The organism is Gemmatirosa kalamazoonensis, assembly GCF_000522985.1.
Lineage (GTDB): Bacteria > Gemmatimonadota > Gemmatimonadetes > Gemmatimonadales > Gemmatimonadaceae > Gemmatirosa > Gemmatirosa kalamazoonensis.
The window spans coordinates 2177648-2234266 of record NZ_CP007128.1 but is presented as its reverse complement, the minus strand read 5'-3'; the positions used below and the strand labels follow the sequence as shown (position 1 = coordinate 2234266).

Here is a 56619-nt window from a genome sequence, read left to right as displayed (position 1 = left end):
TTGCTCGCGCAGTACGACGTGTACCCGGGGAACGGGATGTCCTCGTGCACCGACGACATGAACAGCAGCCGCCCCCCGCCGCCCTGCCGCACCATGACGCGCGCCGCCGCCTGACTCACCGCGAACGCGCCGAAGAGGTTGACGCCGAGGACGCGATGCCACTCCTCGTCGGTCGTGTCGAGGAAGTCGCGCCGCACCTCGATGCCGGCGTTGCACACGCAGACGTCGAGGCGCCCCAGCTCGCGCACCACGCGGTCGACCATCGCCTCCACCTGCGCGCGGTCGGAGACGTCCCCCTCCACCGCGACGGCGCGCGTCGTGAAGCCGGCGACCGCGCGCTCGGCGGCCTCGCGATCCGGCGCACTCCCCGGCCGGAAGTTCAGCGCGACGTACGCGCCCTCGGCGGCGAAGCGCGCGGCCACGCCGGCGCCGATGCCCGAGCTGGCACCCGTGATGAGCGCGACCTTGTCCTTGAGGCGCATCGGATCTCCGCGGTTGAGGGTGCGGCCAAACGTACCGGCCGTGCGCTCGAATGGCACTTCCCCGCTCGGCGGTCGGCGCTATGATGGGCGTGGGGGGGAGCCCCCCTGGGTACTAGGTACCGCCAGCCACGCCGACATGCGCCGCCACCTCCTCGTCGCGCTCCTGCCCCTCGTCGTCGCGGCCGCGTGCCGCGCCGGCTCGTCCACGCCGAGCGACAGCGCGCGCGCGGGCGCCACGCCGCCTAACGCGACCGCGGCCTACTTCGACACCGCCGGCCGCACCGACGTCCTCTCCGGCGGCGTACGCCTCATCCCGATCACGACGCCGAAAGGCACGTTCCACGTCTGGACGAAGCGCATCGGCAACAACCCGCGCGTGAAGGTGCTGCTGTTGCACGGCGGTCCGGGCGCGACGCACGAGTACATGGAGGCGTTCGACTCGTACTTCCCGGCCGCGAACGTCGAGTACTACTACTACGACCAGCTCGGCTCGTTCTACAGCGACAACCCGAAGGACTCGTCGCTCGTGAACACGGCGCGCTACGTCGAGGAGGTCGAGCAGGTGCGGAAGGCGTTAGGCCTCGACCGCACCAACTTCTACCTGCTGGGCCAGTCGTGGGGCGGGCTGCTCGCCACGGAGTACGCGCTGAAGTACCAGCAGAACCTGAAAGGGCTCGTCATCTCGAACATGATGTCGAGCATCCCGGCGTACAACGAGTACGCGCACAAGGTCCTCATGCCGGCGATGGACCAGAAGGCGCTGGCCGAGATCCAGGCCATCGAGGCACGGAAGGATTTCCAGAGCCCACGCTACATGGCGCTGCTCACGCCGAACTTCTACGAGCAGCACCTGCTGCGCATGCCGGCGGACTCGTGGCCCGACCCCGTCAAGCGCGCGTTCGCCCACATCAACGAGGACGTGTACGTCCCGATGCAGGGGCCGAGCGAAATGGGCGCGAGCGGGAAGCTCGAGCACTGGGACCGCACCGCGGACCTGCCGAAGATCACCGTGCCGACGCTCGTCATCGGCGCGAAGTACGACACGATGGACCCGGCGTTCATGGAGCGCATGGCGAAGTCGATGCCGCACGCGCGGTACCTCTACTGCCCGAACGGGAGCCACATGGCCATGTACGACGACCAGCACACGTACATGGACGGCGTGATCCGGTTCATTCACGACGTGGACGCGGGGCGATTCTGATTCTCACGCGGAGGCGCGGAGCACGCGGAGAACTGCTTTGGCTGTGTGAATGAACCGCAGAGGACGCAGAGGGCCGCAGAGAACACCATCTCTCTTCTCCGAACCACAGAGGACACGGAGGACACAGAGGAGAACCACTCCAATTGGTTTCCTCCGTGTCCTCCGTGCCCTCCGTGGTTCGATTCAAAGAGGCAGTCCTCTGCGGCCCTCTGCGTCCTCTGCGGTTCAATACGAAGAGGCCGTTCTCCGCGTGCTCCGCGCCTCCGCGTGAGCCGCACGCGCCTCACGTCACCGCCGCGTGCCGCCCGGTGCCGTGTAGCAGCCGGCGCGCCGCGATGTGCTCCTCGGCCGCGGTCAGTGCGTCCTTCAGCGTCGGGCAGAGGTGCTCCTCGCCGATCTCGTCGAGCACCACGGAGCGCTGGAGCGCCTGGAGCGGCTGCGGCTGCACCTCCGACAGGAGCACGAGCGAGCCGTCGCGGCGACTGCGGTGCACGACGTCGGTGAGCGCGTGCAGTCCCGTCGCGTCGATCGTCGGCACGCGGCGCATGCGCAGCACGAGCACTTTCGGCTTCCCCGCGACGCGCGCGAGCGTGTCCTTGAACGCCGCCGCGGCGCCGAAGAAGAACGGCCCGTTGATCTCGTAGACCTCGACGCCGCGCGGCACGCGGTAGTGCCCCGTGGCGTCGGGATCGGGCGCCTCGTCGGCATCGGGGTCGTCCGACGGGCCGCCGGCGACGGCCACGGCGCGCACCTGCGTCACCTCGGCCATGCGCTTCATGAACAGGAACGCGGCGAGCACCATCCCGACCTCGATCGCGACGGTGAGGTCGACGAGCACCGTGAGCAGGAACGCCACGAGCATCACGGCGACGTCGCCCCGCGGCGACGAGAGCTCGTTGCGGAACACGCGCCACTCGCTCATGTGGTACGCCACCACGAGCAGGATCGACGCGAGCGTCGCCATCGGGACGAGCCCCGCCCAACGGCCGAAGAACAGCGTGATGAGCAGCAGCGTGGCCGCGTGCACCATGCCGGCCACCGGCGTGCGGCCGCCGTTCTTCACGTTCGTCGCCGTGCGCGCGATGGCGCCGGTGGCGGGGATGCCGCCGAACAGCGCGGACGCGACGTTCGCCACGCCCTGCGCGACGAGCTCCATGTTCGAGCGATGCTGCCCACCGATCATGCCGTCCGCGACCACGGCCGAGAGCAGCGACTCGATGCCGCCCAGCAGCGCGATGGTGAACGCCGGCCCGACGAGCGACGCCGCCTCGGCGAACGTGAGGTGCGGCATCACGGGGTGCGGCAGCGACGCGCTGATCGCGCCGAAGCGGCTCCCGATCGTCTCCACGTCGAGGCCGAAGCCGCGCACGACGGCCGTCGTCACGAGCAGCGCGACGAGCGGTCCCGGCACGCGGTGGCTCACGCGCGGCCACAGGATCAGGATCGCGAGCGCGAGCAGCGCCACGCCGAACGCGCGCCCGTTCACCGTGCCGAGGTGCGCGCCGATCGCGGCGAGCTTCTCCACGAACGGCGCCGGGACGGCGCCCATGCGCAGGCCGAGGAAGTCCTTGATCTCGCCGCTGGCGATGATCACCGCGATCCCCGACGTGAATCCGGTGACGAGCGGCCGCGGGATGAACCGGATCGCGACGCCGAGCTTCGCCACGCCGAACGCGACGAGCATCACGCCGGCCATCAGCGTCGCGACGGTGAGGCCGCCGACGCCGTACCGCTGCACGATGCCGTAGACGATGACGACGAACGCCCCCGTCGGCCCGCCCACCTGCACGCGCGAGCCGCCGAGGGCGGAGATGAGGAAGCCGGCGACGATCGCCGTGTACAGGCCGCGGTCGGGCGTGACGCCGCTCGCGATCGCGAACGCGATCGACAGCGGGAGCGCCACGATGCCGACGATCACGCCCGCGGTGAGGTCGCGGACGAGCTGCGCGCGGTCGTAGCCGCGCAGGGTGGTGACGAGCTTCGGGACGAACACCGAGGGCAGGAGGGCAGGAGGGCAGGAGGGCAGGAGGGCGCGAGGGGGGAGGGTCCCCTTCACCAAGATACTCGCTGCCCGCCTGCCCTCCTGTCCTCCTAGCGCTACCGCGGCGGCCGGAGCGCGAGCCGCGCGACGGCCGGCGCGCGCTGCACGGCCCCCGCGCGCAGCGAGCCATCGGCCTCGTACGCGTCGTAGCCGCCGTTCGCGACGAAGTACAGATCGTCGCCGACGAGCGCGAGGTGCGTGGGGTCCTGCAGCATCGTGCTGTCGCGTGCGAGCACGCGCACGCCGGTGATCGCGCCGTGCGCGCCGTCGAGGTCGAGCGCCACGATGCGGTCCGGGTTCAGCCCGTTCTGCACGCCGAGCAGCGCGTCGCCGCGCAGGATCATCCCGTCGACCCCGTTCACCGCGACGTCGCGCGGGCGCGGCAGCCACGACACGGCGCCGGTCGCCCGGTCGACGACGGCGATGCCGCGCACGTAGTCGGCGACGAACAGCCGGCGGCCGTCGGCGTCGGGCGCGATGCCCTGCGGCGAGACGAGCGTGCCCGGCGGCACGAGCGTGTCGAGCGTCTCGCGCCCGTCGCGCACGACGAAGATCATCCCCTCGCGGCCGTCGGAGACGAACAGGTCGCCGTTCGACGCGACGGCGATGTCGCCCGGCTCGTGCCGGCCCGGCGGCAGCGTCAGTCGCCGCGGCGCACTCGGGCGGCGCAGCGCGTAGCGGAGCACGGCGCTGCGGCCGGAGTCGGCGCGAGAGCCGCCCGCCATGTTCGTCGTCCACTCCGTCGCCACCCACAGCCGATCGCGCGCGGGATCGATGGCCATCCCCATCGCCGCCCACGCGCCGTCACGCGCGAGATCGACGAGCGGCGTCACGGTGCCGTCGAGCGTCACGGAAACGACGCGCCGATGTCGGATGCTCGACACGAGGAGCTGCCGCCGGGTCGGATCCCACACGATCCCCTCGGCCACGAAGTCGCGATCGGGCATCGTCGCCACCACGCGCGGCGCGCCGACGGCGGCGCCGTTCTCGCGAAGCCGACGCGCGACGTCGAGCCCCTCGGCCGGCGCGCGCACGCCGTCGAGCAGCGTGTCCGCCGCCACGTCGTGCGCGATGCCCATCGCGGCGAGGCGGTCGAGCGTGGCGATCGACGCGGCGGTGTCGCCCGCGCGCGCCTGCGCCCGCGCCATCGCGAGCACCACCGACGGGTGCCCGCCGAGCAGCGCGTCCATGCGCTCGAGGTGGGCGAGCGAGCCGCGCCAGTCGCCGCGCAGGCGGGCGTCGCGCGCGGCGCGATCGTGGTCGCGCCAGGTGGAGTCGTTCTGCGCCCTGGCGACGTGCGCGCCGAGCGCGAGAACCACGGCGAGGCGGGAGACGCGTCGCATGTGTCGCATGTGTCGCATGCGGCGACGGTGTGCCGCGCGCGCGCGCGGGGCCAGCGTCGCGTGCCGAACCCACGTCAGCGCGTGACGAGCCGCGTCAGCGCGAGTGCTTGTACATGAGATCCACCAGCTCGTCGTACATCGACTCGGCGTCGGCGTCGCCGGCGCGGATGGCGGACGTCGCGCAGTGCTTCAGGTGGTTGCGCATCAGCTCCCGGCCGACGGCGCGCAGCGCCTCGTGCACGGAGGAGATCTGCGTCAGCACGTCGGCGCAGTAGCGGTCCTCCTCGATCATCTTGTGGAGGCCGCGCACCTGTCCCTCGATGCGGCGCAGGCGCTTGAGGTTGCGCTCCTTCGCGTCGGGATCGACGGCGACCGCCTTGCGAGAGGCATCGTGGAGGCCGCAGGCGCAGGCGGTGGTGTGGGTGGGCATGGTGTCGGGTGTGAGGGACTGCCGGGACGCATCATGTCCATGGCGTTGCCATCATACCCAAAGGCCATGGAGATGTACGGGAACGCCATGGAAAGGATGCGTCTTGCTTCACTCGATCCGCGCCCGTCGGAGCCGCAGGCTGTTGCTCACGACGCTCACGGAGCTGAACGCCATCGCCGCGCTCGCGATGACGGGGCTGAGCAGGATGCCTAACGCGGGATAGAGCACGCCCGCGGCGACCGGGATGCCGACGACGTTGTACGCGAACGCCCAGAACAGGTTCTGGCGCATCGTGCGCATGGTGCGGCGCGACAGCGCGATGGCGTGCACCACGCCGTGCAGATCGGCGCGCATGAGCGCCACGTCGGCCGCCTCCACGGCGACGTCGGTGCCGGTGCCGATGGCGACGCCGACGTCGGCCTGGGCGAGCGCCGGCGCGTCGTTCACGCCGTCGCCCACCATCGCCACCACGCGTCCCTCGCCCTGCAGCCGCCGCACCTCGGCCACCTTGCCGTCGGGGAGCACGCCGGCGACCACGCGCTCGATCCCCGCCGCACGCGCCACGGCGCGGGCCGTGCGCTCGGTGTCGCCGGTGAGCAGCACGACGTCGAGCCCCATCGCGCGCAGCCGCGCCACGGCGTCGCGTGACGTCGGCCGGATCGGGTCGGCGACGGCGAGCACCGCGGCCAGCCGGCCGTCGACGGCGAGGAAGACCGGCGTCCTGCCGTCGGCGGCGAGGCGGTCGGCGTCGGCGCCTAACGGCGCGACGTCCACGGCCCACTCGGCCATCAGCGCCGCGTTGCCGACGACGACGCCGGTACCGTCCACGACCCCGGTCGCGCCGCGCCCCGTCGCCGACGCGAACGATTCCACCTCGGCCACGGCGACGCCGCGCTCGCGCGCGCGCCGCACGATGGCGTCGGCGAGCGGGTGCTCGCTCGCGCGCTCGACCGACGCGGCGAGCGCCAGCAGCTCGTCGGCGGAACGCGTCTCGCCGGGCGCGGGCACGAGGTCGGTGACGGTCGGCGCGCCCTCGGTCACCGTGCCCGTCTTGTCGAGCACCACCGTCGTGACGTCGCCGGCGCGCTGCAGCGCCTCGCCGCCCTTGATGAGCACTCCGAGCTCGGCGCCCTTCCCCGTCGCGACCATCACGGCGGTCGGCACGGCAAGCCCCATCGCGCACGGGCACGCGATGATGAGCACCGCGACGGCGGCGGCGAACGCGCGCACCGCGGCTTCCGCCGAGCTGGCGCCGCCGGCGTGGAGAGCGACGAGCCACGCGGCGAAGGTGACGAGCGAGATCGCCACGACGGTCGGGACGAAGATCGCGCTGATGCGATCGGCGAGCGCCTGGATCGGCGCGCGCGAGCCCTGCGCGTCGCGCATGAGCTGCACGATGCGCGCGAGCACCGAGTCGGCGCCCAACGTCGTCGCGCGGTAGCGGAACGCGCCGGTGGCGTTCAGCGTGCCGCCGATCACGCGGTCGCCGGCCGCCTTCGGCACCGGCATCGACTCGCCGGTGAGCATCGACTCGTCCACCGCGCTCGCGCCGCTCACCACCACACCGTCGACCGGCAGCCGTTCGCCGGGGCGCACGAGCACGACGTCGCCCGCGCGCACCCGCTCCACCGGCACGTCGATCTCCGCGTCGCCGCGCACGATCCGCGCGCTCGGCGGCTGCAGCGTGGCGAGCGCGCGCAGCGCGGCGGCGGTGTCGCGCTTCGCGCGCGCCTCGAACGCGTTGCCGGTGAGCACGAGCGCGATGATGATGATCACCGCCTCGTAGTAGACGTCGGCTGCCACGCCGTGCGACACGAACAGCCCCGGCACCACGGTCGCGATCACCGAGTACAGGAACGCCGCCCCCGTGCCGAGCGCGACGAGCGTGTTCATGTCGGCCGAGCGATGGCGGAGCGCGGCCCAGGCGCGCACGTAGAAGTGCCGACCCGGTCCCGCCATCACGATCGCGGTGATCGCGAGCAGCGCCCAGCGGACGACCGACGACGTCATGAACGCCATCGACACGAGCATCGCGATCGCGCCCGCGACGCCGCTCGCGATGGCCTTCGCGCGGAGCGCGCGGAACTCCGCCGCGGTCTCCTCGTCGCGCGCGGCCTGCTCCTCCACCGCGCTGCGCTCGGCGCGCGGCAGCTCGGCGCCGTAGCCGGTGCGGCGGATCGTCTCGACGAGCGCGTCGGCCGACACCGCGCTCGGATCGTACGCCACGGTGGCGTTGCCCATCATGAGGTTCACCGCGGCGTCGACGACGCCGGGGGTCTTCGCGAGAGTGCGCTGCACGCGCGCCTGGCAGGCGGCGCACGTCATCCCGCTGACGGGGATGACGATCCGCTCGGCGGCGTCGTGGGGCGCGACAGGCGTGGCGGTCATGGCTTCGATACCCTCCATGGGTATGAAGTCTAGATACCCCCTCCCCCTATGTCAAACCCGCGTCACCGCGGCGCCGCGGCGATCGGCCCGGTGCGCGGGCCGAGCTCCAGGACCGTCGCGCCGTCGGGCGCGAACGCGGGCCACGTGGGGAGCCCGGGGCCGTTCGGATCGCCGCGCGCGGCGAAGTTGACCCAGTACGCCATCATCGTCTCGGAGAGCCGCCGGTCCTCCGCCGTCCACGGACGCGGCAGCACGTCGAGCGTCCCGAACACGTACGGCACCTCCGAGGTGTGGAACGCGCCGAACTCCGGGTGCTCCGGCCACGGGATCACGCGGTCGAAGTAGTACGCGTACGCCGGTGTGCGCGCCGTCGTCGAGCGCTCGGCGAGGACGCGGCGCAGGCTCTCGAAGCCGACCTCCCGCGCGCGCGCCTTCCCCGTGTCCGCGGCGTAGTCGGGCGCGGAGCTCCCCTCGTCGGCGTTCATGCCCGCGATCGTCGGCACGTCGTTGATGGGGGCGAGCGCGTCGAGCACCACCGCACCGTCGACGACCGGGCCGAAGCGGCCGGCGCCGGGCGGCGACACGAGCTGGGCCGCGGGCAGCGCGCGCAGCTCGGCGACCGTCGGCGTGCCTAACGCCCGAGCCGTCGCGAGGCCCGCGCGCTCGGCGTCGGCGAGGGGGCGCGCCGCGGCGCGCGTCGTCGCCATCCCCATCGCCGCCAGCGCGTCGGGCCCGCTCTCGATCACCGCGCGCTGGAAGAGCCCCCGCGCGCGTGGCGACGTGGTGAGCAGGAACACCGAGATCGCGCCCGCGGACTGCCCCGCCACGGTGACGCGCGACGGGTCGCCGCCGAACGCCGCGACGTTGTCGTGCACCCACTGCAGCGCGGCGATCTGGTCGAGCAGGCCGTAGTTCCCCGACGCATGGTCCGGCGACTCGGCCGACAGCGCGGGATGCGCGAGGAAGCCGAGCGCGCCCACGCGGTAGTTGATCGTGACGACGACGAGCCCCTTCGCGGCGAGTCGCGCGCCGTCGTACACCGGCACGTCGCTCGAGCCGCTCGCGAAGCCGCCACCGTAGACGTAGACGAGTACCGGGCGCGGCGCGCCCTCGGCCGGTGCCGCGGTCCACACGTTGAGGTACAGGCAGTCCTCGCTCACCGGCCCGCGCAGCAGGAACTCGAGCGTCCACGGCCCGAACGCCGCGGGCGCGCGCTGCATGCACGCCGGCGAGAAGCGGTCCGCCGCGCGCACGCCGCTCCACGCCGCGGCCGGGCGCGGCGCGTGCCATCGCAGCTCGCCCAACGGCGGCGCGGCGAACGGCACGCCTTTGAACGACGCGACGCCGCCGTCGACGACGCCGCGCAGTGTGCCCTCGCGCACCCGCACGACGTCCCGCACGACGTCGCGTGGTCCATTCGACTCGACGTGGTGCGCGCACGCCGCGAGCGCCGCGACGCCCAACGTGCTCACGAAGCGTCTCGTCATACCTCCTCCCGCTGCCCGGGCTCGGGCACCCGCACGTCGTAGCTCGCGGCGCGCAGCGACGCGGCCAGCGCGTCCTGCGCCGGCGGCTCGCCGTGCACGAGATACACGCGGCCCAGCGCGGGCGACGTCGCGCGCACGGCGTCGAGCCACGCACGCAGCTCGTTGCGGTCGGCGTGCGCGCTGTAGCCGTTCAGCACCTCGACGCGCGCGCGCAGCGGCACGAGCTCGCCGAAGATCTTCAGCGTCTCGCGGCGCTCGACGATGCGCCGCCCCAACGTGTGCTCCGCCTGGAAGCCGACGATGAGCACCGTGTTGCGCGGATCGGCGGCGCCCTGCGCGAGATGGTGCAGGATGCGGCCGCTCTCCACCATGCCGGACGCGGCGATGATCACCATGGGCCCGGGCTGCCGCGCGAGCGCCTTCGACTCCTCGACGGTGTGCGTGTAGCGGAGCAGCGGGAATCGGAACAGCCGCGGCGCTTCGCGCACGAGCGTCTCGCCGCGGTCGAACACCTCGGGGTGCATCTCGAACACGGTCGTCGTGTCGATGGCGAGCGGGCTGTCGACGACGATCGGGATCTCGGGAATCGCGCGGTCGCGCGCGAGCTGGTGCAGGTCGTAGATCAGCTCCTGCGCGCGTCCCACCGCGAACGACGGCACGAGCACACGCCCGCCGCGCGCCGCGGTCTCGCGCACCACGCGGCCCAGCGTCTCGCGCGCGCCGTCCACGCTCTGGTGGTCGCGGTCGCCGTACGTCGACTCCATGATCACCGCGTGCGCGCCGTCGGGCGGCTGCGGATCGCGGATGATGGCGAGCCCCGAGCGGCCCACGTCGCCCGAGAACACGAGCCGCTTCGTCGCGCCATCGCTCGTGACGTCGAGCAGCACCGACGCGGATCCGAGGATGTGGCCGGCGTCGACGAACGTGGCGCGGATGCCCGGCGCGACGTCGCACGCCTGATGATACGGCACGGCCACCATGAGCTCCTGCACGCGCACGGCGTCGCGCATGCCGTACAGCGGCGGCACCGGATCCTTGCCGTGCCTAACGAGAAACTCGGCGTCCTTCTCCTGGATGTGCGCGCTGTCGGCCAGCATGTACGCGCACAGGTCGCGCGTGGCGGCCGTCGCCCAGATGCGCTTGTCGTAGCCCTCGGCCACGAGGAACGGCAGGCGCCCGGCATGGTCGATGTGCGCGTGGCTCAGCACCACGGCGTCGATCTCGTCGACGGGGAGCGGCAGGCGACGGTTCTTCTCGTCGGCCTCCTTGCGGCGGCCCTGGAACATGCCGCAGTCGAGCAGGATGGTCCTGCCGTTGGCGCGGACGATGTGGCAGGACCCGGTCACTTCCCGAGCGGCGCCGGCGAACTCGATCTGCACGTTCGATCCTCGCGGTGAAGGCCTCACGCAACATCGTCATGACGCGCGATCTGCCCGAGCGCGTGTGATCGGAAACTACAGAGCCGCGCCGCGGCGCGGACCATCAGCCGTAGGCGAGGTCGATCACATGCACGTCAGCCCTCGACGCCGGCCTGCTCGTCGTCGGGGAGCACTTCGGCTGGAAGCTCGAGCACGAACGCCGCGCCGCCGTCGTCGCGCGGGGCGTAGCGCAGCGAGCCCCCTTGTGCCTCGGCGAGCCCGCGCGCGATCGAGAGGCCGAGCCCCGTGCCGCGTACATCGGGCGGTGTGCCCGGCGGGCGGTAGAACGGCTCGAAGATCCGCTCGCCCTCTCCCTCGGGCACGCCCGGGCCGCGGTCGAGCACCGTGACGCGCAACCGGTCGCTCTCGCGCTCGGCGCGCACGACGATCGGGGTGTCGCGGGGTGCGTACTTCGCCGCGTTCTCGAGCAGGTTCACCACGATGCGCAGCGTCTGCGAGAGGTCGAACCGGCCGGCGAGCAGCGCGTCCTCGGGCTGTTCCACGCGCACGTCGCGCTCGCGGAGTGCGCCCGCCGCCCGCTGCAGCGCGGCGCCGAGCAGATCGTCCACCGTGTTCACTTCCACGTTGGGCACCACCGCGCCCGCCTGGATGCGCGACAGGTCGAGCAGGTCGCCGACGAGCGCGTTGAGGTGGTCGGCCTCGCGCTCGATCTGTCGCGCGAGCATCGGATCGGCGCCGTCGGCCACCTCGTGCGCGATCCCCTTGATCGTCGTGAGCGGCGTGCGCAGGTCGTGCGACACGGCCATGAGCAGCGCGCTCCGGAGCTGCTCGGCGCGCCGCTCCGCCTCGGCCCGCTCGGCACTCGCCACCAGTCGCACACGCTCGACGCCGAGCGCGGCGTAGTACGCGAGCGCGGTGAGGAGCCGCGCCTGCTCCGGCGTGAAGCGCAGCCCCGCGCGGCTCGCGAGCCGCAGGACTCCCACGGTGTGCCCGCGCGCGGTGAGCGAGAGCAGCAGGGCGCGCGCCCCGGCCCACGACGCGCCGTCGACGACGTGCGCGACGCCCGGGAGCCACTCGGCCTCGCCGATCGCGTCACCCAGCACGCCCGAGCCGTCCGACGGATGCGCGTCGTCCGGCGGATGGGCGAGCCGAACGCCGCCGTCCGCGAGCTCCACCGCGCTCGCCCGATTCGCGACGAGAAACGCGACGAGGCTCGCGTCGTCGACGGCGGGGACGCCCGCCGGCCGGGCGCTCGCGTCGGCGCCGTCGCGCACGTCACCCGCCCGCGCGACCGGGGTCACGCGGCCGTCGAGTCCGCGCTGGTAAACCTCGCACTCGTCGACACCGAGCGCGCTGCGGATCACGGAGGCGATCGCGAGCAGCGCGTCGTCGGCGCGCGGCACGCTGAGCGTCTCGGCGCCCAGTGCCGCGAGGCGGTCGATCTCGCGGGCGCGCGCCGTCGCCGTCTCCGCCGTCGCGCGCTCGCGCGCGAGGAGCTGCGCCGCGACGATGCTCGTCGCGAGGAACGCGAACAGGACGATCCAGTCGAGCGGGTTCGCCACGACGAGCGTGTTGTACGGCGGCAGGAACAGCGCGTTGAACAGCAGGAAGCCGAGCGTCGCCACCACGAGCCCGAGGCGGCGCCCCACGTCGGCGCTCGCGCCGAGCACCACGAGCAGGTAGACGAGCGCGACGTGCGCCTTGTCGAGGTAGCCGCGCACCGCCAGCATGCCCGCGGTCATCCCGGCCAGGACGCCGAGCCACACCGCCCATCGCGCGGCGTTAGGCACGCTCATGCCGCGGCGCATGTCACGTCGTCACGGTGGCATCACGCCGGCAGCGCCGGCATCCGCGTCGGGAGCAGCGAGGACGACATGGCAGGTCGATCGGAGGACTCGAAGTTGTCGCGAACTGTTCGTCCGACGATCTACCGTAGAGCGCGCAGGACGCGTTGACAATCGGCGACGGCACGACGGAGCGGCATTTCGACGGGTCCTTCGTGCGCGTGGCTGCGGCCGCTTTTTTATGCCGCGTTTGTGCGCGGCTCGGCGTGCTCTGGACAGTGTTAGAGCATGGCTGCAGTAGCATCCTACCTGCTCCTCTCGCTGCCCGCGCTCCGGGTCGCCGTCGGGGGCGCCGCGGTCGCGGCCGTTGGCGTGGCCACCGGCGCGGCGAGTGAGCGGTGGACGTGGCCTGCGCACGGCGAGGCGTCGCCACGCCGGCGCGGGCGGCGCGAGGTCGAGCAGCGCCGCTCGGGGCGGCGGCTGCGCCCGCGTCCGGTCGACCGTGACAGTCGCTGGGCGCTCGCCGCCGCGGACGGGTGCGACGTCGCCCGGTGCGACGCGTTCCTCGCCACGGTGGAGCGCTGGCCCCGGGACGTCTGGCTCGCGATCGACCGCGCCGCGGGCGAGGCGCCCCGCGCGTGCGACGCCGGTCGGTCCGTCGCCGCCCTCGTGTCCGCTCGCGGACTGCACGTCACGGCGTGGCTCGTCCGCGACCTGGTCGAGACCTCGGCGGCGATGGCGGGCGGCGCGACTCCGCGTCACGCGTGGCGCGCGTCGCAGGCGCCCGGCGAGCACCGGGTCCTCACGGCGGCACACGAGGTCGTGGCGCAGGCCGCGCTCGCCCACCTGTTGCGGCCGTGGCTCACGGCCGACGCGTACGGCGCGCTCACCAAGCCGGTCGCCGTCGTCCCGATGCGCCGGTCTCCGAACCCGTACGCCACGCCATGAGCGTCGAGCAGGCGCCCAACCCGTTCGAGACCACCTCGCACCCCGCCACGCACGCCCGCGCGATCGGAGACACGCACGGTGATGCCCACGGCGCGCACGGCGCGCACGGCGCGCATGCGGGCAGCCCGCAGAACCGACGCTACGTGCTCACGCTGGCGCTCGCCGCGTTGGGCATCGTCTACGGCGACATCGGCACGAGTCCCCTCTACTCGCTGCGCGAGGTGTTCCTCCCCGAGCACGGACTTCGCCCCACGCCGGACAACGTGCTCGGCGTGCTGTCGCTGATCGTGTGGTCGCTCGTGCTGGTGATCTCGGTCAAGTACCTCGTGTTCATCCTCCGCGCCGACAACCGGGGCGAGGGTGGGATCCTCGCGCTCACCTCGCTCGTCACGCCGGCGCACGCGCTGCGCCGTGGGCGGTGGGGGCTCATCATCCTCGGCCTGTTCGGCACGTCGCTGCTCTACGGCGACGGGATGATCACGCCGGCCATCTCGGTGCTGAGCGCGGTGGAGGGGCTCGAGGTGCTGACGCCGCGGTTCGCGCCGTACGTCGAGCCGATCACGATCGCGATCCTCGCCGCGCTGTTCTTCGTGCAGAGCCACGGCACCGCCAAGGTCGGGCGCGTGTTCGGGCCGATCATGGTGGTGTGGTTCGCCACGCTCGCCGCGTTAGGCGTCTGGCACGTCGCCGGCGCGCCGGGCGTGCTCGGCGCCGTGCTGCCGACGCACGCCGTACGCTTCTTCGTCGACAACGGCTGGACGGGGTACGTCGTGCTCGGCTCCGTGTTCCTCGTCGTCACCGGCGGCGAGGCGCTGTACGCCGACATGGGGCACTTCGGTGCGCGGCCCATCCGGTGGGCCTGGTTCGGGCTCGTGCTCCCCGCGCTGCTGCTCAACTACTTCGGGCAGGGCGCGCTGCTGCTCGCCAACGCGCGAGCGATCGACAACCCGTTCTTCCACATGGTGCCAGCGTGGGCGCTGCTCCCGGCGGTGATCCTCGCGACCGTGGCGACGGTGATCGCGTCACAGGCGCTCATCTCCGGCGCGTTCTCGCTCACCCTGCAGGCGGTGCAGCTCGGCTACAGCCCGCGCGTGCGCATCGACCACACGTCCGCCACCGAGCGCGGGCAGATCTACATCCCGAGCGTGAACTGGGCGCTCATGATCGCGTGCATCGGTCTCGTCGTCGGCTTCAAGAACTCGACGAACCTCGCCGCCGCGTACGGCGTCGCGGTGACGACGACGATGGCCATCACCACGCTGCTCTTCCACTTCGTCGCCCACGAGCGGTGGGGCTGGGGACACCTCAAGGCGGGCGCGCTCACCGCGCTGTTCCTGACGATCGACCTCGCGTTCTTCGGCGCGAACGTGCTGAAGATCCCGCACGGCGGCTGGTTCCCGCTCGTCATCGGCGCCGTCGTGTTCACGCTGCTCACGACGTGGAAGAAGGGCCGCCAGGTGCTGTCGACGCGCATGCGCGAGATGGTGCTGCCGCGCGCGGGCTTCCTCGAGAGCATCGCCGCGCATCCGCCGCACCGCGTGAAGGGCACGTCGGTGTTCATGTTCGGCGACACGAAAGGGACGCCGCCGGCGCTGCTGCACAACCTGAAGCACAACAAGGTGCTTCACGAGCGTGTCGTCTTCCTCGCCGTCGTCACGCAGGAGATCCCGCAGGTGCCGCCCGAGGAGCGCGTGACGGTCGAGGACCTCGGCCACGGCTTCTGGCAGGTGAAGCTGCGCTACGGCTTCATGGAGGAGGCCGACGTGCCGGCGGCGCTCGCGGCGATCGAGCGCGACGGTCTCTCGTTCAAGCCGATGGACACGACGTTCTTCCTCGGCCGCGAGACGCTCATCGCGACGAAGCGGCCGGGGATGGCGGTCTGGCGCGAGAAGCTGTTCGCGCTCATGGCGCAGAACGCCCGGCCGGCGACGACGTTCTTCCGGCTGCCTCCCAACCGCGTCGTGGAGCTCGGGGCGCAGGTCGAGCTCTGATCCGGGGAACGGCGTCACGCACGCGTCGGGGTGCCGCCACGCGCGGGACGATCGCGCCCCGTCGCGTCGTCGCGCATCATGGACGGCGTGTCGTGCCAGTATCGCCCCGAGCTTCGGACGCCCTTGGAGCGGACCACCATGCGCGTGGCGCTCGTCGCGCTGATGTGCGCACCGCGTGCCGCGCCCGGCCAGGCCGCGCGCGGTGCCGCGCCCGCGCTGCGCGTGGCGACGACGCGGGGGGACGTGCGCGTCGACGGGCGTCTCACCGAACCGGCGTGGAGCGTCGCCGATTCGATCGGCGGTCTCACGCAGGTCGAGCCCCGGGAGGGCGGCGCGCCGTCCGCGCGCACGGTGGTGCGCGTGCTGTTCACCCGCGACGCCGTGGTGATCGGCGTGCGCGCCGACGATCCGGAGCCCGCGCGCATCGTCGCCTACGCCCGTCAGCGCGACGCGACGCTCGACGCCGAGGACCACGTGAAGATCGTGCTCGACACGTACCGCGACGGCCGCTCCGGCTACGTGTTCAGCGTGAACCCGAACGGCGCGCGCTACGACGCGCTCGTGACCGACCAGGGCGCCGGCGAGAACGCGAACTGGGACGCCGTGTGGCAGGCCGCCACCGCGCGCACGCCGGAGGGGTGGTCGGCCGAGATCCTGATCCCGCTGAAGAGCCTCCTCTTCCGTCCCGGGCGCACCGAGTGGGGCTTCAACGTGCAGCGGCGGATCCAGCGGCTGCAGGAGACCGACCGCTGGGCGAGCCCCGAGCGAGACATCAAGGTCACGCAGACGAGCCGCGCCGGCCGCCTCGTCGACCTGCCGCGCGTCGACCTCGGCGTCGGTCTCAGCGTGCGCCCCTCGGTGACCGGCGGCGGCGCGCACGATACGTCGCGCGCGCCGCTCCGCAGCTCCAGCCGCGCGAGCCTCGACGCCACGCAGCGCCTCGGGGCGAACACGCTCGCCTCGCTCACGGTGAACACCGACTTCGCCGAGACGGAGGTCGACGCGCGGCGGGTCAACCTCACGCGCTTCCCGCTGTTCTTCCCCGAGAAGCGCACGTTCTTCCTCGAGGGCGCCGACATCTTCGACTTCGGGCTGGGGCTGGAGGAAGACGTCATCCCGTTCTTCAGCCGTCGCATCGGGCTCCTCGCGGGCGAGCAGGTGCCGATCGACGTCGGCGCGAAGGTGACCGGCCGCGCGGGCGGCACGAACTTCGGCGCGCTCGCGGTGCGCACGCGGCAGGTCGACACGCTGCCGACGGCGGCGGCGATGGGCGTCGTGCGCGTGAAGCAGAACGTGCTTGGCGAGTCGTCCGCCGGCTTCATCGCGACGGTCGGCGATCCGTTAGGCCGTCGCGGGAGCTGGCTCGTCGGCCCCGACCTGACGTACTCGACGTCGCGCTTCCACGGGGACCGAAACTTCCTCGTCGGCGTGTGGGGTCTCGCGACGGGACGCGCGGACCTCGTGCGCGGCGATCGCACCGCGGCGGGCTTCAAGGTCGACTACCCGAACGACCTGTGGGACGTGGCGCTGAGCTACAAGCGAATCGGCGACGGGTTCGATCCGTCGCTGGGGTTCGTGCCCCGCCCCGGCGTGCACGTCGCGTCGCTCGCCGCGAACTGGCAACCGCGTCCGAGGCGCCCCATCGGGCCGCTCCACATCCGGCAGTGCTTCTGGGAGAACGAGCTCAGTTACGTCTCCGGGCTGACCGGCGGGTGGCAGAGCTACGAGTACTTCATGGCGCCGATCAACTGCCGCCTGGAGAGCGGCGACCGGTTCGAGTTCAACGTCGTGCCCAGGGGCGAGCGGCTCACGGAGCCGTTCGACGTGGCGGACGGCGTGACGATCCCCGCGGGCACGTATCACTTCCCGCGGTTCCGGCTGGAGGGCGGGCTCGCGGCGAAGCGCCGGCTGAACGCGCAGGCGACGTGGTGGTTCGGACGCTTCTACGACGGCACGCTGCACCAGTACGAGCTGACCGGCGCGTGGAAGCCGTCGCCGCTCGTGATCGTCGAGCTCACGGGCGAGCACGACGTGGGCCGGCTCCGCGAGGGCCGCTTCACGCAGGACGTGGCGGGCACGCGCGTGCGGCTCAACGTCTCGCCCGACCTGCAGCTCACGAGCTTCCTGCAGTACGACACCGAGTCGCGCGCGTTCGGCACCAACACCCGCCTCCGGTGGACGTACAGCCCGCTCGGCGAGCTGTTCGTGGTGTACGATCACAACCTGCGCACCCGCGACCCGCTGACGCTCCGGCGCGAGCTCGCGTTCGCGTCGAACCAGCTGCTCGTGAAGGCGCAGTACGCGTTTCGCTACTGAGGGCGTCCATGCATCTCTTCCTCGCACTCCTCACAGTCGCCCAGCCGCCCGCGTGCGCGGCGACCGCGACCTCGCTGACGCCCACGTCCTGGCGCGCGACGCTCGCGCCGATTCCGCCGGACGCGCCGAGGCACGGGCTGCGCGCGGTCGCCGACATCCCGCTGCCAGGTCCGGCCAACCGGTTCGACTATCAGAGCGTCGACGACGCGGCGCGGCGCCTCTACATCAGCCACATGAACGCCGGCCGGCTCGTCGTGTTCGACCTCGACGCGTCGAAGGTGCTGAGGGAAGTGTCGGGCGTCGACCGCGCGACGGGCGTGTGGGCGGTGCCGGCGCATCACACCGTCTACGTCTCCGCCGCCGGCCGGCACGAGGTCGCGGCCGTCGACGACCGCACGCTCACGGTGACCGCGCGCATCGGCGGCATCCGCTTTCCGGACGGCATCGCGTACGCGGCGGACGAGCACAGGCTGTTCGTCTCCGACGAGGCGGGCCAGGCCGACGTGGTGATCGACGCGCGGACGAACGCGAAGCGCGCGACGATCCCGTTGGGCGGCGAGGCCGGCAACACCCACTACGACTCAGTGTCGCACTGCATCCTCGTCGCCGTGCAGACGAGGAACGAGCTCGTCGCGATCGACCCCGTTCGGGAGCGCGTGGTCGCGCGCTACGATCTGCCCGGCGCGGACCATCCGCACGGCTTCGCGCTCGACGAGCCGGGGCGCCTGGCGTTCGTCTCCAGCGAGGGGAACGGCGCGCTGCAGGTCGTGGATCTGCGCACGATGCGCGTGCTCTCGACGCGCCGCGTCGGCGACGATCCGGACGTGCTCGCGTGGGACGCGGCGTGGCGCCGACTCTACGTCGCGTCGGAGTCCGGCGTGCTGAGCGCCTTCGCGGTCGACGGCGCCGTGCTCCGGCCGTCAGGCGACGTGCGCGCGCCGCATGCGCACACGGTGAGCGTCGACCCGCGAACCCACCGCGTGTACGTGCCGCTGGAGAACGTGGGCGGGCGCCCGGTGCTGCGCGTGCTCGAGCCGGCGCCGTAGCGAGACGACGATGACGCCGACGCCACCGGCTCCGGAGCGTGCACCACGACGTCTCGACCGCGACATCGGCCGAGCGCTGGTCGCGGCCGTGCTGTTCGGCCTGTCCGCGCCCGTGGCGAAGGCGCTGCTGCGCGCGACGACGCCGCAGCTGCTCGCGGGTCTGCTCTACCTCGGCTCGGGGAGCGGCCTGCTCGCCCTGTGGCTCGTGCGGCGCGGCCGCGTGGAGGCGCCGCTCGGCCGCCGAGACGTGCCCTGGCTCGCGGGCGCGATCGCGGCGGGCGGCATCGCCGGGCCGGTGCTGCTGATGGTGGGGCTCGCGCGCACGCCCGCGTCGAGCGCGTCGCTGCTGCTCAACTTCGAGGGGGTGCTCACGGCGCTCCTCGCCTGGTTCGTGTTCCGCGAGAACGTCGACCGACGGGTCGCGCTCGGCATGCTCGCCATCGTCCTGGGCGGCGCGCTCATCTCGTGGCAGGGCCGCGCGACGCTGGGCGGCCTAACGGGGCCGCTCGCGGTCGTCGGCGCGTGCGCCTGCTGGGCGGTGGACAACAACCTCACGCAGAAGGTCTCGGCGGGCGACCCGGTGCAGATCGCGATGCTCAAGGGGCTCACCGCCGGCGCGGTGAACCTCGTGATCGCGCTCGCGCTGGGCGCCCGGCTGCCCCACGCGCCCGTCGTGGGCGGCGCGCTCGTGCTGGGCTTTCTGAGCTACGGCGTGAGCCTCGTGCTGTTCGTCCTCGCGCTGCGCGGGCTCGGCACGGCGCGCACGGGCGCCTACTTCTCGACGGCGCCGTTCGTCGGTGCGGTCGCGTCGCTGCTCGTCTGGCGCGAGCCGGTGACGTCCGGGCTGCTGTTAGGCGGGGCGTGCATGGCGGTCGGGGTATGGCTGCACGTGACCGAGCGACACGAGCACCCGCACGTCCATGAGGCGATGGATCACGAGCACGCGCACGTGCACGACGAGCACCACCGCCATGAGCACGCGCCGGGCGACCCGCCGGTGACGGACCCCGTCCCGCACACGCATCCGCACCACCACGCGCCGCTCGCGCACACGCATCCGCACTACCCGGACATCCACCACCGGCATGGACACTGAGCGCTCGGGCGAGGCACCTTCCCACGACACGCCGAGGGCCGACTGAAGCGAGATGCGCGATCAGCCGGGATCTCCGCGGGGATGGACGGCGACCTCGCCGCGGAGAGCACGCCCGGCGACGGGAGCCGGTTCACGCTCACGCTCCCGCAGGGTCTAGCTCAGTCGAGCACCATGCCGATCACGAGGAACGCCAGGAAGCCCACGAAGAACATCGCCGTGCCGAGCGGCGTCTCGCGCTCCTCGTGCGCCTCGCGCAGCAGCTCCTCGGTGACGAGGTAGAGCAGCGCCGCGACGCCGAACGAGAGCACGATCTCCATCGCGCCGCCCGTGAGCCCGCGCAGCACGGTGGCGCCGAGCACCGCGCTGACGAAGACGAGCAGCCCGAGCGCGGACACGATCGGCAGCACGCGCACGCGCGGCACGTTCGACCGCGTGAGCTCCCCGGCGAGCGCGAGCCCGACGCTGAGCTGCTCCGCCGCCTCCGCGAGCGCGAGCAGCACGCCGATGCGGGCGCCAGCCGCGAAGCCGACGCCCAGCAGCAGCCCGTCGAGCAGGAAGTCGATGCCGATCGCGACGAGCAGACTGAGGCCGACCGGCGGCGTGCCAGGAGGCGCGGGCTCACGGCCGTCCTCGTCGTCGTCGTCCTCGTCGTCGTCCTCGTCGTCGTCGCCGCGGATGCGATCGAGCAGCCGGTCGACGACGAGCATCGTGACGATGCCCAGCGAGAAGCCGATCACCACGTCGCCGACGAGCGCGCGGCGCTGGATCTCCGGGAGCAGCTCCACCGCGACGACAGCGAACACGACGCCCGCCGCGAGATGGAGCACGTAGCCGCGGAGCCGCGCCATCACCGGCCAGTACGCGCCGAGCGCCGCACCGATCACCGTGAAGACGACCGGCACGAGCGAGTAGAGCAGCGTCGTTCGGAGAAGCGGGGTCATGTCGTGGTGCCGAAGTGCGTCACGCGTCCGCCGCGGAGCGCATAGCGTGCGAGGCTCACGGCGAGCGCGCGCTCGCCGACCAGACGACGGTGGCGATGAGCGCGGTCTCGTGCGGCATCGGCTCAACCTATCTCAGTGAAGGCGAATCATCGCATCACCGTACCAAAGCAGCCGTTTCGTTCAAGATCGGCGTCGTGGCCGGTCGTAGCATGGGCGTACGCTCACGACACTCGGCCGCCACGGAGGAACTCATGTCCGACCACTCGCATCATCATCATCACGTGCACCACGCCCCCGCCGCCGATGCACTCGGCGCGTACACCATGGCGCACGACGCCGCGCAGCCGGCGCCGGGTGGCCGCGTGGTGATGGTGGCGCTCGAGGCCTCCGAGTTCGACTGGGAGTTCGTGGCCGGGCGCCCCGCGCGCGCGTGGGGCTACGACGGTCAGGTGCCCGGCCCCGTGCTCGAGGCGAACGTCGGCGACGTGCTCGAGGTGCGGCTGACGAACCGGCTCGCCGAGCCGACCACCATTCACTGGCACGGCCTGCGGCTCCCCGCGCCGATGGACGGCACCGACATGGTGCAACACCCCGTCGCGCCCGGCGAGACGTTCACGTACCGCTTCATGCTGCCGGACGCCGGCACGTTCTGGTATCACTCGCACACGAACGAGCGCGTGCAGATGGAGCGCGGTCTCTACGGCGCGCTCGTCGTCCGCGGCCCCGGCGAGCCGCGCGTCGACGCCGAGCGGGTGCTCGTGCTCGACGACGTGGCGCTCGACCGGAAGGGGCAGATCAAGCCGCCCGGCTGGTGGATCGAGCAGCACGACGGGCGACAGGGGAGCACGCGGCTCGTGAACGGCCTGCAGGAGCCGGTGCTCGCGATGGCGGCCGGACAGATCGAGCGGTGGCGCATCGTGAACGCGGCGAGCGCGCGCTACGTCCGGCTCTCGTTAGGCGGCCGGCCGTTCGCGCTCATCGGCAGCGACGGCGGCCTGCTCGCCGCGCCCGTCACGATGACCGAGGTGCTCCTCGCGCCGTCCGACCGCGTGGAGCTCGCCGTCGGGCCGTTCGCCGAGGGCGAGACGCTGCGCATCGAATCGCTCGCGTACGACCGCAAGAGCACGAACAGCCAGCGGAAGGCGGAGCCGTTCGCGACGGTGCGCGTCGGAGCGGCGAAGCCGTCGGTGGCGGAGATCCCATCGAAGCTGCGCGACATCGAGCCGCTGGTGACGGGCTCCATCACGCCCAACCGCGAGGTGCACCTCGGCGCCCGCATGAGCTTCAGGCACGGCGTCGACTTCCTCGTGAACCAGGAGCAGCACCACCGCGACCAGCCGGTGCGGGTCGGCGAGCTGCAGGTGTGGGACATCGTGAACGACACGCTGATGGATCACCCGTTCCACCTGCACGGCTTCTTCTTCCAGGTGGTCTCGGTGAACGGCGAGCCGCCGACGTTCCTGTCGTGGGAGGACACGGTCAACGTGCCGCCGAAGAGCACCGTGCGCATCGCGTGGGTGCCCGACGACCGGCCCGGCGAGTGGATGTACCACTGCCACATCGTCGAGCACCACGCGAACGGCATGATGGGGCACTTCGCCGTCGTGCCGTAGACGGCGGATCAGGAGAGCAGCCGCTTCAGGTTCTGGAAGCTCGTCTCGATGTCGCCGAGCGACGACGCGGTGTTCGGCGCCGCGTCGTTCTCGACGAAGAAGTGGCGGAGCCCCGCCGTCGACGCCTCGGCGAAGATGCGACGGAAGTCGATCTCGCCCGTGCCGACGGCGGCGAGCCGCGGCATCGCGCCCTGCATCTTCTGCATCGCGCTGCCCGTCGCGGTGGCCGCCTGGCGCCGGGCCTCGTCGACGCCGCGCATGTCCTTCACGTGCCACATCGCATAGCGCCCGGGGCTCCTGTGGAACATCGCCACGGGGTCCTGCCCCGCGAACGTCGCCCAGAACAGGTCGAGCTCGAACTTCACGAGCGCGGGATCGGTCTCGGCGAGGAGCACGTCGTAGCCCGTGCGGCCGTCGGCGAGCTTCTCGAACTCGAACGAGTGGTTGTGGTACGCGAAGCCGATCCCCTCGGGCTGCAGCGCCTTCGCGATGCGGTTGAACTCCGCGGCGGTGCGCTTCCAGAAGTCCGCGTCGATCGGCCTCCCCATGAACGCTTCCATCAGCGCGGGGATGGTGATGAACTCGTGGCCGATCGTGCGCGCGGACTGGATCTGCCCGGCGAGATCCTTCTGCAGCAGGTCGAGCCCGATGTGCGAGCTCGGCGCGGTGAGGCCGAGCCGGTCGAGCAGCGCGCGCACGTCGGCCGGCGAGTGGTTGAAGTAGCCGGCGAACTCCACCTCCTTGTAGCCGATCTGCGCCACTCGTTGGAGCGTGCCGGTGAAGTCTTTCTCCATCTGGTCGCGCACCGTGTAGAGCTGCACGCCGATGCGGTCGCGCCGCACCGGCGCCGTCACCGTGCCGGCCGAGCGGCAGCCGAGGGCCAGACCGGCGGCGGCGGCGCCGGTGGTCGCGAGGAAGTTCCGTCTGCTGACCATGGAGATGTCTCCGGGCGAGGGTGTCCGTCGTCGCTCCTGCGACGTTCGTTCCGCGCTCACTCCGCCGACCAGCTGCCGCCGAGCGCGCGGTACAGCGTGACGGTCGCGGTGAGGTAGTCGCGCTGCACCTGCAGGAGCCCGAGCTGCGCGTCGAACAGCCCGCGCTGTGCGTCGAGCACCTCGAGGTAGCTGGAGATGCCGCTCGCGTAGCGGCGCTGCGCGATGGCGAGCGCCGCGCGCAGCGCCTGCGCCTGCGTCTGCTGCGCGACGAGCTGATCGTGCAGCAGCCGCAGACCGGCGACGGCATCGCTCGCCTCGCGCAGCGCGACGAGCACCGTCTGCTCGTAGCTGCGCTGCGCGGCCTCCGCCTCGGCCCGCGCGGCATTCGTCACGTTCGCCGCGCGGCCGGCGTCGAGCAGCGGCACGGAGAGGCCGAGCGAGAGGCCGTACACCTCGCCCTTGGGGCCGAACACGCCGGCGAGCGACGGGCGCTGCGTGCCGTACTGCCCGCCGATGACGACGTTCGGCAGCCGGCTCGCCGCGGCGGCGCCGGCGCGCGCGGCGGCCGCCTGCACGTCGCGCTGGGCGCGCAGCACGTCGGGGCGGCGGGCGATGAGCGCGCCGGGGATGGAGTCCGGCACCGCCGCGGCACGCACGATCTCGTCGAGCTCGCACCCGCGCTCGATCGGGCCCGGTGCGCGACCGAGCAGCGCCGAGAGCTGGTGCTCCGCTTCGGCGCGCTGACGCGCGAAGTCGGCCACGCGCACGGCGGGCGCCGCGACGCCGGCCTCGAACTGCCGCACGTCGAGCTCCGAGATCACGCCCTGCTCGAACCGGCGCCGCGCGAGCGCGAGCGTGTTGCGTCGCGACTCCAGCGTCTGCTCGGCGATCGCGAGGCCGGCGTCCGCGGCGCGCAGCGCGAGGTAGGTGGCGGCGACGTCGCTCACCAGCGTGAGCGCGGTGGCGCGCGCGCCCTCCTCGCTGCCGAGCAGGTCGAAGCCCGCCGCCTGCACGCCGCGTCGCCGCCGCCCCCAGAAGTCGAGCTCCCACTGCACGTCGGCCGTCGCGCGCACGGCGTTGTACGGCACCACGGCGGGGCCGAACGCCGCCTGGTTCGTGCTCGTCGCCGCGTTCGCGGAGAGCTGCGGGAAGAGCGCGGCCCGCGCGACGCCACGCTGCGCGCGGAACTCGCGCACGCGGGCCTCGGCCACGCGCACGTCGCGGTTGCCGGCCAGCGCGTCGCGCACGAGCCGCACGAGCGCGGGGTCGTGCAGCACGTCGAGCCACGCCGGCGGCGCCGTCGCCGGCGTCACGCGCACCGGCGTGGTGTCGGCGCCGGCCGGCGCGTCCGCGGCCCGCGCGCGGGCGAGCGAGTCGAGCACGCGCCGCATCGCGGACGGCGTCGCGGCGTCGGCGCGCGCCGCCACCGTCGGCACCGGCGGCTCGACGCGCCCGGGCCCGACGGCGCAGGCGGCGAGGACGACGAGGGTCGCTCCGCGGGCGAGTGCGCGCATCGGTCAGTCCCCCTGGGCCGGCTGGAGCGGCGTGAGCGACTCCGCGGGCCGGGCCCGCCGCCGCTCGACGAGCCCCCGGATCACCGCGAAGAAGAGCGGGATGAAGAACACGCCGACGAGCGTGGCGGCGAGCATCCCGAAGAACACCCCGGTGCCTAACGATCGGCGGCTCGCCGCGCCGGCGCCCGACGCGACGACGAGCGGGGCGACGCCGAGGATGAACGCGAACGACGTCATGAGGATCGGGCGGAAGCGCTCGCGCGCCGCCTCCACCGCCGCGTCGCGCACCGAGCGGCCCTGCGCGCGCAGCGAGTTCGCGAACTCCACGATGAGGATCGCGTTCTTCGCGGCGAGGCCGATGACGGCGAACAGTCCCACCTGGAAGTACACGTCGTTCGGCATGCCGTGCAGCCACGCGGCGCCGAGCGCGCCGAGCATGCCGAACGGCACGCCGAGCAGCACGGCGAACGGCACCGACCAGCTCTCGTACTGCGCGGCGAGCACGAGGAACACGAGCACGAGCCCGAGCACGAGCACCAGCCCGCTCTGCCCCGACGACGCGCGCTCCTGGTACGACTCGCCGCTGTACGCGTAGCCCACGCCCTGCGCGGCGTACTTCTCGTTCACCAGCCGCTCCACCGCGTCGAGCATCTGCCCGGAGCTCTCGCCCGGCTTCGGCGTGCCGGTGATGGTCGCCGACGGGAACCCGTTGAACCGCGTCAGCACGCTCGGCGCGCCGCGCATCTCCGTCTGCACGAGCGCCGAGAGCGGCACCATCTCGCCGCGCGCGCTGCGCACGAAGAAGCGGCCGATGTCGTCGGGGCGCTGGCGGAACGGCGCCTGCGCCTCGGCCTGCACGCGGTACGGGCGGCCGTACAGGTTGAAGTCGTTGATGTAGAGCGTGGAGAGCATCGCCTGCAGCGTGGAGAAGATCTGCCCCGTGCCCACGCCGCGCGCGCGCGCCGCGTCCTCGTTCACCCGCACGAACACCTGCGGCACGTCGGTGCGCACGGATCCGTTCGCGCCCTGCACCGCCGTGGCGTTCGCGTCCTGCACGAAGCTGCGGACGGCGGAGGCGAAGTCGCGGATGTCGCCGCCCGCGCGCTGCTGGAGGTTCATCTCCAGGCCGCTCGACGTGCCCAGGCCCGGGATCTCGGGCAGGTTGAAGCCGAACGCGACCGCCTCCTTCATCGCGAACAGCTTGCCGTTCAACCGTCCGAGCACCGCGCCCACGCTCTGGTCCGCGCGCGGGCGCTCGTCCCACGGCCGCAGGCTCACGAAGATCGTCGACGCGTTCGACTGATTCGACCGCGTGAGCAGATCGAGGCCGGCGATGGCGACGACGTTCGCCACGGCGGGATCCGCGCGCAGCATCCCTTCCACGCGGCGCACCGTGGCCACCGTGCGCTGCAGCGACGCCGCGTCCGGGAGCTGCACGCTGAGCGCGAACGTGCCCTTGTCCTCGGTCGGGAGGAAGCCGCCCGGCACGGTGCGATAGAGCACCGCGATGAGCGCGAGGATCACGGCGAACGCGCCGAGCCACGCGCGCTGGTGGCTCACGACGCGCCCCGCGGCGGTCGTGTAGCGGCGCGTGAGCCACGCGAAGCGGTCGTTGAACCACGTGAAGAAGCGGCCGTGCGCCTCCTCCTCCGGCGCGTGCTGGAGCAGCAGCGCGCACAGCGCCGGCGTGAGCGTGAGCGCGACGATGCCGGAGAGCACGACCGAGATGGCGATGGTCACGGCGAACTGCTTGTACATCGCGCCGGTGATGCCGGGCACGAACGCCACCGGCACGAACACCGCGCAGAGCACGAGCACGATGGCGACGAGCGCGCCGTAGATCTGGCGCATCGCGCGGTTGGTGGCCTCGCGCGGCGGCACGTGGTCCTGCGCCATGATGCGCTCGACGTTCTCGATCACCACGATCGCGTCGTCCACGACGATGCCGATGGCGAGCACCATCCCGAACAGCGTCAGCGTGTTGATCGTGAAGCCGAGGAACCGCAGGCCGAGGAACGTGCCGATGATCGACACCGGCACGGCGAGCACCGGGATGAGCGTCGCGCGCCAGCTCTGCAGGAACAGGAACACGACGAGCGTGACGAGCGCCATCGCCTCGAGCAGCGTCTTCACCACCTCGCGGATCGACTCGGTGATGAACGGCGTGGTGTCGAACGGGATCGTCCACCGCACGCCGGCCGGGAACGCGCGCTGCAGCTCGCCGAGCCGGTCGACCACCTCGCGCTTCACGTCGAGGTTGTTCGCGCCGGGCCGCGCGTAGATCGCGAACAGCGCCGCCTCCTTGCCGTTCAGGCGGCTCTGGAGGTCGTACGCGCGGCCGCCGAGGTGCACGTCGGCGACGTCGCGCAGGTGCACGAGCGAGCCGTCGGGACGCGCCCGCACGATGATCGCGCCGAACTCCGCGGGCGTCGTCAGGCGGCCGCTCGTCGTCACCGGAAGCGTGAGCTGCGTGCCGTTAGGCGCCGGCTGGCGGCCGAGCCGTCCGCCGGGCTTCGTCGCGTTCTGCTCCTGCACCGCCGCCGCCACGTCGTCCACGGTGATCCCGAGCTGCGCCATCCGCTCGGGGTCGAGGCTGACGAGCATCGAGAAGTCGAGCGTGCTGAAGAAGTTCACGTTGCCGACGCCCGGGAGCCGCTTCAGCTCGTTCTCGATGTACAGGCGGCCGTAGTTCGTGAGGTACGCCGCGTCGTAGCGCGGATCGTCCGACGTGAGCCCGGCGACGAACAGGATGTCCGCGTTCGCCTTCGTCACCGTGACGCCGAGCTGCCTCACGGCGGCCGGCAGCTGCGGCGCGGCCACCGAGATCGCGTTCTGCACGTCGACGGCGGCGAGGTCCTGGTCCCGCGAGATGTCGAAGAACACCTGCAGGTTCATCACGCCGTCGCTCGAGTTCGACGACTTGTAGTAGAGCAGCCCGTCGAGCCCCGCGAGCTGCTGCTCGATCGGCGCGGCGACCGCGGACGCGACGTCCGTCGCGCTCGCGCCGGGATACACGGCCGACACCTGCACCGAGGGCGGCGTGATCTGCGGGTAGCGGTTCACCGGCAGCGCCTCGATCGCGAGCGCGCCTAACAGCGTCACGACGATCGAGATCACCGCGGCGAGCACGGGACGCCGCACGAACAGGTACTCGTGCTCCGATCGCTCGGGACGCTCGGCCGCGTTGCTCATCGGGAGCCTCCCGTGGCGACGCGCGCGCTGTCGGCGAGCGGCGTGGGCCGCACCGCCGCGCCCGGCTGCACCTTCTGCACGCCGTCGACGACGACGCGCTCGCCGGCCTTGAGCCCGTCCTCGATGATCCATCCCTGCCCCGCCCAGCTCGCGGCCTTCACGTCGCGCGCCGCCACCTTGTCGTCCGCGCCCACGACGTACACCGACTGGCGGCCGAGCTGCTGCAGCACGGCGCGCTGCGGCACCACGATCGCGCTGTCGCGCGTGAGGCCGCGCACGCGCACGCGCGCGAACTGCCCGGGGAGCAGCAGCCGCGCCGGGTTCGCGAACTGCGCGCGGAACTCCTGCGTCCCCGTCGCCGGATCGACGACCGGGTCGATGAAGCCGATGCGGCCCGCGGCCGGCAGCGCCGTGCCGTCGGCGAGCGTCACCTCCACGCGCGCGCTGCCGTTAGGCTCGAGCGCGCGCCACATCGCCGGATGGCGCCGCCAGCGGAGCTGCTCCTCGGCCGACGGACGGAAGCTCACGTAGATCGGGTCGAGCACGTCGATCGACGTCAGCACGTCGCCCACGCCGGAGACCCGCGTGCCGACGTCGAGCAGCGCGCGTCCGACGCGCCCGCCGATCTCGGCCCGCACGACGGTCTCGGCGAGCCCCTTCTGCGCGGCGTCGACGATGCCCTGTGCCTCCTCCACCGCGGCCCGCGCCTGCGCCACCTGCGACTCGGCGTTGTCGACCTCCTGGCGCGCGACCGCGTTCCCCTCCAGCAGCGGGCGGAGCCGCTCGGCGGTCGTGGTCGCGTTCTGCAGGCGAGCGCGTGCTTCGGCCAGCCGCGCCCGCGCGCTCCGCACGTCGGCCTGCGACGTGGTCGGGTCGATGCGATACAGCGCGTCGCCGGCGTGCACCGCGGTGCCCTCGACGAACGTGCGCGCCACGATGACCCCGGACACCTGGGCGCGCACCTGCACCGTGCGCGACGCCTGCACCTGGCCCGTGAAGACGACGTCGTCCTCCACGGGCGCGGGCGTCACCGTGACGACCGACACCTCCGGCGGCGGGGGCGGCGGCGGCGGCGGCTTCTTGCACGCGACGGCGCCGACGACGCCGACGCACACCGTGGCGAGCGTCGCGCGCCGCCAGGGAGGCGAGGATGAGGGCATGGATGGGGTGTGGCTGATCGACGACGGCGGGGACCGCAGATCAATCTGCCGCCGTGTCGCGCCCCAGTAAGGGGCGCGCGCCCATCACCGCGTGCCTAACCGGTAGCGCAGCCAGAGCATGTCGTCGGGACGTCGCTCCACGCTCTCGAGCGCGAGGCGATGCGGCGCATCGTCGCCGCCCGCGACGTCGAACAGCGTCGCGGTGCCGACCCGCCCGTCGGCGACCGGCGCGACGAGCAGGCTGATCTCGTCGATGAGCCCCGCGCGCAGCAGGCTGCCGTTGATGCCGCCGCCGCCCTCCAGCATCAGCATACGGATGCCGAACCGCGCGGCGAGCTTCTCCAGCGCGAGCGGCAGATCGACGTCGTCGTCGCCGGCGAGCAGGTACGACACGCCGCGCGCTCGGAGCGTGGCCAGGTAGTCGTCGGACACGCGCACGTTGAGCACGGCGACGACGTGATCCCCGTCCATGTCGCCCGACTCCCACACGAGCTTTCCGCGTGGATCGACCGCGATGGCGTACGAGTCGTGCTCGCCCGGCGCCACGAAGTCCTCGCGCGCCGGACCGTCGTACGTGTCGGCGACGTCCGCGTCGGCGCGCGTGCCCGACGCGAAGTGCTGCTCCATCGTCACGCGCCCGCAGATCCACGCGTCCGGCTCGAACGTCGCGTGCACCTGCTCGTACTGCCGGCGCCCTTCCGCCGAGAGCGGCCAGCCGTCGGTGACGATGCGCCCGTCCACCGACGCCATCATGTGGCAGATCACCCGCGGGCGCGCGCCGGTCGTTCGCGTCGTCATGTCGGTCCTCAGGTCGTGAGCAGCGTCTTGATCGCGCGACGCTCGTCCATCGCGCGGTAGCCCTCGGCCGCCTGCTCGAGCGGCAGCGTCTGATCGAACACCTTGCCCGGGTCGATCCGCTCGTTCCAGATCAGGTCGATGAGCTGCGGAAGGTAGCGCCGGACGGGAGCGGGCCCGCCCATCAGGTGGACCTCCGCGAAGAACAGCTCGCGCCCGGGGAGCGCGACGTCGTGGGAGACGCCGACGTAGCCGACGTGCCCACCCGGGCGCGTCGAGCGGATCGCCTGCATCATCGACTCCTGCGTGCCGACCGCCTCGATCACCGAGTGCGCGCCGAGGCCGCCCGTCATGTCCTTGATGCGTGCCACGCCCTCGTCGCCGCGCTCGGTCACGATGTCCGTCGCGCCGAACTCGCGGCCGAGCCGCTGCCGGTCCGCGTGGCGGCTCATGAGGATGATGCGCTCGGCGCCCATCTGCTTCGCCGACAGCACGCCTAACAATCCGACCGCGCCGTCGCCCACGACGGCGACCGTCTTGCCCGGCGCGACCGCGGCCGCGTCGGCCGCGAACCAGCCGGTGCCTAACACGTCGGACGCGGCGAGGAGGCTCGGCACCATCGCGTCGGACGGCAGCTCGGGCGTCGCCACCAGCGTTCCATCGGCGAGCGGCACGCGCAGCAGCGGCGCCTGGGCGCCTAACGCACCGATCGGGCGCGCGTCCACGCACCGGCTCTGGTAGCCCGCGTGGCAGATGGGGCAGCTGTTGTCGGAGGCGAAGAACGAGCCGACGACGAACTGGCCCTTCTTCACGTGCCGCACGTCGCGGCCGACCTCCTCGACGATGCCGACGTACTCGTGGCCCATCGGCTGCGGCTTCGCGGACGTGTCGATGCCGCGGTAGGGCCACAGGTCGGATCCGCAGATGCAGGTGGCCGAGAGGCGGAGGATCGCATCGGTCGGCTCGATGATCGTCGGGTCGTCGCGCGTCTCGACGCGCACGTCGCCCGGGCCGTACAGGACTGCTCCTTTCATCTCGCTACTCCTCGTCGTGGTACTGCGCGTCGGTGACGTGCTCCAGCCACTCCACCGCCTTGCCGTCGAGCGCTTCCTGGATGGCGAGGTGCTGCATGGCCGTGTCGGGCGCCGCGCCGTGCCAGTGCTTCTCGTTCGGTGCGAACCATACGACGTCGCCTGGCCGGATCTCCTCCACGGGCCCGCCCTCGCGCTGCACGAGCCCGCGGCCGAACAGCACGATCAGCGTCTGGCCGAGCGGGTGGGTGTGCCACGCAGTGCGGGCGCCCGGCTCGAACGTCACCGCCGCGCCGGCGGCGCGCGCCGGAGCGGGGGCGCTGAACAGCGGGTCGAGGCGCACCGTGCCGGTGAACCAGTCGGACGGCCCCTTGCCGGAGGGCTTCGAGCCCGCGCGCGTGATGTCCATGTTCGGTCTCCTCGTTCGTGGTGGGATCGACGCGAAGGCCGTCGACCCACGACGCAATCAAGGCCGCTCGGCTCCGCCGATCTACTCGACGGCGGTGCACGCCCCTTGAAGCGTTGCTTCACAATGGCCGAGGGCCTGAACGCCATGGCCGTCTTCGCCGCCGAGCCAGACGCTGCGCAAGCTCGAGGCGGGCGAGCGGCTCTACGCGGGGCTGCGCCCGGCGCAGGAGGAGGTGCGCGCCGCCGTCGCCGTCAGGCGAGCACGCGGTCGCGCAGGTTGCGGTAGCTCGCGGCTGCGGCGGCGAGCGAGTCGCCGCTGTCGGGGGCGCTGTCCTGCTCGACGAAGAAGTGCTTCATGCCCGCGAGCCCCGCCTGCGCGAAGATGGCGCGGTAGTCGATCTCGCCCTCGCCTAACGGGACGATCTTCGCGGCGCGCTGCCGCTCCGCCTCGCTCTTGCCGGCGAGCGACGCGAGCCCGGCGACGTCCTTCACGTGCCACACCTCGAAGCGGCCCGGCGCGCGCCGGAACAGCTCGAGCGCGTTCGCTCCCGCCACCGTCGCCCACCCGATGTCGAGCTCCAGCGCCACGAGGCTCGGATCGGTCTCCGCCATCAGCACGTCGTACGGCCGCTGCGAGCCGTCGGCGAGCGGCTCGAACTCCACGGTGTGGTTGTGGACGATGACCTTGAGCCCGTGCTTCTGCGTCACGCGCCCGGCCTCGTTCAACGCCGCCGCGGTGCGCTTCACGGCGTCGAGCGTCTGCCGCTGCGGCGCCGCGTTAGGCACCCCCCGCGGGCCGCGCTCGGAGCCGGTGTTCACCGTCGTGTACCGGTGGCCGATCCGCGCGTAGGCGTCCAGCGTGCGCTCGAACTCCGGCCCGTTCGGCGGGCTCACGTGCGTCGCCGGCGCGACGAGGCCGGCCTGGTCGAGGAACTGCTTGATCTGGTCGAGCGAGTAGCCGCCGTACGACAGCGTCGTCTGGACTTCCCTGTAGCCCGCGGCGGCCACGGCGCGCAGCGTTCCCGGGTAGTCGGTCATGAACCGGTCGCGCACGGTGAAGAGCTGGAGGCCGATCCGGTCGCGCCACGCCGCGAGGCTCGCGCGCGACGCCGCGGCGCCGCTCGCCGACGGGCCGGCGGCGTGTCCCGCGCACGCGGTGGCGAGGATGCCGCCACCGACGGCGGTGAGGCCCTTCAGGAACGTGCGGCGGTCCACCGCGGCAGGCTGGGTCGTCGAAGGCATCGGTCTCACGGTTGGGCGCTCGTGAACGCGCGCTCGAGGAAGCGGTAGCGCGCGCGCGGCTCGGCTTCGGCGTGCGGCTCGACGTCGATGCGCAGGCGCTGCACCTCGCCGTTCGGGCCGGCCGTGCCGACGGGCCACGCCGGCAGGCCCGCGCCGTTCGGATCGCCGGTCTTGATGAAGTTCGCGAAGTACGCCTGCATCGCCGCCGAGACCTTCTCGTCGTCCGGCGTCCACGCGTAGGCGTGGTTCGTGGCGAGGTTGCCTAACGCGTACTCGATCTCGGCCGAGTGCACCGCGCCGTGCGCGCCCGGGCGCGGGCGGGCGTACAAGTAGCGGTACACCGGCTGCGCGCTCGTCGCCGCGTGCGTGTCGAGCCACTTCCACGTCGAGTACGCGATGAACCGGTCGCTCGCGAGGTCGACGAGCGACTGCGTCGCCTCGGCCGCGCTCCCCGCGGGATAGACCTGCGCGGCATCGCCCGCACGCTCGCCGAACACGCGCGCGAGCACCGCGCGCGCCGAGTCGGGCGTCGGCGACTGCGCGGTCAGCGAGCGCCACGATGATTCCTCCGTGTTCCAGCCCGCGAGCAGCGGCACGCGGGCCTGCTTCCCGGCGGCGTAGATCTCGGCCGGCGGCTGCGGGAAGAAGTACCCGTCGACGTTCACGCCGAAGCGCGGCATGCCTTGGCGCCCGGCCATCTCCAGCAGCTCGGTCGCCGACAGCGCGCGCAGCGCGGCGAGCGATGGCGCGCCCACCGCCTGCGCGAACCGCACGCCGTTCTCCTCGGTCCGCGCCCGCGTCGCCATCGGACCCGACGACGAGAACACCGCGCCGCTCTCGCCGATGGCGCGCGCGAAGAGGCCTTTCGCCATCGGCGAGGCCATCTGCGCGCTGACCGACATCGACCCCGCCGACTCGCCGGCGATCGTCACCTTCGCCGGGTCGCCGCCGAACCGTGCGACATTGTCGCGCACCCACCTCAGCGCCGCCGTCTGGTCCATCAGCCCGTAGTCGCCCGACGCGTGCTGCGGCGACTCCGCAGTGAGCTCCGGGTGCGAGAAGAACCCGAACACGCCGAGCCGGTAGCTCATCGTGACGACGACGATGCCACGCTTCGCCATGCTCTCGCCGTCGTAGCGGAGCTCCGACCCGTCGCCGGCCTGGAAGCCGCCGCCGTAGAAGTAGACCAGCACGGGCAACGCGGCGTTCGGCCGCGCGTCGGCGGGCGCCCACACGTTCAGGTACAGGCAGTCCTCGCTCACGCCGGCGTTGCGGAACATCATGTCGCTGTAGATCCGCGCCTGCATGCACTGATCGGCGAACCGATCGGCGAGCCGCACTCCCTGCCACGTCGCGGCCGGCTGCGGCGGCTTCCAGCGCAGCTCGCGCACCGGCGGCGCGGCGAACGGAATGCCGCGGAACGCGCGCACGCCACTCGACAGCGCCAGGCCCTGCACCGCGCCGCCCGTCGTGCGCACGACCGGCGCACCGGTGCGCGTCTGCGCGCCGGCGGCGAACGTGTGCGACGACAGCACGGTCGCCGCGGCGGCGAGACGAAGCCACGACCGGCGACCGCCGGGAAGGACAGTGTGCATCGTGACCGCTCCGGGATGCGGGTGTGTCGGGAGCCCTCGATCACGGCGGCGGCACGACCGCCGTGCTCGTATCGTACGCGAACGGGCCCGCCTGCGGCACCACGACTCGGGTGGCGCGCGCCTCGTGACGCGCGCGACTCCCGTCAGGTCGCGTCCGTCGCTCGCGCGACGCGGTGGGCGCGGAGCGCGGTCCACGTGGCCTGGCCGAACATGTGCCGCGTCACCGCGGAAGCGTACTGGAACGCGCCCCGCACCGCGTCGTCCGGGATCGCCGTGCCGCCGCCGGCGCCGCGCGTGTCCGCCGCCGCGTGCAGCGCGCGCTCGACCTCGGCCACGAACAGCGGCGTCTCGCGCTCGAGGTCGGCCTCGGACCATCCCAGCCGGTACCGCTGCGTGCCATGCAGCTCGGCCATCATGCGCTGGAGCTGAGCGCCGTCGCGCAGCAGCTCGGGCGCCCGGCCGTGGGTCTCGCCGATGATCATGAGCTGCGAGGCGATCAGTCCGACGAACGGCGTGGCGTGGTCGCGGAGCTGGACCGCCGGCAGCTCACGCGCGCCGGGGAAGCGTCCGTCCGAGCGCAGCGCGGCCACGTAACGCTCGGCGATGGCCTCCGCCTCCGAGGCGAGGCGGAGACTGAGCGCGTGGAGCACGGCGTACGCCGGCGCGTCGAGCGGTGCGTGCGCGGCCTCGGTGATGCCGGCTCTGCCGAGCGCCGGGGTCTGTCGCGACGACGAGCCCGTGTGGGCCCGCTCCGCGCCCACCGTAGCCTCGGCCGCGGCGGTGTGCGGCACCGGGCTCGGAAGCCAGAGCGTGAAGGCGGCGCCCCGATCCGGCTGGTTGGCCGCGGTCACGTCCCCACCCATCAGCCGGGCGAGTCGCCGGCTGATCGCGAGCCCGAGCCCGGTCCCTCCATGCTCGCGTGTCAGCGCCGGGTCGCCCTGGACGAACGGCTCGAAGAGCTGCTCGAGGAGCTCCGGCGCGATCCCCGACCCGGTGTCCGTGACGCGGATGTAGACCCAGCCGCGCGATCCGTCCGGCGCCCCCGCAGACTGCACGCTCGGCTCGGGTTCCGCTGCCGTTCCGCACGCCACGGTCACCTCGCCGCCGGGAGGCGTGAACTTCACCGCGTTCGAGATCAGGTTCACGAGCACCTGCCGCACGCGGTGCTCGTCGCCGAGGTACGGCACCCCCGCCTCGCCGGCGCCGAGGTCCATGAGCCGCACGCCCTTCGCCGTCGCCTGGGGCTGCACGAGCATGACGGCCGCCGCCGCGGCCACACCGGTGAGCAGCTCGTCGCGGCGTATCGCCATCCGGTCGGCGTCCACCTTCGCGACGTCGAGCACGTCGTCGACGAGCGCGAGGAGGTGGCGGGCGCTCGCCTCGAGCCGCTCGAGGTGCGCGTGCTGCGCCGGCGTCGCCGGGCCGAGGACGCCCATCTCGAGGAGCTGCGCGTAGCCGAGTATCGCGTTCAGCGGCGTGCGGAACTCGTGGCTCATCGTCGCCAGGAACTCCGACTTCGTGCGCGCGGCCGCCTCGGCGCTCGCGCGCGCCGTGCGCTCGGCGGCGTACAGCCGGGCGTTGTCCATGGCCACGGCCGCCCATCCGGCGATGCCCACGACGAGACGTTCGTCGCGCTCCGTGAACACGCCCGGCTGCTCGTGCCCGAACGACAGCGCGCCGAGCACCTCGCCGGTGCGCGAGCGGACCGGCACGGCGAGGTAGCTCCGCACCCGCGGCCGTCCGCCCGTCGCCTCGAAGAACGCCCCCACGTCGGCGTACCGCGGGTCGCCGGTGACGTCGGCGCGACGGACGACGGCGTCGCCGACGGCCGGCGCGTCCCCACCGTCGTGGAGGAACGCGCCGAACTGTGCGTCCGTGAGCGCGGTCGCCTCGTCGGTGAGGAGCTGCACGATGCGCTCGAGGTCGAGCTCCGACGCGAGCGCCGTCCCGATGCGCTGCACGGTGCGCACGATCGACGCCTCGTCGCGCAGCGCCGCCTCGCGCATGGCCTGCACCTCGTCCGCGTAGCGCCGGCGCTCGTGGAGGATCTGCTCGCCCCGGCGGCGGTGGATCTCCAGGAACGCGTGGACCTTGCCCCGCAGGACCTCCGGGTCGAGCGGCTTCGTGAGGTAGTCGACGGCGCCGAACTGGTAGCCGAGCGTGACGCGCCGTCGATCGGCGTCGAGCGCCGTGACGAAGATGATCGGCACGTGCTCCGTCACCCGCCGGGCGCGTATGAGGCGCGCCGTCTCCAGGCCGTCCGTCCCCGGCATCATCACGTCGAGGAGCACGACCGCGATCGCGCCGTCCTCGTGCAGCACGTGCCGCAGCGCCTCGTCGGCCGAGCCGGCCCGCAGCAGCCGGGTCCCGGTCTCCGCGGCGAGCGGGGCCAGGACGGCTTCGAGGGCGACGAGGTTCTCGGGGTGGTCGTCGACGAGCAGGACGGCCGCACCCGTGGGAGGGGGCTGAGCCCCGGAGACGGGGGATGTCATCCCTCCCCCTCCCCGCAGAGCGCGCGCCGTCCCGTCGGCGAGCGGCCTCAGTCGGTGAGCAGACCGAGCTTCAGGGCGAGCTGCACGTACTCGGAGCGGTGCGTGAGCCCCATCTTCTCGCCGATGCGCTGCTTGTAGGTGTCCACGGTCTTCGGCGAGATGAACAGCTGCTCGCCGATCTCCGGCGCGCTGTAGCCGCGGGCGACGAGCCGCAGCACGTCGCGCTCGCGCTCCGAGAGCTGCGCGAAGCGCTCGCGGTCGTCGGCGTGCTCCGAGCGGCGGCGCACGCCCTTCGCGAGCGCGCGCACGGCGGTCGGCTGCACGTACGTGTCGCCGTGGGCCACCGCGCGCACCGCGGCGACGAGCTCGCGGTCGGCGACGCTCTTCACGAGATAGCCGCTCGCCCCCGCCTCGAGCAGCGGCACGAGCGACTCGTTCTCGTCGTGCATCGTCAGCACGAGCACGCGCGTCGACGGGTGCGTCGCCGCCACCTCCTTCGTGGCCTCCGCGCCGCCCATCTCGGGCATGTCGAGATCCATCACGACGACGTGGGGATTCAGCCGCTCGATCATGGCGACCGCCTCGCGCCCGTTGGACGCCTCGCCGACGACCTGGATGTCCTTCGCGCTGCTGAGCACGGCCTTCAGCCCGGCGCGCACGATGGCGTGATCGTCGGCGAGCACCACGCGGATGACGTCATCCATGGGCGTCACTTCTGGACGACGAGCGCGGTGACCATGCCGAACATGCCGTGCTCGCTCTCCGCGTGCGGCAGGATGTGGCAGTGGAACGCCCACGTGCCGGGGTTGTTGCAGCTCACGATCACGTCCCACCGCTCGCCGGGCGCGACGTTCAGCGTGTCGCACTTCCACGGCGCCGGCTGCTCCCACCCGTCCTTCGCGATGACCGTCATGTGCATCCCGTGCAGGTGCATGGGGTGGATCATCATCCCCTCGTTCATGAACCGCAGCCGGAGCTTCTGCCCGAGCTTCGCGACGATCGGCTCCGTACCGGGGAAGCTCTTGCCGTTGAGAGTGTAGCCGTGGGCGCCATCGTTCAAGATCATCACGTAGTCCACGTCGACCCCGCGCTCGATCGGCAGCGGATTCTTCGGCTCGACGATGAACGCGCCGAGCATGCCGTTGCCCACCTGGGTGGCGGCGTTGTGGTGCGAGTGGTACATGTGCGAGCCGCTGTTAGGCACCACGAACTCGTACGTGTACGACTCGCCGGGCTTGATCGGCGGCTGCGTGATGAACGGCACGCCGTCGACGTCGTTCGGCAGCTCGAGGCCGTGGAAGTGCAGCGCGGTGGACTGCGGCAGCTCGTTCTTCAGCACGAGGCGGACCCGGTCGCCCTCGCGGACGCGGATCTGCGGGCCGGGCACCTGCTCGTTGTACGCCCACGCCTCGACCCACTGGCCGGGCGCGGTCTCCCACTTCATGACGCTGGCGGTCAGCTCGAAGACCTTCACGCCGCCGTCCATGCGCGGCTTCATGAGCTGGTTGCCCTTGCCCTGCGTCTTCGCGGGGAACGCCTTGATCCCCTTCTCGTGCATGGCGTCCATCTCGTCCGCGCGGCGGCGCTTCTCGGCCAGGCTCAGCATCGCCGCGGCCGGCGGGGCGTTCGGCGCGGGCGCGGCGGGAGCCATGCCCGCCATGCCGTCGTGATTCGTCGGGGCCGGGGTCGGCGGCGCGGCCTGCGCGACCTTCGGCTCGTCCTTGCACGCGCTCAGGGCGCTCGCCGCGAGCGCGCCGAGGGCGCCCTTCTTCAGGAACGCGCGGCGGGACGAGAGAGGGGTCGGGGCGGAGGGAGCGTTGGTCGACATGGTCGCGATCGGAGCGGGTGAGCGGCGCCGGTTTGGCGTCCGGACTCAGGATACCGGCGCCGGTTCACGCGATCGGTCGGGGAGTGCGCGGAACGTTCGTGCGGGGACCGCCGGTCGCCGTGTCGGGGGATCCCCTACCGTCGGCCGACCGACCGCGCGCGGCACTCTCCCGACCGCACCGGGGGCATCCCCCCGACACCCCGCGCCACCGCGCCGCGGCATCGTACGGCGTCCCTGTCCGAGGTCGCCGCCATGCCCACCACGCTTACCATCCCCGAGCTCCGGACCCGTCCCATCATCGTGGCGAGCGACGGCCGCGACGACGGCGCGCCGGCCCTGCTGACCGCCGAGCGGCTCGCCTGCCAGCTCGGCGACGGGGCGATGGCGTGGCCCACGCGCATCGTGAGCGCGCCGTCCGCCGACGCCATCGCGGCGGTGGCGGACGAGGAGCGCGCGTCGCTCGTCGTGCTCGACATCGGCCGGCACCGGCTGTACGAGCGGCTGCTCGGCACCGAGACGTCGCTGCGCGTGCTGCGCGGCGGCGACCGGCCGGTGCTCGCGGTGGGCCCCGAGGCCGATGGCGTGTTCCGGCGCGCGGTGGTCGCGCTCGACTTCGGCGCGGCGAGCCTGCGCGCAGCGGCGATCGCGGCGCGGCTGCTCGCGCCCGGCGGCATCCTGTCGCTCGTGCACGTGAAGCCGCGCGTGGAGCTGTGGGAGCCCGGTGTCGTCGAGTCGCCGTCGGGCACGCCGGGGCTGCACGGCCGGCTCCAGCGGCTCGCCGCGGCGCTGCGGCACGGCACCACGGGCTGCGAGGAGTGCGGCGCCGGCGAGGCGCGCCCCGACGTGCGCGTCGGCACCGCGACGCTCGTCGGCGACCCCGCGGCGGAGCTGCTCGACTACGCCGCGCACGTCGGCGCGGACCTCGTCGCGGTGGGGACGCGCGGCGCCGGCTTCGTCGAGCGGCTGCTCGTCGGCAGCGTGGCGACCGACGTGATCCGCGGCACGAGCGCGCGGCTGCCCGGCTGCTCCGTGCTCGCCTGCCCCGCGCCCTGCCCCACGGCGGCCGCGCGGCTGACACACCGGCTCGGTGCGCTGCCGTCAGTCGCTGACGGGCACGGTGAGCCAGAAGCGCGCGCCGGCGCCTGACGCGCTCTCCACGCCGGCGGCGCCGCCGTGCGCCTCGGCGATCCCCTTCACGATCGCCAGGCCGAGCCCCGCGCCGCCGCGCCGCGTCTCGCGCGCCTGCCAGAACCGGTCGAAGACGTGCGGCAGGTGCTCGGGCGGGATGCCCGGGCCGGTGTCGGCGACCTCGAAGCGCACCGCACGCCCGTCGTCGGTGCGCGCGGCGCCGAGCGTCACGCGCCCGCCGCGCGGCGTGAACTTGACGGCGTTGCCGAGCAGGTTGCCCAACGCCTGCTGGAGGCGCGCCCCGTCGCCGTTCACGCTCACCCCGCCGGCCGACGAGCGCAGCGCGAGCGTCACCCCGCGCTCGGCGGCGAGCGGCTCGGCCAGCTCGTGCGCGAGCGCGAGCACCGCGGCCACCGACGTCGGCTCCGGATCGACGGCGAGCCGGCCGGCCTCGATCGCGGAGACGTCGAGCAGGTCGCGGATGATGCGCTCCATGAGGTCCACGGAGCTGCGGATGACGCCCGCCAGCTCGCCGACCTGCGACGCGTCCGGCGACTCCTGCGACGCGAGCGCGGCGGCGCACATCTTCACCGCGCCTAACGGATTGCGCAGGTCGTGGGCGACGACGCCGAGCACCACGTCGCGCGCGTGCGTCGCGCGGCGCGCCGCCTCGACCAGGCGCTGCCGCTCGCGCGCGTGGCGCACCGCGCGCCACATCCCGCGCCCGGTGACGGCGCCCTTCACGAGATAGTCCTGCGCACCGGCCTGCACCGCGCGCACGGCGAGCGCCTCGTCGTCGAGTCCCGTGAGCACCACGATCGGCAGGTGCGGCGCGGCATCGCGCACGCGCGCCACGGTGTCGAGGCCGCGCGCGTCGGGGAGCGAGAGGTCGAGCAGCACGACGTCCACCGGATGCGAGGCGAGCAGCGTGCGCGCCTCGCTCACCCGCTCGGCGTGCAGCACCACGGCGTTCGCCGCGCCCGACGCGTCGTTCGATCCGGCGCCCTCCTCGAGCGAGAGCCGCAGCAGCTCGGCGTCGCCCGGGTTGTCCTCCACCATGAGGATCGTGAGCGGCGCGTCCCTTCCCTCCCCGCCCGGGCTCATCGATCGCGCGGCAGGCGCACGACGGTGAACCAGAACTGCTCGATGGAGCGCACGATCGTGATGAACTGGTCGAAGTCGACCGGCTTCGTCACGTAGCAGTTCGCGTGCAGGTCGTACGCTTTCAGGATGTCCTGCTCGGCGCGAGAGCTCGTGAGCACGACGACCGGGATGTGGCGCAGCACCGGATCCTGCTTGATCTCGCCGAGCACCGCGCGGCCGTCCTTCTTCGGCAGATTGAGGTCGAGCAGGATGAGGTCGGGGTGCGGCGCATCGGCGTAGCTGCCCTCGCGCCGCAGGAACGCGAGCGCCTCGACGCCGTCGCTCACGACGCTGAGGTTCATGTGCATCTTGCTGTCGAGAAGCGCCTCGCGCGTCAGCTCGACGTCGCCGGGATTGTCCTCGACGAGCAGGATCTCGATCGGGTCGCTCATCATGAACGGGGCAGCGTGAAGTAGAAGGTCGTTCCCTCGTTCGGCGCGCTCTCGGCCCAGATCCGGCCGCCGTGGCGCTCCACGATCTTCTTGCAGATCGCGAGGCCCACGCCCGTGCCGTCGTACTCCGCGCGCGTGTGGAGCCGCTGGAACACGACGAAGATCTGCTCCGCGAACTCCTGCTCGAAGCCGATGCCGTTGTCGCGCACGGCGAACCGCCAGCTCGCGCCATCGGGCTCGGCGACGACGGTGGCGCGCGGCGCGACGCCCGGGCGGCGGAACTTCAGCGCGTTCGCGAGCAGGTTCTGGAACAGCTGCTCGAGCTGGCCCGCGTCGCCGAGCACGGTGGGGAGCGGACCCACGTCGACGGTGCCGCCGCTGTCGGCCATCGCCGCGTCGAGCCAGCGCAGCGCGCGCCGCACCACCTCGTTCACGTCCACCGGCCGGAACGGCTTCCCCTGGGTGCCGACGCGCGAGAGCGCGAGCAGGTCGTTGATCAGGGTCTGCATGCGCTGCGCGCCGTCGACGGCGAAGTGGATGTACTTGTCGGCCTGCGCGTCCAGCTTGCCCTCGTAGCGCCTGGCGAGGAGCTGCGTGTAGCTCGCCACCATGCGCAGCGGCTCCTGCAGATCGTGGCTCGCGACGTACGCGAACTGCTCGAGCTCCGCGTTCGAGCGCTCGAGCGCCTCGCCGCGCGCCCGCAGCTCCGCCTCGTAGTGCTTGCGCGCGGTGACGTCGCGCACGACGGCGTTGTACATGATGCGGCCGTCGACGCTGACCTTCGAGATCGCCACCTCGGCCGGAAACTCGTCGCCGTTCTTGCGCCGGCCGTAGACCTCCCGGCGCGCGCCCATGCGTCGCGCCGACTCGTGCGCGCGCGTGAAGTACGGCAGGTGCTCGGCGCTGTGCACCGCGCGGAACCGCTCGGGGAGCAGCAGCTCGAGCCGCTGGCCGATCACCTCGTCGGCCGAGTAGCCGAAGATCTCCTCCGCGCCGGCGTTGAAGAGGTGGATGCGCTCCTCGTCGTCGATCGAGACGATGCCGTCGGCGGCGAGCTGCACGATGCCAGCGAGCAGCGTCGGCGAGTGCGCGACCGCGGCCGCGAACGACCGGTCGGCCGGCGACGACGCGTTGGGATCTCCGGGTGCGGCGGGGTCGGTCACGCGATCCTCGAGTGATGAGCGAGCCCCGGGAGCGTAGACGACGGCGGCGGCAAGGTCCAGCCCCACCACGAACGAACACGGCCGGGCGATGGCGCCCGGCCGTGCACGAGAATCGTCGTTAGGCCCGCGTCGGGCGGCTCAGTGGTCGCGCCGCCGGCCGCCGCCACCGCCACCACCGTAGCCCCCACCACCGCCGCCGCCCCCGCCGTAGCCACCGCGGCCTCCGCCGCCGCCCCCACCACTCGGCCGCCCGCCGCCCAGCCGCGTCACGTTCTCCGCGGCCGGCCCCTTCTGCCCCTGCACGACGTCGAACTCCACGTTCTCGCCTTCGTCGAGCGACTTGAAGCCGGTGCCCTGAATCGCGGAGTGATGAACGAACAGGTCCTTGCTTCCGTCTTCGGGCGTGATGAAGCCGAAGCCCTTGTCGGCGTTGAACCACTTCACTGTGCCTTTCGTGCGCATCGTGCCGGCCTCCGTGCGGAGCGTGGGGTGCTGGCGCCGGACGGCGCCGTGTGTCAGTGGGCGTCGTGCCGCGGGCTCCGACTCGCGGCGCGACGGCCACGCAGACGCGCCGCGCGACGCGCGGCGGCGCGGGCGCGGCGCAGCGCGAGTTCGTCCTTGAGCGCTCGCGCCTCGCTCGGTTTCACGTAGTGGCGTCGGCGGCGCAGCTCCGCGAACAGCCCGCTCTGGATGACCTTGCGCTTGAAGCTCTTCAGCGCCCATTCGAGCCGGTCACCCTCCTGCAGCGTGATCTCGATCATGATGCCTCGCGGCGGGATGCGTGTCCGTACGACGTCGAAACGCGACAGGGGCCCACGCAGAGCGAGGGCCCCTGTCCGTCCGCGGTGTGTGCGCTAGCGCACGTGTCGCTGCACCACGGTAACGTTGGCCTCGGGTGTTGTCTAGGACGCGCGCGGTTGACACCGTTGTCGGTACCGTCCAGCTTTCGTGAGCCAGGGCCGCGTCGGCTCCGGATTGGAGGCCGCCATGCGCGCTGCACGATGGCTCGGCACGACGCCATGACCGTGGCGGACTCCCACCGACCGGACCCGGTGACGCCGAGCGCGACACCCCGCGTCCCGCGCCCGCGGCTCACGCTGCACCGCCCCACGCGGCATCCCGATCAGCCGCCGCCCGTCGGCGGATCGTGCGCCGGCGTGCCCCTACCGTGCCGCGCGTCGCTGCGTCGCCGGGCCGCGCTCGCCGCCTACCTCGCCGAGCCCGAGAGCCGCCGCACACGCGAGGTCCTGTTCCGCACGCTCGACGGCATCGATCGCGGGGTCGCGCGCGGGGCCGCGCCGCTGGATCGCGCCGGCCTGCGCCTCCTGCGCTGACCGCCTAACGGCCCCGCACGTTGCGCTGGGCACGTCGATGCATTAGCCTCCGGGAGCGACACATGCGCAGCGCGCATACACCGCCGATGGACAGGGGCCCTCGCTCTCGCGGGGGCCCTTTTGCATTCTGCCCGGGTGGGCGGATGGCGGCGTCGCGACAACACCAGCAGGAGTACGTACACATGCGCACGACTGGAACCGTGAAGTGGTTCAACGACAGCAAGGGCTTCGGCTTCATCACGCCCGAGAACGGCTCGAAGGATTGCTTCGTGCACCACTCCGCGATTCAGAAGCAGGGCTACAAGTCGCTCGCCGAGGGTGAGCGCGTCGAGTTCGACATCGTGCAGGGCCAGAAGGGCCCGGCCGCGGAGAACGTCGTCAGCCTCTGACGAGCTCTCGGCGGCGCCCGCCGTCGCCGTCGCGGCCGGTCTGATCGCCATCAGACCGGCCGCTCCCGTTCGTTAGGCACCCCCGCCTGCCGCCTCACCGCCACGAGGCCCCCGCCATGCCGAGAAAGCCGAACTACCAGTTCGAGAAGCGTCAGAAGGAGCTCGATCGCAAGGTGCGCAAGGAGGAGAAGCTCCGCCGTCGCCAGGAGCGCACCGCCGACACCGACGAGCTGCAGGAGCAGCCGGCGGAGCCCGCCGACGCCGAGCGACCGATCGAGAGCTGACGCCCGCATCAACACGCGCCCGACGGCGCACGGAGGGAGATCGCATGGACGTCCGAGGAGAGGAGTTCAGCTTCATCGACGCCGGCCGCACGTTCCGGTGCCGCATCGAGAACTCGAGGACCCGCGCCGGCGATGCCTGGTGGTGGTTCGAAGTGTCCACCGAGCAGTACGAGCGCCACGCCCCGTTCCGTGCCGAGGCGAGCGACACCCCGGCCGGCGTGCGGGCGCGCGTCGTGGCGTACTACGACGACCTGCTCGCCCGCCGCGCCGCGCCCGCACAGGGCCGCTGGCATCAGCGCCCGCGCGTCGCCCCGGCCGCGACCCAGAGCGTCAACCCGACGCCGGTGACCTAGTCGGGACTGGGGACTCGGGACTCGGGACTCGGGGCGGTGTGCTCGCTACGCTCGCTCTCATGAAGGCACGAGCGGAGCGAGTGCCATCCCCCCCGAGTCCCGAGTCCCGAGTCCCGAGTCCCGAGTCCCGAGTCCCGATTCGTTTCAAGTCACCGGCGCGGGATTGAACAGCGTGAGCGCGTTGCGCAGCCCCCATCGCTCGGCCCACGTGCGCCGGCCGCTCGCGACCTCGAGGATCGTCTCGAAGATCTCCCAGCCCAGCGACTCGATGTCGGCGTCGCCGTCGGCGATGCGGCCGGCGTTCACGTCCATGAGGTCGTGCCAGCGGCGCGCGAGGTCGGAGCGCGTCGCGACCTTGATGACGGGACACTCCGCGAGGCCGTACGGCGTGCCGCGGCCAGTGGTGAAGACGTGCACGTTCATGCCCGCCGCGAGCTGCAGCGTGCCACACACGAAATCGCTCGCCGGCGTCGCGGCGTAGACGAGTCCTCGGCCGATGCCGCGATCGCGCAGCCGCTCGCCCGGCGACAGCACGCCGACGATGGGCGACGTGCCGGACTTCACGATGGACCCCATCGCCTTCTCGACGATGTTCGACAGGCCGCCCTGCTTGTTGCCGGGCGTCGTGTTCGCGCTGCGATCGACGCCGCCCGCGCGAAGGTAGTCGTCGTACCACGCCATCTCGCGCACGATCGCGTCGGCGACGTCGCGCGTGGCGGCGCGCGCGGTGAGCTGCGCGACGCCGTCGCGCACCTCGGTGGTCTCGGAGAACATCACCGTCGCGCCGGCGCGCACGAGCAGGTCGGCGGCGCGGCCGAGCGCGGGGTTCGCGGTGATGCCGGAGAACGCGTCGCTGCCGCCGCACTGCATGCCGACGACGAGCGCGGACGCGGGACACGTCTCGCGCCGCCGGGCGTCGAGCCGTGCGAGATGCCGCTCGGCCGTCGCGACGATCGAATCGATCATCGACAGGAAGCCGACGTGCCGCTCGTCCTGGAGCACGACGGTGTCCGGCTCGTCGTCGACGACGGGAAGCGAGCCGCGTGGCATGAGCCGCGCCGGCTGCAGCTTCTCGCAGCCGAGGCTCACGACCATCACCTCGTCGCCGAAGTTCGGGTTGAGGCTGATGTTGCGCAGCGTGCGGATGGGGATGGAGGCGTTCGCCGCGTCGATCGCGACGCCGCAGCCGTACGCGTGCTCCAGCGCGACGACGTCGTCGACGTTCGGATAGCGCGGCAGCAGCTCGGCCTTGATGCGCTCCACCGCGAAGTCGACCACGCCGGACACGCACTGCACGGTGGTGGTGATCGCGAGAATGTTGCGGGTGCCGACCGATCCGTCGCGATTGCGGTACCCCTGGAACGTGTAGCCGTCGAGCGGCTCGCCGACGGGCGGCGCGGCGGTGGCCATCGGCAGGTCGTCGAGCGGGCGCGCGTCGGGGAGCGACATGAGCCGCTCGTGCACCCACCGTCCCGCGGCGACGTCCTCGCGCGCGTAGCCGATGGCGACGCCGTAGCGGCGCACCGCCTCGCCCGCGGCGATGTCGCGCAGCGCGACCTTGTGCCCCTGCGGCACGTCGTCCAGCAGCACCAGCCCGTCGCCTAACGACGTGCCGGCGGGCAGGCCGCCGTCGGGCACCACCACACCGACGTTGTCGGCCGGGTGCATCATGATGACGAGCGGCCGCGTCACGGCGCCGCCACCTCGAAGTCCGCGAGCCGCTCGAGCGCGCGGACCATGGCCGAGTGGTCCCAGCCGCCGCCGCCCTGCGCGGCGCAGGCGTTGAACAGCTCCTGCGCCGTTGCGGTGTTCGGCAGCGACACGCCGACGGCGCGCGCGCTCGACAGCGCGAGGCCGAGGTCCTTCTGGTGGAGCGCGATGCGGAAGCCCGGCTCGAACGTGCGCGCGATCATGCGCGCGCCGTGCACCTCGAGCACGCGCGACGACGCGAAGCCGCCCATGAGCGCCTGCCGCACCTTCGACGGATCGGCACCCATCTTCGCCGCGAACAGCAGCGCCTCGGCGACGGCCTCGATGTTGAGCGCGACGATGATCTGGTTCGCGACCTTGCACGTCTGTCCGGCGCCGACGTCGCCGACGAGCGTGACGTTCTTGCCCATCAGCTCGAACAGCGGCCGGACGCGATCGAACGCGGCCTGCGTGCCGCCGGCCATGATGGTCAGGCTCGCGGCCTTCGCGCCGACCTCGCCGCCGGACACGGGCGCGTCGACGTAGTCGCAGCCCAGCGCAGCGATGCGCTCGGCGAACCGCTTCGTCTCCACCGGCGAGATGGAGCTCATGTCGACGACGACCTTGCCGGTGCTGAGCCCCTCGGCGACGCCGTCCGGATCGAACAGCGCCTTCGCGACGTCGGGCGTGTCGGGCACCATCGTGATGACGACGTCGGCGCGCTGCGCGACCTCCTTCGTCGACGCGCACGCGTGGCCGCCCGACGCGGTCAGCTCGGACGGCACGCCCGAGCGGCTGTGCAGGTGGACCTCGTGTCCCGCCGCGATGAGATGACCCGCCATGGGCTTTCCCATGATGCCGAGGCCGATGAAACCGATTTTCGTCATGCTGTCCACTGTGGAAAGCGGCTCACGCGGAGGCGCGGAGAACGCGGAGAACTACTCTTCCTTTGGTTTTCTCCGTGTTCTCCGCGCCTCCGCGTGAGGACCCCCTAGTCCTTGAACCTATCGCGCAGCGCCTGCGTCGCCGCGCGGAACAGCCCCTGGTCGCTGCCGACAGCGACCATCGTGACGCCCATGTCCATGTAGCGGCGCGCATCGGCTTCCACCGGCGCCAGGATGCCGACGGCGACGTTCGCGGCACGCGCGCGGTCGATGACGCGGCGCATCGCGTCCTGCACCTCGGGGTGCGACGCGTCGCCGAGGCGGCCGAGGCTCGCGGCGAGGTCGGAGGGGCCGATGAACACCGCGTCCACGCCCTCCACCGCGCAGATCTCGTCGACGTCGTCGACCGCGTGCGGGCTCTCGATCTGTACCGCGACGACGATCTCGTCGTTCACGAGCTTCTGGTAGTCCGCGACCGTGCCGTAGCGGTTGCCACGCATGGACACCGACACGCCGCGCACGCCGGCGGGCGGGTAGCGCGTGGCCGCCACGGCGCGCGCCGCTTCCTCCGCGCTGTCGACCATCGGCACCAGGAAGTTGGAGAACCCCGCGTCGAGCAGCCGCTTGATGAGCACCGTGTCGTTCGACTGCGGTCGCACGAACGGCGCGCTCGGGCTGTCCTTCAGCGCCATCAGCTGCAGCACGAGCGTGCCGAGATCGTTAGGCGCGTGCTCGCCGTCGAGCAGCAGCCAGTCGAAGCCGGCGAGCCCCACGATCTCGGCGGTCACGGGACTCGTGAGCGACACCCAGCAGCCGATGAGCCGCTTGCCGGCGCGGAGGTCGCGCTTGAACGCGTTCGGGAACGCCGAGTAGGGCGCGGGTCGATTCATGGGCTCAGCGGACGAGGCACGGGCGGCGCGGGTCGAACGTCCAGCCGGGGATCAGCGACTGCATGGCGATCGTGTCGTCGCGATCGCCGGCGCCCACACGCTCGTACAGCGCGTGCGCGCGCTCCACCGCCGCCATGTCCAGCTCCACGCCGAGGCCCGGTCGCTTCGGCAGCGCGACGGCGCCGCCCTCGATGCGGAGCGGCTCGCGTGTGAGCCGCTCGCCGTCCTGCCAGATCCAGTGCGTGTCGATCGCGGTGACGCGGCCCGGTGCCGCGGCGGCGACGTGGACGTACATCGCGAGCGAGACGTCGAAGTGGTTGTTGGAGTGCGAGCCCCAGGTGAGGCCGAACATGTCGCAGAGCTGCGCGACGCGCACGGCGCCCGCCATCGTCCAGAAGTGCGCGTCGGCGAGCGGGATGTCCACCGCCTGGAGCTGGATGGCGTGCGCGAGCTGGCGGAAGTCGGTCGCCACCATGTTCGTCGCCGTCGGGACCCCGGTGGCGCGTCGGAACTCGGCCATGATCTCGCGCGCCGAGTAGCCGCCCTCCGCGCCGCACGGATCCTCGGCGTAGGCGAGCACCCCGCGCAGTCCGCGGCACAGACGCACCGCCTCGTCGAGCGACCACGCGCCGTTCGGGTCGAGCGTGACCCGCGCGTCGGGAAAGCGCTCGGCGAGCGCGACGACCGCCTCGGCCTCCGCGTCGCCGGCGAGCACGCCGCCCTTCAGCTTGAAGTCGCGGAAGCCGTATCGCTCGCGCGCCGCCTCGGCGAGTCGCACGACGGCCACCGGCGTCAGCGCCGGCTCGTCGCGCAGACGGAGCCAGGGATCGCGGTCGTTAGGCGCCGCCCGGTAGCCGAGCCCCGTGCGCGTGCGGTCGCCGACGAAGAACAGGTAGCCGAGCACGTCGACGCGCTCGCGCTGCACGCCGTCGCCGAGCAGCGCGGCCACGGGGACGCCGAGGTGCTGGCCGAGGAGGTCGAGCAGCGCACACTCCACCGCGGTGACGGCGTGGATCGTGGTGCGGAGGTCGAACGTCTGTGCGCCGCGTCCCGCGCGATCGCGGTCGCCGAAGCGCGCGCGCATCGCCGCGAGCACGCCGGCGCGCTCGCCGAGCGACCGGCCGACGACGAGCGTGCATGCCTCGTCGAGCGTGGCGCGGATCGTCTCGCCGCCCGGCACCTCGCCGACGCCGGTGCGCCCCGCGCTGTCCTCGAGCACGACGAGGTTGCGCGTGAAGAACGGGGCGTGCGCGCCGCTGAGGTTGAGCAGCATGCTGTCGCGCCCCGCGACGGGGATCACGCGCATCGCCGTGACGACCGGCGCATCGTGGCGCGCGCTCACGCGAGCGTCACCCGGTGGATGCGGCCCACCACGCCGAGGTAGCAGACGATCGCGACGAGCGCATGCGCGCCGACGTAGACGAGCGCCCACGCGAACGAGCCGGTGCCCTGCACGATGTAGCCGATGGCGATCGGTGTGGTGATGCCCGACAGGTTGCCGCACGTGTTGAACAGCGCGCCGCTGAGTCCCGCGAACTGGCGCGGCGCGGTGTCGGCGTTCACCGCCCAGCCGAGCGCGCCGACGCCCTTGCCGAAGAACGCGAGCGCCATGAGGAAGATGACCGCCGACTGCGACGAGACGTAGTTGCAGGCCACCATCGTCATGGAGAGGAGCATGCCCGCGACGATCGGCGTCTTGCGCGCGACGCTGAGCGAGTGCCCGCGCTTCAGCAGCGCATCGGAGAACACGCCACCCAGCACGCCGCCGACGAAGCCGCACACGGCGGGGATCGCGGCGACGAACCCCGCTTTCAGGATCGTCATGTGCCGCTCGCGCACGAGGTACACCGGAAACCACGTGATGAAGAAGTAGGTGAGCGTGTTGATGCAGTACTGCGCGACGTACACGCCGACGAGCATGCGGCTGCGCAGCAGCCGGCCGACGTAGCGGAGGTCCGGGCCGTCGTCGCGCCGCGCCTGGTCCATGCTCACCAGTCCCCCGCCCGCCTCGATGTACGCGACCTCGGCGGCGTTCGCGAGCGGGTGCGTTTTCGGGTCGTGGATCAGCGCCTTCCAGACGAGGACGAACGACAGACCGAGCGCGCCCATGACGACGAACACCGACGGCCACCCGAACGACGCGATGAGCCATCCCATGAGCGGGGCGAACACGACCGTCGCCGCGTACTGCGCGGAGTTGAAGATCGCCGACGCGGTGCCGCGCTCGCTCGCCGGGAACCACGCCGCGACGATGCGGCTGTTGGCCGGGAACGACGGCGCCTCCGCCGCGCCGACGAGGAACCGCAGCGCGAACAGCGCGACGACGGCGCCGAGGCTCGCGAGCGCGCCGACGCCGGCGGTGAGCAGCGTGAACGTCGACCAGAGGGTGAGGCTCGCCGCGTACACGCGCTTGGAGCCGTAGCGGTCGAGCAGCCAGCCGCCAGGGAGCTGGGCGAGGACGTACGCCCACCCGAACGCGGAGAACACGTAGCCCATCGCGACCGCGTCGAGGCGCAGCTGGCGGGCGATGGCGGGACCGGCGAGCGAGATGGTCGCCCGGTCGGCGTAGTTGATGGCCGTGACGAGGAACAGCACCGCGACGACGACCCAGCGAACGTTGGTCCTCTCTCCCATCCAGTCGGGGTCCCGGGTCGCGGCAGCCGGCGTTTCCGGTAAGCTAGTTGGAGGGGTGCCGACCGGGCGCACTCCTTGCCCGAAGCCGTAGCGCGCCCCCGACCAGGCGAGATCCCCATGTCCACCACCCAGCCGCCCATCCATCCCGCGTTCAACGGGATGCTCGAGTCGCTCGTCCGGCTGATCGAGCATCAGAGCCCCGCCATGCGCTGCTCCATCCTCCTGCTCGACGAGGACGGAGTGACGCTGCGCCACGGCGCCGCGCCGAGCCTGCCCACGCCGTACTGCCAGGCCATCGACGGGCTGCAGATCGGCGCCGGCGTCGGCTCGTGCGGCACGGCGGCGTTCACGCGTGAGACGACCATCGTCACGGACATCGCCACGCACCCGTACTGGGTGCCGTTCCGCGACCTCGCGCTGCGGCACGGGCTGCGGGCGTGCTGGTCGACGCCGATCCTCGCCGCGTCGGGCGCCTGTCTCGGCACGTTCGCGATGTACTACGACGTGCCGCGCCAGCCGGGCGTGCGCGACATCGCGCTCATCCAGACCGCCGCGGCGCTCGCCGCCGCGCTGCTGGAGCGCGAGACGCTGCTCGCGACGAGCGAGGCCGATCGCCGCGCGCTCGGTGAGGCGAACCACCTGCTCGAGGAGCAGCAGGCCGAGCTCGAGATCGCGAACCAGCAGCTGCAGGAGAACACCGTCGAGCTGGAGATGCAGGCGACCGCGCTGGAAGCCGCGCGCGACGAGGCGGAGGCGGCGAACCGCGCGAAGAGCGAGTTCCTCGCCGCGATGAGCCACGAGCTGCGCACCCCGCTGAACGCGATCGCCGGCTACGCCGACCTGCTGCTCGACGGCGTGCGCGGCGAGCTGACGCCGACGCAGCGCGGTGACCTGGAGCGCATCAAGCGCAGCGGCCAGCACCTGCTCGGCCTCATCAACGACATCCTGAACTTCGCGAAGCTGGAGGCGGGGAAGGTCGAGTACCACGTCGACACGCTGCCGGTGGCGCCGCTCATCGAGAGCCTCGAGGAGCTCGTGCGGCCGCAGGTGGACAGCAAGCCGCTGACGTACTCGCACACCATCCCGGTGACCGACCTCGTCGCGCGGTGCGACGCGGAGAAGGTGCGGCAGGTGCTGCTGAACCTCGTCACGAACGCGGTGAAGTTCACCGAGCCGGGGGGCGAGATCCGCGTCGAGTGCGACGGCGACGAGCGGAACGTGCGCATCGCCGTGCGCGACACCGGCCGGGGGATCGCCGACGAGCACCTCGCGCGGATCTTCGATCCGTTCGTGCAGATCGACCGCGAGCGCACGCCGCGGAGCCAGCAGGGCGTCGGGCTCGGGCTGTCGATCAGCCGCGACCTCGCGCGCGGCATGGGCGGATCGCTCACCGCGATGAGCGCCCCCGGCGAGGGATCCACGTTCACGCTGACGCTGCCGAGAGGCTGACGGTCCGGACCACGGGTGGGGGGAGGGAGTGGGGGAGTCCGGGACCGAAGTGGAGGACGCCGAACGCGCGCGGACACGCGTGGAGGCGATCCTCGCGAGCATCAGCGACGCGTTCTTCGCGCTGGACCGCGCGTGGCGCTTCACGTACCTGAACGACCACGCGTGGGAGGAGTTCCCGCTCGCGTTAGGCACGACGTTCGAGCGCGAGTACCGGCACGCGATGGAGCGGGAGCGGTTCCGCACGGTGCAGGAAGCGTCGCCGAATGGCTTCCTCACGCTCGCGCCGATCCGCGCAAGGGCCTAACGCCGTCCGTCGGCGCGTGTCCGCCGGGGCTCGCGGCGCGCGCCGACGTGGAGAAGCTGCGCCAGGCGCTCGTGAACCTGCTGTCGAACGCGGTGAAGTTCACCGGCCGCGGCGGCGGCGCGATCGAGCCGTTCGTGCAGGTGCGCGCCGACCTGCGCCGGCCGACGGAGGGCACGGGCCTCGGCCTGGCGATCAGCCGGGACCTCGCGCGCGCGATGGGCGGCGACCTCACCGTGGCGAGCACGGTGGGCGCGGGGAGCACGTTCACGTTGACGCTGCCGAGCGCGTGACGCGTGACGCGTGACGCGCGACGCGTGACGTCCGCGGTCGCCGGCCGTACAATCTCCCCATGCCATACGTCCCTCCACACATCCGGGCGGCGCTGAGCACGCCCGACTTCCACACGACGACCGGGAACGCGCTCGACGGCTACGACGTCGTGGAGACGTTCGGCGTCGTGCGCGGCATCACGGTGCGGTCGCGCTCCCTCGCCGGCACGCTCGGCGCGGTGTTCCAGCAGATGCGCGGCGGCGAGGTGTCGCTGCTCACCGAGCTGTGCGAGCAGACGCGGCGGCTCGCGTTCGAGCTCGCGATCGAGCACGCGCAGATGCTCGGCGCGAACGCGCTGCTCGCCCTCCGCTACGACGCGACCGAGATCATGTCGGGCGTGTCGGAGGTGCTGTGCTACGGCACGGCGGTGCGCGTGGTGGCGCGCCGGGAGTGAGCGGCCCGGCGCGCCGCCGTCCTCACCGCTACCACCAGTCGTCGCACTGGTAGGCGCGCACGCACCACTCGAGCAGGCGGACGTAGAGCACGACGCCGCCCTGCGGCGCCGGCCCGGCCTCGACGTGCAGCACCGGCGTCGGCGGGCCGAGGCCGCGCTCGCGCAGCAGCGCGTCGACGACCGCGACGACCTCCTCGGCCGACGCGCCGTCGGCCTTCAGGTGGTCGACGACGTCGGTCACCGCGCTGCGCAGCGCGGCCATCGCGTCCGCGGACGGCCGTGCGGTGGCGGCGTCGAGCCGGAGCAGCAGGCGCGACCGCAGGTCGGCGTCGAGCGCCGGCCGCGAGACCTGAGGCGCGTGGGCCCCCACGACGCTCGCCGGCGTCACGGGGGCCTCGTTCGTGACTCGCATGAGAGCCTCCACCACCGCGTTGCCCGGTGCGGCGGCGTACGGAGCCCGTCAGTGCCCGTGCCGTCGCGTCTCCCAGCCCTTCTTCGCGGCGCGGCTGCGCTCCTCGTGGGACTGGCTGTGGCCGCCGATGCGGCCGCCCTTGCGCGACGGCTCGTGGTTCTCCGACCGGCCGCGGCCGGAGCCGGACTTCTTGCCGCCGTGCGTCTCCGCGTTCACGGTCGCCCAGGCGCGGCGCTCGGCCTCGCTCTCGGGGACGCCGCGGGACTCGTACCCTTCCTCGATGTGCTGCGCCTGGCGCTTCTGCTTGTCGGTGTAGGCGCTCTTGTCTCCTCTCGGCATGACGGACCCTCCGGTAGCGGCGATCGTCGACTGCCCGATCGAACGCCGCATTCGCCGTGCCTAACGGTCCGGACGTTGCTTCCTCTCACGAAGCGCGCGCACGCCGACGTCGGGATAGTCGCCGAAGATGCCGTCCACGCCGAGCGCGGCGAGGCGGCGCCACTCGGCCGCGGGGTCGCCGGCATAGCCGCGCGGCAGGAACGCGGAGTCGCTGCGCAGCGTCCAGACGTGCACCGCGAGCCCCGCCGCGTGCGCGTCCGACACGAGCGACGTCGGCGTGCCTAACGATCCGTCGGCGCCGACCGGCTGCACCATCCCCTTCTCCACGCCGATCGCGTCCGCGTAGCGGCGGACGGCGGCGAGCCCCGCCGGCGTCGTCATCGCGGCGTACGCGGCGGTCGCGTCCATGAGCTGCACGAGCGGCACGCGCGTCAGGCCGCGGAGCCGCTGCAGGCTGCTTGCCTCGAACGACTGCACGAACACCGGCGCGTCGCGCCGATCGAGCCCGTGCGCGCGGAGCGCCGCGACGAGCGGCTCCTCGAGCGGCAGGCCGAGCGCGCGGAAGTAGCTCGGGTGCTTCGTCTCGGGGTACACGCCGATGCGCCGCCCCGTCTCGCGCGCGCGGCGCTCGACGAGCGCGAGCACCTCGTCGAACGTCGGCACCGGCTCCTGGCCGTCGTACGCGTGCGAGCGGAACGGCAGCCGCTCGGTGGCGCGCAGCGTCTTCAGCTCGGCCAGCGTGAAGTCCTCCGCGAACCATCCGGTGACCGTCGCGCCGTCGACGGTCTTCGTGGTGCGCCGCTGCGGAAAGCGGCGCGCCACGTCGGTGGTGCCGCCGATCTCGTTCTCGTGGCGCGCGACGAGCACGCCGTCCTTCGTGCGCACGAGATCGGGCTCCACGAAGTCGGCGCCCATCGCGATCGCGAGGTCGTACGCGGCGAGCGTGTGCTCGGGGCGATGGCCGCTGGCGCCGCGGTGCGCGATGACGATGGGCGTCGACGACGGCGGCGCGGTGCGCGCCGCGGTGCGCGGCGGGGCGGCGCACGCGACGACGAGCAACGCCGACGCGATACGAGAGAACGCGCGTGTCCCGCTCACGTCGCCGCCGCGCCGTCGATGGCGACGCGCGCCGCCTCCAGCTCGGCCGCGGGGATGCGGTAGGTGTGCTCCGGCGCGGGGAACTCACGCGCGCGCGTCTCGGCCGCATACCGCGCGACCGCGTCGACCATGAGCGGGCCGAGCGCCGCGTAGCGCTTCACGAACCGCGGCGCGCGTCCCTCGCTGAGGCCCACGAGGTCGTGGAACACGAGCACCTGCCCGTCGGTCGCCGGCCCGGCGCCGATCCCGATCACCGGGACCGGGATCGCGGGCACGAGCAGCGCCGCGACCGCCGCGGGGATCGCCTCGAACACGATCGCGAAGCACCCCGCGTCGACGAGCGCGTCGACGTCGCGGCGGATGCCGAGCACCTCGTCGGCCGTCGCGCCGCGCACCCGGTAGCCCTCGGGACCCGCGCTCGCCTGCGGCGTGAGCCCGACGTGGCCCATCACGGGAATGCCGGCGCGCACGAGCGCGCGCGCGCGGTCGGCGATCGGGCCGGCGCCCTCCATCTTCACCGCGGCGCACCCGGCGTCGACGAAGCGCCGCGCGGTGCCCAACGCCTGCGCGTCCGACGCCTCGTAGCTGGCGTACGGCAGATCGCCGACGAGCAGTGGCCGCACGAGGCCGCGCCGCACCGCGCGCGTGAGCACGAGCAGCTCGTCGACGCCGATCTCACGCGTGGACGGGTAGCCGAGGACCGTCATCGCCGCGGAGTCGCCAACCAGCACTGCGTCGACGCCGGCCGACTCCGCGACGCGCGCCGTGACGTGGTCGTACGCGGTCACCATCACGATCGGGTCGCCGCGCCGCTTCATCGCCGCGAGATCGCCCGTCGTCACCGGCGCCGTCATCGCGCCCCCGCGTCGACGAGCACGTTGTCGATGAGCCGCACGCCCCCGACGCGCGCGGCGACGGCGACGAGCAGCTCGCCGGCGAGCGGATCCACCGGCTCGAGCGTGTCGGCGGAGACGACCTCGAAGTACTCGGGCTCGACGTCGAGCGCGCGCATCGCGTCGCGCCCAGTGGCGACGACATCGACGGCGTTCGTGGCGCCGTCGAGCACGCGTGAGCGCGCGGCCTCCAGCCCGCGCGCGAGTGCCACCGCGCGTCGCCGCGCGTCGGCGTCGAGGCGCACGTTGCGGCTGGACATCGCGAGGCCGTCGGGCTCGCGCACCGTGGGGCACACCTCGACGCGCAGCCGGAAGTCCAGGTCGCGCGCCATGCGCCGCACGACGAGCGCCTGCTGCGCGTCCTTCTGCCCGAAGAACGCCGCGTGCGGCTGCACGATGTTGAACAGCTTGGCGACGACCGTCGCCACGCCGCGGA

Annotated in this window: 51 protein-coding genes and 1 pseudogene (2 of these 52 only partly in view); 16 read left to right on the top strand and 36 right to left on the bottom strand. The window is 72.7% G+C overall.

From position 1 onward, the window contains the following. A protein-coding gene (locus tag J421_RS09665; protein ID WP_025410979.1) for an SDR family NAD(P)-dependent oxidoreductase crosses the window boundary here: on the bottom strand, positions 1 to 482 show its 5' portion. It extends 289 nt beyond the left edge of the window; only the first 482 of its 771 coding nucleotides appear in the window; the start codon lies at positions 480 to 482; its stop codon lies off the left edge, out of view. 136 nt (positions 483 to 618) lie between these two features. Between J421_RS09665 and J421_RS09660 the strand changes: the two genes are divergently transcribed. Continuing rightward, on the top strand, positions 619 to 1686 hold the full coding sequence (locus tag J421_RS09660; RefSeq protein ID WP_025410978.1) for a proline iminopeptidase-family hydrolase: 1068 nt from the start codon (positions 619 to 621) through the stop codon (positions 1684 to 1686). Positions 1687 to 1969: 283 nt separating this feature from the next. Here the strand turns inward: J421_RS09660 and J421_RS09655 are convergent, their stop codons facing one another. The 7 genes from J421_RS09655 to J421_RS09625 all read right to left on the bottom strand — a co-directional run bounded on the left by J421_RS09655 (position 1970) and on the right by J421_RS09625 (position 12562). Next, on the bottom strand, positions 1970 to 3679 hold the full coding sequence (locus J421_RS09655; protein WP_025410977.1) for a SulP family inorganic anion transporter: 1710 nt from the start codon (positions 3677 to 3679) through the stop codon (positions 1970 to 1972). A 104-nt stretch (positions 3680 to 3783) separates the two neighbouring features. Then, positions 3784 to 5070 (bottom strand): hypothetical protein, encoded by a 1287-nt coding sequence (locus tag J421_RS09650; RefSeq protein WP_025410976.1) that lies wholly within the window; start codon positions 5068 to 5070, stop codon positions 3784 to 3786. Between the two features lie 94 nt (positions 5071 to 5164). Continuing rightward, positions 5165 to 5500, bottom strand: coding sequence for a metal-sensitive transcriptional regulator (locus tag J421_RS34340; protein WP_025410975.1), 336 nt, complete (start codon positions 5498 to 5500; stop codon positions 5165 to 5167). A gap of 108 nt (positions 5501 to 5608) precedes the next feature. Then, positions 5609 to 7888 (bottom strand): heavy metal translocating P-type ATPase, encoded by a 2280-nt coding sequence (locus tag J421_RS09640; protein WP_025410974.1) that lies wholly within the window; start codon positions 7886 to 7888, stop codon positions 5609 to 5611. Between the two features lie 62 nt (positions 7889 to 7950). Then, positions 7951 to 9375: a carboxylesterase/lipase family protein gene (locus J421_RS09635; protein ID WP_025410973.1), complete on the bottom strand. Its 1425-nt coding sequence runs from the start codon at positions 9373 to 9375 to the stop codon at positions 7951 to 7953. After that, positions 9372 to 10754 carry an MBL fold metallo-hydrolase RNA specificity domain-containing protein gene (locus J421_RS09630; protein ID WP_025410972.1) on the bottom strand — a complete coding sequence of 461 codons (1383 nt, stop codon included), beginning with the start codon at positions 10752 to 10754 and terminating at the stop codon, positions 9372 to 9374. The genes J421_RS09635 and J421_RS09630 overlap by 4 nt, the downstream gene beginning before the upstream one ends. 134 nt (positions 10755 to 10888) lie before the next feature. Then, positions 10889 to 12562, bottom strand: a complete 1674-nt coding sequence (locus J421_RS09625) for a sensor histidine kinase (RefSeq protein ID WP_025410971.1) — start codon at positions 12560 to 12562, stop codon at positions 10889 to 10891. Between the two features lie 264 nt (positions 12563 to 12826). On the opposite strand from J421_RS09625, the gene J421_RS09620 reads away from it, so the two are divergent. The 5 genes from J421_RS09620 to J421_RS09600 all read left to right on the top strand — a co-directional run bounded on the left by J421_RS09620 (position 12827) and on the right by J421_RS09600 (position 19935). Continuing rightward, complete coding sequence (locus tag J421_RS09620; protein WP_148306233.1) at positions 12827 to 13486, top strand: hypothetical protein; 660 nt, start codon at positions 12827 to 12829, stop codon at positions 13484 to 13486. Between the two features lie 62 nt (positions 13487 to 13548). Beyond that, on the top strand, positions 13549 to 15477 hold the full coding sequence (locus tag J421_RS09615) for a potassium transporter Kup (RefSeq protein WP_425485838.1): 1929 nt from the start codon (positions 13549 to 13551) through the stop codon (positions 15475 to 15477). A gap of 123 nt (positions 15478 to 15600) precedes the next feature. Further along, complete coding sequence (locus J421_RS09610; protein WP_148306232.1) at positions 15601 to 17793, top strand: carbohydrate binding family 9 domain-containing protein; 2193 nt, start codon at positions 15601 to 15603, stop codon at positions 17791 to 17793. Positions 17794 to 17801: 8 nt separating this feature from the next. After that, a complete protein-coding gene (locus J421_RS09605) occupies positions 17802 to 18839 on the top strand; it encodes a YncE family protein (protein ID WP_025410967.1) in 1038 nt (345 codons plus the stop codon). A 10-nt stretch (positions 18840 to 18849) separates the two neighbouring features. After that, positions 18850 to 19935 (top strand): DMT family transporter, encoded by a 1086-nt coding sequence (locus J421_RS09600; RefSeq protein WP_025410966.1) that lies wholly within the window; start codon positions 18850 to 18852, stop codon positions 19933 to 19935. A 158-nt stretch (positions 19936 to 20093) separates the two neighbouring features. Here J421_RS09600 and J421_RS09595 read toward each other — a convergent pair whose 3' ends face one another. Then, positions 20094 to 20876 carry a ZIP family metal transporter gene (locus J421_RS09595; RefSeq protein WP_025410965.1) on the bottom strand — a complete coding sequence of 261 codons (783 nt, stop codon included), beginning with the start codon at positions 20874 to 20876 and terminating at the stop codon, positions 20094 to 20096. 251 nt (positions 20877 to 21127) lie between these two features. On the opposite strand from J421_RS09595, the gene J421_RS09590 reads away from it, so the two are divergent. Further along, the gene (locus J421_RS09590) at positions 21128 to 22489 is read left to right on the top strand and encodes a multicopper oxidase family protein (RefSeq protein WP_025410964.1); all 1362 of its coding nucleotides are present in this window, start codon (positions 21128 to 21130) and stop codon (positions 22487 to 22489) included. An 8-nt stretch (positions 22490 to 22497) separates the two neighbouring features. On the opposite strand, the gene J421_RS09585 is transcribed toward J421_RS09590, so the two are convergent. The 12 genes from J421_RS09585 to J421_RS09530 all read right to left on the bottom strand — a co-directional run bounded on the left by J421_RS09585 (position 22498) and on the right by J421_RS09530 (position 38681). Further along, positions 22498 to 23424: a sugar phosphate isomerase/epimerase family protein gene (locus J421_RS09585; protein WP_025410963.1), complete on the bottom strand. Its 927-nt coding sequence runs from the start codon at positions 23422 to 23424 to the stop codon at positions 22498 to 22500. Between the two features lie 56 nt (positions 23425 to 23480). After that, positions 23481 to 24938: an efflux transporter outer membrane subunit gene (locus J421_RS09580; RefSeq protein ID WP_025410962.1), complete on the bottom strand. Its 1458-nt coding sequence runs from the start codon at positions 24936 to 24938 to the stop codon at positions 23481 to 23483. Between the two features lie 3 nt (positions 24939 to 24941). Continuing rightward, complete coding sequence (locus tag J421_RS09575; RefSeq protein ID WP_025410961.1) at positions 24942 to 28130, bottom strand: efflux RND transporter permease subunit; 3189 nt, start codon at positions 28128 to 28130, stop codon at positions 24942 to 24944. Then, a complete protein-coding gene (locus J421_RS09570) occupies positions 28127 to 29290 on the bottom strand; it encodes an efflux RND transporter periplasmic adaptor subunit (RefSeq protein ID WP_104022449.1) in 1164 nt (387 codons plus the stop codon). Before J421_RS09570 ends, J421_RS09575 begins: the two co-directional genes overlap by 4 nt. A gap of 84 nt (positions 29291 to 29374) precedes the next feature. Further along, positions 29375 to 30088 carry a RibD family protein gene (locus J421_RS09565; protein WP_025410959.1) on the bottom strand — a complete coding sequence of 238 codons (714 nt, stop codon included), beginning with the start codon at positions 30086 to 30088 and terminating at the stop codon, positions 29375 to 29377. 8 nt (positions 30089 to 30096) lie between these two features. Next, positions 30097 to 31119, bottom strand: a complete 1023-nt coding sequence (locus tag J421_RS09560) for a zinc-dependent alcohol dehydrogenase family protein (RefSeq protein WP_025410958.1) — start codon at positions 31117 to 31119, stop codon at positions 30097 to 30099. A 4-nt stretch (positions 31120 to 31123) separates the two neighbouring features. Next, the gene (locus J421_RS09555; protein WP_025410957.1) at positions 31124 to 31525 is read right to left on the bottom strand and encodes a (R)-mandelonitrile lyase; all 402 of its coding nucleotides are present in this window, start codon (positions 31523 to 31525) and stop codon (positions 31124 to 31126) included. A gap of 251 nt (positions 31526 to 31776) precedes the next feature. Further along, complete coding sequence (locus J421_RS09550) at positions 31777 to 32766, bottom strand: sugar phosphate isomerase/epimerase family protein (RefSeq protein ID WP_104022448.1); 990 nt, start codon at positions 32764 to 32766, stop codon at positions 31777 to 31779. A 5-nt stretch (positions 32767 to 32771) separates the two neighbouring features. Beyond that, positions 32772 to 34361, bottom strand: coding sequence for a carboxylesterase/lipase family protein (locus J421_RS09545; protein ID WP_104022447.1), 1590 nt, complete (start codon positions 34359 to 34361; stop codon positions 32772 to 32774). A gap of 143 nt (positions 34362 to 34504) precedes the next feature. Further along, positions 34505 to 36853 (bottom strand): hybrid sensor histidine kinase/response regulator, encoded by a 2349-nt coding sequence (locus J421_RS09540; protein WP_025410954.1) that lies wholly within the window; start codon positions 36851 to 36853, stop codon positions 34505 to 34507. A 47-nt stretch (positions 36854 to 36900) separates the two neighbouring features. Then, the gene (locus tag J421_RS09535) at positions 36901 to 37557 is read right to left on the bottom strand and encodes a response regulator (protein ID WP_025410953.1); all 657 of its coding nucleotides are present in this window, start codon (positions 37555 to 37557) and stop codon (positions 36901 to 36903) included. Between the two features lie 5 nt (positions 37558 to 37562). Next, complete coding sequence (locus J421_RS09530) at positions 37563 to 38681, bottom strand: multicopper oxidase family protein (RefSeq protein WP_025410952.1); 1119 nt, start codon at positions 38679 to 38681, stop codon at positions 37563 to 37565. Positions 38682 to 38933: 252 nt separating this feature from the next. Between J421_RS09530 and J421_RS09525 the strand changes: the two genes are divergently transcribed. Beyond that, complete coding sequence (locus tag J421_RS09525) at positions 38934 to 39827, top strand: universal stress protein (RefSeq protein WP_025410951.1); 894 nt, start codon at positions 38934 to 38936, stop codon at positions 39825 to 39827. Here J421_RS09525 and J421_RS09520 read toward each other — a convergent pair. The 5 genes and pseudogenes from J421_RS09520 to rpsU form a co-directional block, all read right to left on the bottom strand. Further along, positions 39780 to 40913: an ATP-binding response regulator gene (locus tag J421_RS09520; RefSeq protein WP_104022446.1), complete on the bottom strand. Its 1134-nt coding sequence runs from the start codon at positions 40911 to 40913 to the stop codon at positions 39780 to 39782. The two genes, J421_RS09525 and J421_RS09520, sit on opposite strands and share 48 nt — an antisense overlap. Further along, positions 40910 to 41344, bottom strand: coding sequence for a response regulator (locus J421_RS09515; protein ID WP_025410949.1), 435 nt, complete (start codon positions 41342 to 41344; stop codon positions 40910 to 40912). Before J421_RS09515 ends, J421_RS09520 begins: the two co-directional genes overlap by 4 nt. Next, complete coding sequence (locus J421_RS09510) at positions 41344 to 42507, bottom strand: sensor histidine kinase (RefSeq protein WP_201773133.1); 1164 nt, start codon at positions 42505 to 42507, stop codon at positions 41344 to 41346. Before J421_RS09510 ends, J421_RS09515 begins: the two co-directional genes overlap by 1 nt. A gap of 267 nt (positions 42508 to 42774) precedes the next feature. Then, positions 42775 to 42969 (bottom strand): annotated as a pseudogene (locus J421_RS33895) (cold shock domain-containing protein); the annotation flags it as partial. Positions 42970 to 43022: 53 nt separating this feature from the next. Continuing rightward, positions 43023 to 43268, bottom strand: a complete 246-nt coding sequence (gene rpsU / locus J421_RS09500; protein ID WP_025410947.1) for a 30S ribosomal protein S21 — start codon at positions 43266 to 43268, stop codon at positions 43023 to 43025. A gap of 258 nt (positions 43269 to 43526) precedes the next feature. Between rpsU and J421_RS09495 the strand changes: the two genes are divergently transcribed. From J421_RS09495 to J421_RS09485, 4 genes are all read left to right on the top strand, one after another. Continuing rightward, positions 43527 to 43841, top strand: a complete 315-nt coding sequence (locus tag J421_RS09495) for a hypothetical protein (RefSeq protein ID WP_025410946.1) — start codon at positions 43527 to 43529, stop codon at positions 43839 to 43841. A 182-nt stretch (positions 43842 to 44023) separates the two neighbouring features. After that, positions 44024 to 44230: a transcription antiterminator/RNA stability regulator CspE gene (cspE, locus tag J421_RS09490; RefSeq protein ID WP_025410945.1), complete on the top strand. Its 207-nt coding sequence runs from the start codon at positions 44024 to 44026 to the stop codon at positions 44228 to 44230. Between the two features lie 116 nt (positions 44231 to 44346). Further along, positions 44347 to 44514, top strand: a complete 168-nt coding sequence (locus J421_RS33440; RefSeq protein ID WP_169738639.1) for a hypothetical protein — start codon at positions 44347 to 44349, stop codon at positions 44512 to 44514. A gap of 44 nt (positions 44515 to 44558) precedes the next feature. Beyond that, positions 44559 to 44867, top strand: a complete 309-nt coding sequence (locus tag J421_RS09485; RefSeq protein WP_025410944.1) for a hypothetical protein — start codon at positions 44559 to 44561, stop codon at positions 44865 to 44867. Positions 44868 to 45011: 144 nt separating this feature from the next. Here the strand turns inward: J421_RS09485 and garD are convergent, their stop codons facing one another. The 5 genes from garD to J421_RS09460 form a co-directional block, all read right to left on the bottom strand. After that, positions 45012 to 46535, bottom strand: coding sequence for a galactarate dehydratase (garD, locus tag J421_RS09480; protein ID WP_104023075.1), 1524 nt, complete (start codon positions 46533 to 46535; stop codon positions 45012 to 45014). Between the two features lie 20 nt (positions 46536 to 46555). Continuing rightward, positions 46556 to 47443 carry a 2-hydroxy-3-oxopropionate reductase gene (locus J421_RS09475; protein ID WP_025410942.1) on the bottom strand — a complete coding sequence of 296 codons (888 nt, stop codon included), beginning with the start codon at positions 47441 to 47443 and terminating at the stop codon, positions 46556 to 46558. A 104-nt stretch (positions 47444 to 47547) separates the two neighbouring features. After that, the gene (garL, locus tag J421_RS09470) at positions 47548 to 48330 is read right to left on the bottom strand and encodes a 2-dehydro-3-deoxyglucarate aldolase (protein ID WP_025410941.1); all 783 of its coding nucleotides are present in this window, start codon (positions 48328 to 48330) and stop codon (positions 47548 to 47550) included. A 4-nt stretch (positions 48331 to 48334) separates the two neighbouring features. Further along, positions 48335 to 49636 carry an enolase C-terminal domain-like protein gene (locus J421_RS09465; RefSeq protein ID WP_104023074.1) on the bottom strand — a complete coding sequence of 434 codons (1302 nt, stop codon included), beginning with the start codon at positions 49634 to 49636 and terminating at the stop codon, positions 48335 to 48337. A 32-nt stretch (positions 49637 to 49668) separates the two neighbouring features. Then, on the bottom strand, positions 49669 to 50964 hold the full coding sequence (locus J421_RS09460) for an MFS transporter (protein WP_025410939.1): 1296 nt from the start codon (positions 50962 to 50964) through the stop codon (positions 49669 to 49671). 117 nt (positions 50965 to 51081) lie between these two features. On the opposite strand from J421_RS09460, the gene J421_RS09455 reads away from it, so the two are divergent. The 4 genes from J421_RS09455 (at position 51082) to J421_RS09445 (ending at position 53441) form a co-directional block, all read left to right on the top strand. Continuing rightward, positions 51082 to 52413 (top strand): GAF domain-containing sensor histidine kinase, encoded by a 1332-nt coding sequence (locus J421_RS09455; protein WP_025410938.1) that lies wholly within the window; start codon positions 51082 to 51084, stop codon positions 52411 to 52413. 79 nt (positions 52414 to 52492) lie between these two features. Continuing rightward, positions 52493 to 52717, top strand: coding sequence for a PAS domain-containing protein (locus J421_RS33600; protein ID WP_201773132.1), 225 nt, complete (start codon positions 52493 to 52495; stop codon positions 52715 to 52717). A gap of 47 nt (positions 52718 to 52764) precedes the next feature. Continuing rightward, a complete protein-coding gene (locus J421_RS33595; RefSeq protein WP_025410936.1) occupies positions 52765 to 53007 on the top strand; it encodes an ATP-binding protein in 243 nt (80 codons plus the stop codon). A 59-nt stretch (positions 53008 to 53066) separates the two neighbouring features. Continuing rightward, positions 53067 to 53441, top strand: a complete 375-nt coding sequence (locus J421_RS09445; protein ID WP_025410935.1) for a YbjQ family protein — start codon at positions 53067 to 53069, stop codon at positions 53439 to 53441. Positions 53442 to 53469: 28 nt separating this feature from the next. Here the strand turns inward: J421_RS09445 and J421_RS09440 are convergent, their stop codons facing one another. The 5 genes in view from J421_RS09440 to panC are tightly spaced (at most 60 nt apart) and all read right to left on the bottom strand, a layout consistent with a single transcriptional unit that may run on beyond the window. Further along, positions 53470 to 53853, bottom strand: coding sequence for a hypothetical protein (locus tag J421_RS09440; RefSeq protein ID WP_025410934.1), 384 nt, complete (start codon positions 53851 to 53853; stop codon positions 53470 to 53472). A gap of 48 nt (positions 53854 to 53901) precedes the next feature. Beyond that, complete coding sequence (locus tag J421_RS09435; RefSeq protein WP_025410933.1) at positions 53902 to 54192, bottom strand: hypothetical protein; 291 nt, start codon at positions 54190 to 54192, stop codon at positions 53902 to 53904. A gap of 60 nt (positions 54193 to 54252) precedes the next feature. Then, positions 54253 to 55290: a glycerophosphodiester phosphodiesterase gene (locus J421_RS09430; protein ID WP_025410932.1), complete on the bottom strand. Its 1038-nt coding sequence runs from the start codon at positions 55288 to 55290 to the stop codon at positions 54253 to 54255. Beyond that, positions 55287 to 56144 carry a 3-methyl-2-oxobutanoate hydroxymethyltransferase gene (gene panB, locus J421_RS09425; protein WP_025410931.1) on the bottom strand — a complete coding sequence of 286 codons (858 nt, stop codon included), beginning with the start codon at positions 56142 to 56144 and terminating at the stop codon, positions 55287 to 55289. The genes J421_RS09430 and panB overlap by 4 nt, the downstream gene beginning before the upstream one ends. Continuing rightward, positions 56141 to 56619 carry the 3' portion of a pantoate--beta-alanine ligase gene (panC, locus tag J421_RS09420; RefSeq protein WP_025410930.1) on the bottom strand. It continues 376 nt past the right edge of the window, so only the last 479 of its 855 coding nucleotides appear in the window; its start codon lies beyond the right edge, outside the window — the gene reads right to left on this strand; its stop codon occupies positions 56141 to 56143. The genes panB and panC overlap by 4 nt, the downstream gene beginning before the upstream one ends.

Bases quoted from the DNA above. Each gene is read 5' to 3' on its own strand.
- J421_RS09625 (WP_025410971.1), bottom strand. From the start codon at position 12,562: ATGCGCCGCGGCATGAGCGTGCCTAACGCCGCGCGATGGGCGGTGTGG.
- J421_RS09455 (WP_025410938.1), top strand. From the start codon at position 51,082: ATGTCCACCACCCAGCCGCCCATCCATCCCGCGTTCAACGGGATGCTC.
- J421_RS09575 (WP_025410961.1), bottom strand. From the start codon at position 28,130: ATGAGCAACGCGGCCGAGCGTCCCGAGCGATCGGAGCACGAGTACCTG.
- J421_RS09580 (WP_025410962.1), bottom strand. From the start codon at position 24,938: ATGCGCGCACTCGCCCGCGGAGCGACCCTCGTCGTCCTCGCCGCCTGC.
- J421_RS34340 (WP_025410975.1), bottom strand. From the start codon at position 5,500: ATGCCCACCCACACCACCGCCTGCGCCTGCGGCCTCCACGATGCCTCT.
- J421_RS09585 (WP_025410963.1), bottom strand. From the start codon at position 23,424: ATGGTCAGCAGACGGAACTTCCTCGCGACCACCGGCGCCGCCGCCGCC.
- J421_RS09435 (WP_025410933.1), bottom strand. From the start codon at position 54,192: ATGCCGAGAGGAGACAAGAGCGCCTACACCGACAAGCAGAAGCGCCAG.
- J421_RS09475 (WP_025410942.1), bottom strand. From the start codon at position 47,443: ATGACGAAAATCGGTTTCATCGGCCTCGGCATCATGGGAAAGCCCATG.
- J421_RS09605 (WP_025410967.1), top strand. From the start codon at position 17,802: ATGCATCTCTTCCTCGCACTCCTCACAGTCGCCCAGCCGCCCGCGTGC.
- cspE (WP_025410945.1), top strand. From the start codon at position 44,024: ATGCGCACGACTGGAACCGTGAAGTGGTTCAACGACAGCAAGGGCTTC.
- J421_RS09465 (WP_104023074.1), bottom strand. From the start codon at position 49,636: ATGCGCGTGATCCCCGTCGCGGGGCGCGACAGCATGCTGCTCAACCTC.
- J421_RS09445 (WP_025410935.1), top strand. From the start codon at position 53,067: ATGCCATACGTCCCTCCACACATCCGGGCGGCGCTGAGCACGCCCGAC.
- J421_RS09595 (WP_025410965.1), bottom strand. From the start codon at position 20,876: ATGACCCCGCTTCTCCGAACGACGCTGCTCTACTCGCTCGTGCCGGTC.
- J421_RS09460 (WP_025410939.1), bottom strand. From the start codon at position 50,964: ATGGGAGAGAGGACCAACGTTCGCTGGGTCGTCGTCGCGGTGCTGTTC.
- J421_RS09495 (WP_025410946.1), top strand. From the start codon at position 43,527: ATGACCGTGGCGGACTCCCACCGACCGGACCCGGTGACGCCGAGCGCG.
- J421_RS09535 (WP_025410953.1), bottom strand. From the start codon at position 37,557: ATGGATGACGTCATCCGCGTGGTGCTCGCCGACGATCACGCCATCGTG.
- J421_RS09520 (WP_104022446.1), bottom strand. From the start codon at position 40,913: ATGAGCCCGGGCGGGGAGGGAAGGGACGCGCCGCTCACGATCCTCATG.
- J421_RS09440 (WP_025410934.1), bottom strand. From the start codon at position 53,853: ATGCGAGTCACGAACGAGGCCCCCGTGACGCCGGCGAGCGTCGTGGGG.
- garL (WP_025410941.1), bottom strand. From the start codon at position 48,330: ATGAATCGACCCGCGCCCTACTCGGCGTTCCCGAACGCGTTCAAGCGC.
- J421_RS09635 (WP_025410973.1), bottom strand. From the start codon at position 9,375: ATGACGAGACGCTTCGTGAGCACGTTGGGCGTCGCGGCGCTCGCGGCG.
- J421_RS09590 (WP_025410964.1), top strand. From the start codon at position 21,128: ATGTCCGACCACTCGCATCATCATCATCACGTGCACCACGCCCCCGCC.
- rpsU (WP_025410947.1), bottom strand. From the start codon at position 43,268: ATGATCGAGATCACGCTGCAGGAGGGTGACCGGCTCGAATGGGCGCTG.
- J421_RS09600 (WP_025410966.1), top strand. From the start codon at position 18,850: ATGACGCCGACGCCACCGGCTCCGGAGCGTGCACCACGACGTCTCGAC.
- J421_RS09565 (WP_025410959.1), bottom strand. From the start codon at position 30,088: ATGACGACGCGAACGACCGGCGCGCGCCCGCGGGTGATCTGCCACATG.
- garD (WP_104023075.1), bottom strand. From the start codon at position 46,535: ATGCACCCGGCCGACAACGTCGGTGTGGTGGTGCCCGACGGCGGCCTG.
- J421_RS09555 (WP_025410957.1), bottom strand. From the start codon at position 31,525: ATGGACATCACGCGCGCGGGCTCGAAGCCCTCCGGCAAGGGGCCGTCC.
- J421_RS09545 (WP_104022447.1), bottom strand. From the start codon at position 34,361: ATGCACACTGTCCTTCCCGGCGGTCGCCGGTCGTGGCTTCGTCTCGCC.
- J421_RS09640 (WP_025410974.1), bottom strand. From the start codon at position 7,888: ATGACCGCCACGCCTGTCGCGCCCCACGACGCCGCCGAGCGGATCGTC.
- J421_RS09530 (WP_025410952.1), bottom strand. From the start codon at position 38,681: ATGTCGACCAACGCTCCCTCCGCCCCGACCCCTCTCTCGTCCCGCCGC.
- J421_RS09570 (WP_104022449.1), bottom strand. From the start codon at position 29,290: ATGCCCTCATCCTCGCCTCCCTGGCGGCGCGCGACGCTCGCCACGGTG.
- J421_RS09540 (WP_025410954.1), bottom strand. From the start codon at position 36,853: ATGACATCCCCCGTCTCCGGGGCTCAGCCCCCTCCCACGGGTGCGGCC.
- panB (WP_025410931.1), bottom strand. From the start codon at position 56,144: ATGACGGCGCCGGTGACGACGGGCGATCTCGCGGCGATGAAGCGGCGC.
- J421_RS09650 (WP_025410976.1), bottom strand. From the start codon at position 5,070: ATGCGACGCGTCTCCCGCCTCGCCGTGGTTCTCGCGCTCGGCGCGCAC.
- J421_RS09660 (WP_025410978.1), top strand. From the start codon at position 619: ATGCGCCGCCACCTCCTCGTCGCGCTCCTGCCCCTCGTCGTCGCGGCC.
- J421_RS09550 (WP_104022448.1), bottom strand. From the start codon at position 32,766: ATGCCTTCGACGACCCAGCCTGCCGCGGTGGACCGCCGCACGTTCCTG.
- J421_RS09515 (WP_025410949.1), bottom strand. From the start codon at position 41,344: ATGAGCGACCCGATCGAGATCCTGCTCGTCGAGGACAATCCCGGCGAC.
- J421_RS33440 (WP_169738639.1), top strand. From the start codon at position 44,347: ATGCCGAGAAAGCCGAACTACCAGTTCGAGAAGCGTCAGAAGGAGCTC.
- J421_RS09485 (WP_025410944.1), top strand. From the start codon at position 44,559: ATGGACGTCCGAGGAGAGGAGTTCAGCTTCATCGACGCCGGCCGCACG.
- J421_RS09620 (WP_148306233.1), top strand. From the start codon at position 12,827: ATGGCTGCAGTAGCATCCTACCTGCTCCTCTCGCTGCCCGCGCTCCGG.
- J421_RS09560 (WP_025410958.1), bottom strand. From the start codon at position 31,119: ATGAAAGGAGCAGTCCTGTACGGCCCGGGCGACGTGCGCGTCGAGACG.
- J421_RS09525 (WP_025410951.1), top strand. From the start codon at position 38,934: ATGCCCACCACGCTTACCATCCCCGAGCTCCGGACCCGTCCCATCATC.